Annotated in this window: 51 protein-coding genes, 1 tRNA gene and 2 pseudogenes (2 of these 54 cut by a window edge); 30 read left to right on the top strand and 24 right to left on the bottom strand. The window is 63.9% G+C overall.

Annotation, left to right across the window (positions count from 1 at the left end; translation table 11 throughout):
• The 10 genes from murD to lpxC form a co-directional block, all read left to right on the top strand.
• Positions 1-1427: the 3' portion of a UDP-N-acetylmuramoyl-L-alanine--D-glutamate ligase gene (gene murD / locus L0U82_RS15980; protein WP_233832211.1), read on the top strand. It extends 85 nt beyond the left edge of the window; only the last 1427 of its 1512 coding nucleotides appear in the window; its start codon lies beyond the left edge, outside the window; its stop codon occupies positions 1425-1427.
• Positions 1424-2698, top strand: a complete 1275-nt coding sequence (ftsW, locus tag L0U82_RS15975) for a putative lipid II flippase FtsW (RefSeq protein WP_233832209.1) — start codon at positions 1424-1426, stop codon at positions 2696-2698. Before murD ends, ftsW begins: the two co-directional genes overlap by 4 nt.
• Positions 2695-3834: an undecaprenyldiphospho-muramoylpentapeptide beta-N-acetylglucosaminyltransferase gene (gene murG / locus L0U82_RS15970; RefSeq protein WP_233832208.1), complete on the top strand. Its 1140-nt coding sequence runs from the start codon at positions 2695-2697 to the stop codon at positions 3832-3834. Before ftsW ends, murG begins: the two co-directional genes overlap by 4 nt.
• Complete coding sequence (murC, locus tag L0U82_RS15965) at positions 3831-5234, top strand: UDP-N-acetylmuramate--L-alanine ligase (RefSeq protein ID WP_233832207.1); 1404 nt, start codon at positions 3831-3833, stop codon at positions 5232-5234. Before murG ends, murC begins: the two co-directional genes overlap by 4 nt.
• 1 nt (position 5235) lies before the next feature.
• Positions 5236-6177 carry a D-alanine--D-alanine ligase gene (locus tag L0U82_RS15960; RefSeq protein ID WP_233832205.1) on the top strand — a complete coding sequence of 314 codons (942 nt, stop codon included), beginning with the start codon at positions 5236-5238 and terminating at the stop codon, positions 6175-6177.
• A 24-nt stretch (positions 6178-6201) separates the two neighbouring features.
• The gene (locus L0U82_RS15955) at positions 6202-6954 is read left to right on the top strand and encodes a cell division protein FtsQ/DivIB (RefSeq protein WP_233832203.1); all 753 of its coding nucleotides are present in this window, start codon (positions 6202-6204) and stop codon (positions 6952-6954) included.
• A gap of 27 nt (positions 6955-6981) precedes the next feature.
• Positions 6982-8214: a cell division protein FtsA gene (gene ftsA / locus L0U82_RS15950; protein ID WP_008921172.1), complete on the top strand. Its 1233-nt coding sequence runs from the start codon at positions 6982-6984 to the stop codon at positions 8212-8214.
• 117 nt (positions 8215-8331) lie between these two features.
• Positions 8332-9534: a cell division protein FtsZ gene (gene ftsZ, locus L0U82_RS15945; protein ID WP_167048697.1), complete on the top strand. Its 1203-nt coding sequence runs from the start codon at positions 8332-8334 to the stop codon at positions 9532-9534.
• A gap of 254 nt (positions 9535-9788) precedes the next feature.
• Positions 9789-10292 (top strand): peroxiredoxin, encoded by a 504-nt coding sequence (locus tag L0U82_RS15940; protein WP_233832201.1) that lies wholly within the window; start codon positions 9789-9791, stop codon positions 10290-10292.
• Positions 10293-10578: 286 nt separating this feature from the next.
• The gene (lpxC, locus tag L0U82_RS15935; RefSeq protein WP_233832200.1) at positions 10579-11496 is read left to right on the top strand and encodes a UDP-3-O-acyl-N-acetylglucosamine deacetylase; all 918 of its coding nucleotides are present in this window, start codon (positions 10579-10581) and stop codon (positions 11494-11496) included.
• Between the two features lie 65 nt (positions 11497-11561).
• Here lpxC and L0U82_RS15930 read toward each other — a convergent pair whose 3' ends face one another.
• Positions 11562-12044, bottom strand: coding sequence for a DciA family protein (locus tag L0U82_RS15930; protein WP_233832198.1), 483 nt, complete (start codon positions 12042-12044; stop codon positions 11562-11564).
• 299 nt (positions 12045-12343) lie between these two features.
• Here L0U82_RS15930 and secA point away from each other — a divergent pair, with 299 nt between their 5' ends.
• The 4 genes from secA to L0U82_RS15910 all read left to right on the top strand — a co-directional run bounded on the left by secA (position 12344) and on the right by L0U82_RS15910 (position 17941).
• Positions 12344-15157, top strand: coding sequence for a preprotein translocase subunit SecA (secA, locus tag L0U82_RS15925; RefSeq protein WP_233832197.1), 2814 nt, complete (start codon positions 12344-12346; stop codon positions 15155-15157).
• A 150-nt stretch (positions 15158-15307) separates the two neighbouring features.
• Positions 15308-16549, top strand: coding sequence for a bifunctional glutamate N-acetyltransferase/amino-acid acetyltransferase ArgJ (gene argJ / locus L0U82_RS15920; protein WP_233832195.1), 1242 nt, complete (start codon positions 15308-15310; stop codon positions 16547-16549).
• A 103-nt stretch (positions 16550-16652) separates the two neighbouring features.
• Positions 16653-17522 carry an ATP-binding protein gene (locus tag L0U82_RS15915; RefSeq protein ID WP_233832194.1) on the top strand — a complete coding sequence of 290 codons (870 nt, stop codon included), beginning with the start codon at positions 16653-16655 and terminating at the stop codon, positions 17520-17522.
• Complete coding sequence (locus tag L0U82_RS15910; protein ID WP_233832192.1) at positions 17519-17941, top strand: NUDIX domain-containing protein; 423 nt, start codon at positions 17519-17521, stop codon at positions 17939-17941. Before L0U82_RS15915 ends, L0U82_RS15910 begins: the two co-directional genes overlap by 4 nt.
• 160 nt (positions 17942-18101) lie before the next feature.
• On the opposite strand, the gene yacG is transcribed toward L0U82_RS15910, so the two are convergent.
• From yacG to L0U82_RS15865, 9 genes and pseudogenes are all read right to left on the bottom strand, one after another.
• Positions 18102-18308: a DNA gyrase inhibitor YacG gene (gene yacG / locus L0U82_RS15905; protein ID WP_233832191.1), complete on the bottom strand. Its 207-nt coding sequence runs from the start codon at positions 18306-18308 to the stop codon at positions 18102-18104.
• A gap of 123 nt (positions 18309-18431) precedes the next feature.
• Positions 18432-19187: a cell division protein ZapD gene (gene zapD, locus L0U82_RS15900; RefSeq protein WP_167048715.1), complete on the bottom strand. Its 756-nt coding sequence runs from the start codon at positions 19185-19187 to the stop codon at positions 18432-18434.
• Between the two features lie 413 nt (positions 19188-19600).
• Positions 19601-20203 carry a dephospho-CoA kinase gene (gene coaE, locus L0U82_RS15895; protein WP_233832189.1) on the bottom strand — a complete coding sequence of 201 codons (603 nt, stop codon included), beginning with the start codon at positions 20201-20203 and terminating at the stop codon, positions 19601-19603.
• A 3-nt stretch (positions 20204-20206) separates the two neighbouring features.
• Positions 20207-21148 carry a prepilin peptidase gene (locus L0U82_RS15890; RefSeq protein WP_233832188.1) on the bottom strand — a complete coding sequence of 314 codons (942 nt, stop codon included), beginning with the start codon at positions 21146-21148 and terminating at the stop codon, positions 20207-20209.
• Positions 21149-21175: 27 nt separating this feature from the next.
• Positions 21176-22407: pseudogene (locus L0U82_RS15885) on the bottom strand (type II secretion system F family protein).
• Positions 22404-23660 carry a GspE/PulE family protein gene (locus L0U82_RS15880; protein WP_233832187.1) on the bottom strand — a complete coding sequence of 419 codons (1257 nt, stop codon included), beginning with the start codon at positions 23658-23660 and terminating at the stop codon, positions 22404-22406. Before L0U82_RS15880 ends, L0U82_RS15885 begins: the two are co-directional and overlap by 4 nt.
• A 174-nt stretch (positions 23661-23834) precedes the next feature.
• Positions 23835-25133, bottom strand: a complete 1299-nt coding sequence (locus L0U82_RS15875) for an HlyC/CorC family transporter (protein ID WP_233832185.1) — start codon at positions 25131-25133, stop codon at positions 23835-23837.
• 196 nt (positions 25134-25329) lie between these two features.
• Positions 25330-25406 (bottom strand) — tRNA-Pro (locus tag L0U82_RS15870).
• A 49-nt stretch (positions 25407-25455) separates the two neighbouring features.
• Positions 25456-26448 carry a polyprenyl synthetase family protein gene (locus L0U82_RS15865; protein ID WP_233832184.1) on the bottom strand — a complete coding sequence of 331 codons (993 nt, stop codon included), beginning with the start codon at positions 26446-26448 and terminating at the stop codon, positions 25456-25458.
• Positions 26449-26731: 283 nt separating this feature from the next.
• Between L0U82_RS15865 and rplU the strand changes: the two genes are divergently transcribed.
• From rplU to proB, 4 genes are all read left to right on the top strand, one after another.
• Positions 26732-27043 carry a 50S ribosomal protein L21 gene (rplU, locus tag L0U82_RS15860; RefSeq protein WP_007180329.1) on the top strand — a complete coding sequence of 104 codons (312 nt, stop codon included), beginning with the start codon at positions 26732-26734 and terminating at the stop codon, positions 27041-27043.
• A gap of 25 nt (positions 27044-27068) precedes the next feature.
• Entirely contained in the window at positions 27069-27329 is a 261-nt protein-coding gene (rpmA, locus tag L0U82_RS15855) for a 50S ribosomal protein L27 (protein ID WP_008923994.1), read from the top strand.
• Positions 27330-27575: 246 nt separating this feature from the next.
• Positions 27576-28703: an Obg family GTPase CgtA gene (gene cgtA, locus L0U82_RS15850; RefSeq protein WP_233832183.1), complete on the top strand. Its 1128-nt coding sequence runs from the start codon at positions 27576-27578 to the stop codon at positions 28701-28703.
• Positions 28704-28773: 70 nt separating this feature from the next.
• A complete protein-coding gene (gene proB / locus L0U82_RS15845) occupies positions 28774-29892 on the top strand; it encodes a glutamate 5-kinase (protein ID WP_233832182.1) in 1119 nt (372 codons plus the stop codon).
• A 130-nt stretch (positions 29893-30022) separates the two neighbouring features.
• On the opposite strand, the gene L0U82_RS15840 is transcribed toward proB, so the two are convergent.
• Together L0U82_RS15840 and L0U82_RS15835 are read right to left on the bottom strand one after the other, a co-directional pair.
• Positions 30023-30580, bottom strand: a complete 558-nt coding sequence (locus L0U82_RS15840) for a CNP1-like family protein (RefSeq protein ID WP_233832180.1) — start codon at positions 30578-30580, stop codon at positions 30023-30025.
• Positions 30581-30656: 76 nt separating this feature from the next.
• The gene (locus L0U82_RS15835; RefSeq protein ID WP_233832179.1) at positions 30657-31385 is read right to left on the bottom strand and encodes an RNA pyrophosphohydrolase; all 729 of its coding nucleotides are present in this window, start codon (positions 31383-31385) and stop codon (positions 30657-30659) included.
• Between the two features lie 304 nt (positions 31386-31689).
• On the opposite strand from L0U82_RS15835, the gene L0U82_RS15830 reads away from it, so the two are divergent.
• Positions 31690-33426: a proline--tRNA ligase gene (locus tag L0U82_RS15830; RefSeq protein ID WP_233832177.1), complete on the top strand. Its 1737-nt coding sequence runs from the start codon at positions 31690-31692 to the stop codon at positions 33424-33426.
• 12 nt (positions 33427-33438) lie between these two features.
• Positions 33439-34038: a MarC family protein gene (locus L0U82_RS15825; protein ID WP_233832175.1), complete on the top strand. Its 600-nt coding sequence runs from the start codon at positions 33439-33441 to the stop codon at positions 34036-34038.
• Between the two features lie 207 nt (positions 34039-34245).
• Here L0U82_RS15825 and L0U82_RS15820 read toward each other — a convergent pair whose 3' ends face one another.
• Positions 34246-34797, bottom strand: a complete 552-nt coding sequence (locus L0U82_RS15820; protein WP_233832174.1) for a hypoxanthine-guanine phosphoribosyltransferase — start codon at positions 34795-34797, stop codon at positions 34246-34248.
• A 134-nt stretch (positions 34798-34931) separates the two neighbouring features.
• Positions 34932-36299 carry a signal recognition particle protein gene (gene ffh, locus L0U82_RS15815; RefSeq protein WP_233832173.1) on the bottom strand — a complete coding sequence of 456 codons (1368 nt, stop codon included), beginning with the start codon at positions 36297-36299 and terminating at the stop codon, positions 34932-34934.
• Between the two features lie 90 nt (positions 36300-36389).
• On the opposite strand from ffh, the gene L0U82_RS15810 reads away from it, so the two are divergent.
• The 7 genes and pseudogenes from L0U82_RS15810 (at position 36390) to L0U82_RS15780 (ending at position 44881) form a co-directional block, all read left to right on the top strand.
• Positions 36390-37319, top strand: coding sequence for a cytochrome C assembly family protein (locus L0U82_RS15810; RefSeq protein ID WP_233832171.1), 930 nt, complete (start codon positions 36390-36392; stop codon positions 37317-37319).
• A 10-nt stretch (positions 37320-37329) separates the two neighbouring features.
• Entirely contained in the window at positions 37330-37656 is a 327-nt protein-coding gene (locus L0U82_RS15805) for a PP0621 family protein (protein ID WP_233832170.1), read from the top strand.
• On the top strand, positions 37653-38249 hold the full coding sequence (gene ampD, locus L0U82_RS15800) for a 1,6-anhydro-N-acetylmuramyl-L-alanine amidase AmpD (RefSeq protein WP_233832169.1): 597 nt from the start codon (positions 37653-37655) through the stop codon (positions 38247-38249). Before L0U82_RS15805 ends, ampD begins: the two co-directional genes overlap by 4 nt.
• Before the next feature lie 525 nt (positions 38250-38774).
• Positions 38775-41786 (top strand): ribonucleoside-diphosphate reductase subunit alpha, encoded by a 3012-nt coding sequence (locus tag L0U82_RS15795; protein WP_233832167.1) that lies wholly within the window; start codon positions 38775-38777, stop codon positions 41784-41786.
• Positions 41787-42603: 817 nt separating this feature from the next.
• Positions 42604-43836 (top strand): ribonucleotide-diphosphate reductase subunit beta, encoded by a 1233-nt coding sequence (locus L0U82_RS15790; RefSeq protein ID WP_233832165.1) that lies wholly within the window; start codon positions 42604-42606, stop codon positions 43834-43836.
• Positions 43837-43923: 87 nt separating this feature from the next.
• Positions 43924-44239 (top strand): annotated as a pseudogene (locus L0U82_RS15785) (hypothetical protein).
• Between the two features lie 33 nt (positions 44240-44272).
• Complete coding sequence (locus tag L0U82_RS15780) at positions 44273-44881, top strand: histone H1-like DNA-binding protein (RefSeq protein ID WP_233832162.1); 609 nt, start codon at positions 44273-44275, stop codon at positions 44879-44881.
• Between the two features lie 375 nt (positions 44882-45256).
• Here L0U82_RS15780 and L0U82_RS15775 read toward each other — a convergent pair whose 3' ends face one another.
• The 10 genes from L0U82_RS15775 to L0U82_RS15730 form a co-directional block, all read right to left on the bottom strand.
• Positions 45257-45733 carry a glycine zipper 2TM domain-containing protein gene (locus L0U82_RS15775; protein ID WP_233832161.1) on the bottom strand — a complete coding sequence of 159 codons (477 nt, stop codon included), beginning with the start codon at positions 45731-45733 and terminating at the stop codon, positions 45257-45259.
• A gap of 25 nt (positions 45734-45758) precedes the next feature.
• Complete coding sequence (locus L0U82_RS15770; protein WP_233832159.1) at positions 45759-46697, bottom strand: carbohydrate kinase family protein; 939 nt, start codon at positions 46695-46697, stop codon at positions 45759-45761.
• Positions 46698-46794: 97 nt separating this feature from the next.
• Complete coding sequence (tpx, locus tag L0U82_RS15765) at positions 46795-47295, bottom strand: thiol peroxidase (protein ID WP_233832157.1); 501 nt, start codon at positions 47293-47295, stop codon at positions 46795-46797.
• 82 nt (positions 47296-47377) lie between these two features.
• A complete protein-coding gene (locus L0U82_RS15760; protein ID WP_233832156.1) occupies positions 47378-48883 on the bottom strand; it encodes a zinc-ribbon and DUF3426 domain-containing protein in 1506 nt (501 codons plus the stop codon).
• 46 nt (positions 48884-48929) lie between these two features.
• Positions 48930-49832, bottom strand: coding sequence for a 50S ribosomal protein L11 methyltransferase (prmA, locus tag L0U82_RS15755; RefSeq protein WP_233832155.1), 903 nt, complete (start codon positions 49830-49832; stop codon positions 48930-48932).
• Between the two features lie 3 nt (positions 49833-49835).
• The gene (gene accC, locus L0U82_RS15750) at positions 49836-51200 is read right to left on the bottom strand and encodes an acetyl-CoA carboxylase biotin carboxylase subunit (RefSeq protein ID WP_233832153.1); all 1365 of its coding nucleotides are present in this window, start codon (positions 51198-51200) and stop codon (positions 49836-49838) included.
• Between the two features lie 115 nt (positions 51201-51315).
• Positions 51316-51786 carry an acetyl-CoA carboxylase biotin carboxyl carrier protein gene (gene accB / locus L0U82_RS15745; RefSeq protein WP_233832151.1) on the bottom strand — a complete coding sequence of 157 codons (471 nt, stop codon included), beginning with the start codon at positions 51784-51786 and terminating at the stop codon, positions 51316-51318.
• A gap of 78 nt (positions 51787-51864) precedes the next feature.
• Positions 51865-52320, bottom strand: a complete 456-nt coding sequence (gene aroQ, locus L0U82_RS15740; protein ID WP_233832149.1) for a type II 3-dehydroquinate dehydratase — start codon at positions 52318-52320, stop codon at positions 51865-51867.
• 208 nt (positions 52321-52528) lie between these two features.
• Positions 52529-53077: a TlpA family protein disulfide reductase gene (locus L0U82_RS15735; protein WP_233832147.1), complete on the bottom strand. Its 549-nt coding sequence runs from the start codon at positions 53075-53077 to the stop codon at positions 52529-52531.
• Positions 53078-53096: 19 nt separating this feature from the next.
• Positions 53097-53750 carry a UDP-N-acetylmuramate--alanine ligase gene (locus L0U82_RS15730; RefSeq protein ID WP_233832146.1) on the bottom strand — a complete coding sequence of 218 codons (654 nt, stop codon included), beginning with the start codon at positions 53748-53750 and terminating at the stop codon, positions 53097-53099.
• Positions 53751-53933: 183 nt separating this feature from the next.
• On the opposite strand from L0U82_RS15730, the gene mpl reads away from it, so the two are divergent.
• From mpl to L0U82_RS15715, 3 genes are all read left to right on the top strand, one after another.
• A complete protein-coding gene (gene mpl / locus L0U82_RS15725; RefSeq protein WP_233832145.1) occupies positions 53934-55328 on the top strand; it encodes a UDP-N-acetylmuramate:L-alanyl-gamma-D-glutamyl-meso-diaminopimelate ligase in 1395 nt (464 codons plus the stop codon).
• Positions 55325-55939, top strand: coding sequence for a YqiA/YcfP family alpha/beta fold hydrolase (locus L0U82_RS15720; protein WP_233832143.1), 615 nt, complete (start codon positions 55325-55327; stop codon positions 55937-55939). The genes mpl and L0U82_RS15720 overlap by 4 nt, the downstream gene beginning before the upstream one ends.
• A gap of 232 nt (positions 55940-56171) precedes the next feature.
• Positions 56172-56696, top strand: partial view of a ribonuclease catalytic domain-containing protein gene (locus L0U82_RS15715; protein WP_233832141.1) — the 5' portion only. Its footprint extends 1626 nt past the window's final position; only the first 525 of its 2151 coding nucleotides appear in the window; its start codon is at positions 56172-56174; its stop codon lies off the right edge, out of view.

Raw genomic sequence — 56696 nt, 5'->3', positions numbered from 1 at the left:
GGTGCGCCAGGCACGGCTGTCGGCTGCGCGTGGCCGATACGCGCGAGGTGCCGCCGAACCTGTCCGCGCTCGAAGCGCATCGCGTCGACGCCGATTTCGTCGGCGGCGCGTTTGCGCCGGTGCTGCTCGACGGTGTCGAACTGGTCGCGATCAGCCCGGGGCTGTCGCCGTTTGCCGCCGAGCTGCTGCCGCTGATCTCCGCCGCGCGCGAGCAGGGCATTCCGGTGTGGGGCGAACTCGAACTGTTCTCGCAGGCGTTGCGCACGCTCGGTGAATCCGGTTACGCGCCGAAGGTGGTCGCGATTACCGGCACCAACGGCAAGACCACGACGACGAGTCTGGCCGGTCTGCTGTGCGAACGCGCGGGCAGGAAGGTCGCGGTGGCGGGCAATATCAGCCCGTCGCTGCTCGACAAACTGATGGAAGCGATCGACAACACCGCGCTGCCCGACGTATGGGTGCTCGAACTGTCGAGCTTTCAGCTGGAAACGTCGCACACGTTTGCTCCGGATGCGGCGGCGGTGCTGAACATCACGCAGGATCACCTCGACTGGCACGGCGGGCTCGATGCGTACGCGGCGGCGAAGGGCCGCATCTTCGGTACACAGACCGTGCGCGTGCTGAATCGCGACGATGCGCGCGTGATGGCGCTGGCACCAACCAGTGGTGACGCCGGGGTCGTCACGTTCGGCGTGAACGAGCCGAAGAACGACGGCGACTTCGGTTTGCTGCGCGACAACGGCATGGTGTGGCTCGTCGAAGCGCACGATCGCGACGCCGCCGATGAGCCGGTGACGAAGCGCCGTCGCAAGAACGAAGAAGCCGCGACGCCGGACATCGCGTTCAAGCGCCTGATGCCCGCCGACGCATTGCGGATCCGTGGTTTGCACAACGCCGCCAACGCGCTCGCCGCGTATGCGCTCGCGCGCGCGATCGGCCTGCCCGGCGCGCCGTTGCTGCATGGGCTGCGCGAATATCGCGGTGAGCCGCATCGGGTGGAACTGATCGCGTCGATCGACGGCATCGATTACGTCGACGACAGCAAGGGCACCAACGTCGGCGCGACGGTTGCCGCGCTCGACGGCCTCGCGCAGCGCGTCGTGCTGATCGCCGGTGGCGACGGCAAGGGCCAGGACTTCGAGCCGCTGGCCGCGCCGGTGATGCGCTGGTGCCGCGCGGTGATGCTGATCGGTCGCGACGCGCCGCAGATTCGCGCGGCGCTCGAACATAGCGGCGTCGCGATGACCGATCACGCGACGCTCGAAGAAGCGACGCATGCAGCCACCGCGCTTGCGCAGCCTGGCGACGCGGTACTGCTGTCGCCGGCGTGCGCGAGCTTCGACATGTTCAAGGGTTACGCACATCGTGCGGCGGTATTTCGCGGCACGGTGGAAGACATCGCGGCCGAACGGGGGACGATGATATGAGCTGGTCGGAACGTTTCGGCGTGCGCGAAGCAGCCGGCAGCGGCGGTGCCGCGGGCACGTCTTCCCGCGCGTCCACCCGCACGGGCGGCAGCGGTCTCGCGAGCGCGGTCAACGGCGTGCGGCCGCTACGCTCGCGCATGCTCGACTACGACCACTCGCTGCTGTGGGTCGTCGTCGCGCTGCTCGGTCTCGGCATCGTGATGGTGTATTCGGCGTCGATCGCGATGCCCGATTCGCCGAAGTACGCGTCGTATCGCGATTGGGCGTTCCTCGTGCGCCAGATCATCTTCGTCCTGATGGGCAGCGCGATCGGCGTCGTCACGTTCCGCATTCCGATTTCGACGTGGGACAAATACGCGCCGAAGCTGTTCCTGATCACGCTCGCCACGCTGGTGATCGTGCTGATTCCGCACATCGGCAAGGGCGTGAACGGCGCGCGCCGCTGGATTCCGCTCGGCATCACGAACATGCAGCCGTCGGAAATCATGAAGCTCGCGGTGACGATTTACGCGGCGAACTACACGGTGCGCAAGCAGGAATACATGCACAGCTTCGCGAAGGGCTTCCTGCCGATGGCGGTCGCGGTCGGCCTCGTCGGCATGCTGCTGCTGCTCGAACCGGACATGGGCGCGTTCATGGTGATCGCGGCGATCGCGATGGGCGTGCTGTTCCTTGGCGGCGTGAACGGCAAGCTGTTCGGCGGGCTGGTGGCCACCGCGGTCGGCACGTTCACGTTGCTGGTATGGGCGTCGCCGTGGCGTCGCGAGCGGATCTTCGCGTACCTCGATCCGTGGGACGACCGCTACGCGCAGGGCAAGGCGTATCAGTTGACGCACTCGCTGATCGCGTTCGGGCGCGGCGAGTGGTTCGGCGTCGGGCTCGGCGGCAGCGTCGAAAAGCTCAACTATCTGCCAGAAGCGCATACCGACTTCATTCTCGCGGTGATCGGCGAGGAACTCGGCTTCGTCGGCGTGCTGGTCGTGATCCTGATGTTCTACTGGATCGTGCGCCGCTCGTTCGAAATCGGCCGTCAGGCGCTCGCGCTCGATCGCACGTTCGCTGGTCTCGTCGCGAAGGGCGTCGGCATCTGGTTCGGCGCGCAGACGTTCATCAATATGGGCGTGAATCTCGGCCTGCTGCCGACGAAGGGTCTGACGTTGCCGCTCGTCAGCTATGGCGGCTCGGGGATTTTGCTGAATTGCGTGGCGATCGCTGTGTTGATGCGGGTCGATTACGAGAATCGGGTGTTGATGCGCGGAGGGAAAGTATGACCCTCACGCAGCAACGCACGCTGATGGTGATGGCCGGCGGCACCGGGGGACACGTGTTCCCGGGGCTCGCGGTCGCGCACCTGATGCAGGCGTGGGGATGGAAAGTCGTGTGGCTCGGCAATCCCGCGGGAATGGAAGCGACGCTGGTGCCGAAGCATGGCATTCCGATGGAATACGTGCGCTTTGGCGGTGTTCGCGGCAAGGGCCTGAAAACCAAGCTGATGCTGCCGGTGAATCTGCTGCGCGCGTGTACGCAAAGCTTGAGCGTGCTGCGTCGCGTGAAGCCTGATGTCGTACTCGGCATGGGCGGCTACATCACATTCCCGGCTGGCGTGATGACCGCGCTGAGCGGCCGCCCGCTGGTGCTGCATGAACAGAATTCGATTGCGGGACTCGCGAACAAGGTGCTCGCGAAACTCGCGAAGCGCGTGCTCGTCGCGTTCCCGAATGCGCTGCCGCACGGCGAGTGGACCGGCAATCCGATTCGTGAGGAACTTGCGCGCGCGAACGCACCCAAAGCACGCTACGCGCAACGCAGCGGTCCGCTGAACGTACTGGTAGTAGGTGGCAGTCTCGGCGCCGCGGCGTTGAACGAAGTGGTGCCGCGCGCGATTGCGCTGCTCGCACCAGGCGAGCGTCCGCGCATCGTGCATCAGGCGGGCGCGAAGCATATCGACGCGCTGCGCGAGAACTACGCGGCCGCGGGCCTGCAAGCCGATAACGGCGAGCATCCCGAGGTCTCGCTGGTGCCGTTCATCGACGATATGACGAGCGCGTACGAAGCCGCCGATCTGGTGATCTGCCGCTCGGGCGCGATGACGGTGTCGGAGATTTCGGCGGTCGGCGTCGCCGCGCTGTTCGTGCCGTTCCCGTACGCGGTCGACGATCACCAGACCACCAATGCAGCGTTTCTCGCCGGCAACGGCGCGGCGCTGGTCGTGCAACAACGCGATCTGTCGGCGGAAAAACTCGCCGACTGGTTGCGCAGCCAGACGCGCGAAAGTCTCGCGGAAATGGCGGAGCGTTCGCGCTCGCTCGCGAAACCGGATGCCACGGAACAGGTCGCGCGCATTTGCGCGACCGTGGCAGGTGAAGGTTCGATGACGGCGGGTGCGAGCCCAGAAGGAAAGCAATGAAACACATCGTCAAACATATTCATTTTGTCGGCATCGGCGGTGTCGGCATGAGCGGTATCGCCGAGGTGCTGGTCAACCTCGGCTATCAGGTAAGCGGCTCGGACCTGTCGGGCAACGCGGTGACCGAACGTCTCGCTGCGCTCGGCGCGCGCATTTCGATCGGGCATGCGGCTGAGAACATCGACGGTGCGAATGCAGTGGTCGTGTCGACCGCGGTGCGCAGCGACAACCCGGAAGTGCTGGCCGCGCGTCATCGGCGCATTCCGATCGTGCCGCGCGCGGTGATGCTCGCGGAACTGATGCGTCTGAAGCAGGGCATCGCGATTGCCGGCACGCACGGCAAGACCACGACCACATCGCTGGTCGCGAGCGTGCTCGCTGCGGGCGGGCTCGATCCGACCTTCGTGATCGGCGGCCGGTTGATCAGCGCGGGCGCGAATGCGCGGCTCGGCACCGGCGACTTCATCGTCGCCGAGGCGGACGAATCGGATGCGTCGTTCCTGAACCTGTTCCCGGTGATCGAAGTCATCACGAACATCGACGCCGATCACATGGACACCTACGGCCACGACTTCGCGCGTCTGAAGCAGGCGTTCATTGAATTCACGCACCGTCTGCCGTTCTATGGGATAGCGGTGCTGTGCGTCGACGATCCGAACGTGAAGGAGATCCTGCCGTTCGTGTCGAAGCCGATCATCCGTTACGGCCTTGCAGCGGATGCGCAGGTGCGCGCGGTCAACGTCGAAGCGCGCGAAGGCCGTATGCATTTCACCGCGCTGCGCGAAGACGCGGCGCCGCTCGACATCATGTTGAATCTGCCGGGCGAGCACAACGTGCAGAACGCGCTCGCGGCGATTGCGATTGCGACTGAACTTGAAGTGAAAGATGCCGATATCCAGCGAGCGCTCGCGGATTTCAACGGCGTCGGACGCCGTTTCCAACGCTATGGTGAAGTGCCGGTCATCGCCGACGGCCAGGCCGCGGGCGCCTACACGCTGGTGGACGACTACGGTCACCACCCGGTCGAAATGGCCGCCACGGTGGCGGCGGCGCGCGGTGCGTTTCCGGGCCGGCGTCTGGTGCTGGCGTTCCAGCCGCACCGCTTCACGCGCACCCGCGATTGCTTCGAGGATTTCGTCAAAGTGCTGTCGACCGTCGACGCGCTCGTGCTGACCGAAGTCTATTCGGCCGGCGAAGCGCCGATCGTCGCGGCGGACGGCCGCGCGTTGGCGCGCGCGCTGCGCGTGGCCGGCAAGGTCGAGCCGGTCTTCGTCGATACGGTGGATGAAGTGCCGGACGCGCTCTCTACGGTGGTGCGCGACGGCGATGTGGTGATTACGATGGGCGCGGGTTCGATCGGCGGTGTGCCGGGTCGCCTCGCTCAGGAAATGAAGGTGTGACATGAGCAGTATCGATCCGAAACAATTCGGCAAGGTAGCGGTGCTGCTCGGCGGAAACTCCGCCGAGCGTGAGGTATCGCTCAATTCCGGGCGGCTGGTGCTGCAAGGTCTGCGCGACGCCGGTGTCGACGCGCATCCGTTCGATCCGGCCGAGCGTCCGCTGTCGGCGCTGAAGGACGAAGGTTTCGTGCGCGCGTTCAATGCGCTGCACGGTGGCTATGGCGAAAACGGCCAGATTCAGGGCGCGCTCGATTTCTACGGCATCAAGTACACCGGCAGCGGCGTGCTCGGCTCGGCGCTCGGCCTCGACAAGTTCCGCACCAAGCTGGTGTGGCAGCAGCTCGGCATTCCGACGCCGGCATTCGAAGCGGTGCTGCGCGGCGACGACTACGAAGCGCGCGCGAAAGAGATCGTCGCGAAGCTCGGCTTGCCGCTGTTCGTGAAGCCGGCGAGCGAAGGTTCGAGCGTCGCCGTGATCAAGGTGAAGAGCGCGGATGCGCTGCCGGCCGCGCTGATCGAAGCCGTGAAACACGACCGCATCGTCGTGGTCGAAAAGAGCATCGAGGGCGGCGGCGAGTACACCGCGTGCATCGCCGGCAATCTGGATCTGCCGGTGATCCGCATCGTGCCGGCCGGCGAGTTCTACGACTATCACGCGAAGTACATCGCGAACGACACGCAGTATCTGATTCCGTGCGGTCTCGGCGAAGCGGAAGAAACGCGCCTGAAGCAGCTCGCGCGCCGCGCGTTCGACGTGCTCGGCTGCACCGACTGGGGCCGCGCGGACTTCATGCTCGACGCCGCCGGCAATCCGTATTTTCTGGAAGTGAACACCGCGCCTGGTATGACCGATCACTCGCTGCCGCCGAAAGCGGCGCGCGCGGTCGGCATCAGCTATCAGGAACTCGTGGTCGGCGTGTTGGCGCTGACGCTGCAGGACTAACCGGGATCACCCGAAAGCAACACCATGTGGAACAACGTTCGCCAGCTCAACCTCGCCACCAACGCGCTGCACGCGTTGCTGGTGCTCGTGCTGCTGGCGGCGGGCGGTTACTGGCTGATCCAGCGCCCGAATTTCGCGCTGCGCGAAATCCAGATCGACGGCGATACCGAGCACATCAATTCGCCGACGGTGCGCGCGGGCGTCGTCGGCAAGTTGAAGGGCAACTTCTTCACGGTCGATCTCGACGTCGCGCGGCAGGCGTTCGAGCAGATGCCGTGGGTGCGTCACGCGAGCGTGCGGCGGGTCTGGCCGAACGCGCTGGCTGTCACGCTGGAGGAGTACAAACCGCTGGGAACGTGGGGCAGCGATCAGCTGGTGAGCGTCGACGGTGATCTGTTCACCGCGAACCAGGGCGAGCTCGACGAAGACCTGCCCGCGTTCGACGGCCCGGACGGCACCGCGAAGGAAGTGGTCGCGCGTTATCACGATTTCCAGAAGTGGTTCGCGCCGCTGGGCGCGACACCCGAGGAAGTGACGCTGTCGCCGCGTTATGCATGGACGGTCAAGCTGTCGAACGGCACGCAGGTGGAGCTGGGACGTGAGCGCAATCAGGACACGTTGGGCGATCGCAGCAGGCGCCTCGCCGCGGCATGGGGCGCGGTGACGCAACGTTGGGGGAAGGATATCGAGTATGCGGACTTGCGCTATCCGAACGGTTTCGCGATTCGTGCCGCTGGCATGCGCTTCATCAGCGAACCCGACAAGGGCAAGAAGTAAACGGACATCACACGCACTGAGCACGCTATGAGTAAAGACTATAAAGATCTGCTGGTCGCCCTCGACATCGGGACGTCGAAGGTGGTGGCCATCGTCGCCGAGTTGAAAGGCGAGGGCCACTACGAGGTGATCGGTCTCGGCCAGAGCGAGTCGAAGGGGCTCAAGAAAGGCGTGGTGGTGAACATCGAAGCCACCGTGCAGTCGATTCAGCGCGCGCTCGAGGAAGCCGAGCTGATGGCCGACTGCAAGATCACGAACGTGTTCACCGGGATCGCCGGCAGCCATATCCGCAGCTTCAATTCGAGCGGCATGGTCGCGATCAAGGAGAAGGAAGTCACGCAGGCGGACGTCGCGCGCGTGATCGAAACGGCCAAGGCGATCAACATCCCGACCGATCAGCAGGTGCTGCATATCCTGACGCAGGAATTCATCATCGACGGCCAGGAAGACGTGCGCGAGCCGATCGGCATGAGCGGCATCCGCCTCGAAGTGAAGGTGCATATCGTCACCGGTGCCGTGAGCGCGGCGCAGAACATCGTCAAGTGCGTGCGCCGCTGCGGCCTCGAAGTGAACGATCTGATTCTGCAGCCGCTCGCGTCGTCGCTGGCGGTGCTGACGGAAGACGAGAAGGAACTGGGCGTGGTGCTGGTCGATATCGGCGGCGGCACGACCGATATCGCGATCTTCAGCGAAGGCGCGATTCGCCACACGGCGGTGATTCCGATCGCCGGCGACCAGATCACCAGCGACATCGCAATGGCGCTGCGCACGCCGACGCCGGACGCCGAGGACATCAAGGTCGATTACGGCATCGCCAAGCAGGCGCTCGCCGATCCGGACGAAATGATTGAAGTGCCGGGCCTCGGCGAGCGCGGACCGCGCACGCTGTCGCGCCAGGCGCTGGCCGCGGTGATCGAGCCGCGCGTCGAAGAACTCTTTTCGCTCGTGCAGCAGGTGGTGCGCGAGTCGGGCTACGAAGAGCTGCTGAGCTCGGGCGTCGTGCTGACCGGCGGCGCGTCGATGATGATCGGCATGGTCGAGTTGGGCGAAGACATTTTCCTGAAGCCGGTGCGCATCGGCGTGCCGGAGTACGCGGGCGGTCTCGCCGACGTCGTGCGCAATCCGCGCTATTCGACGGCGATGGGCCTGCTCGTCGAAGGCCGCTCGCAGCGCATGCGCGGGCGCAAGGTTGCGGTGCAGTCGGGGTCGATGGGACAGGTGTTCTCGCGGATGAAGGACTGGTTCCTCGGCAACTTCTGACAACAGGTTTCGAGTAATTCGCGCTGGTGCCGGCGGCCGGTGCGCGACAGGAGGTTGCCCGATCTCCTGCCGGATAACGCCGAGTGGCGGTAACTTTTTTATCTTGACGGAGGCAACATGGAATTCCAGATGCTGGAAACCGAAACGAACGGCACCATCATCAAGGTCGTCGGTGTCGGTGGCGCTGGCGGCAATGCCGTTCAGCACATGATCAACAAAGGCGTGCAAGGCGTCGACTTCATCGTGATGAACACGGACGCGCAGGCACTGTCGCGTTCGCGCGCAACCGCGGTGATCCAGCTCGGCAACACGGGTCTGGGCGCGGGTGCCAAGCCGGAAATGGGCCGCGCCGCCGCTGAAGAAGCACGCGAGCGTATCGCCGATGCACTGCGTGGCGCGCACATGGTGTTCATCACCGCGGGTATGGGTGGCGGCACGGGTACGGGCGCCGCACCGGTGGTCGCGCAGATCGCCAAGGAAATGGGCATTCTGACCGTCGGTGTGGTCAGCAAGCCGTTCGAGTTCGAAGGCGGCAAGCGCATGCGCGTCGCTGAAGCCGGTTCGCAACAACTGGAGGATCACGTCGACTCGCTGATCGTCGTTCTGAACGACAAGCTGTTCGAGGTGATGGGCGATGATGCCGAGATGGACAAGTGCTTCCAGTGCGCTGACGACGTTCTGAACAACGCGGTCGCGGGTATTGCGGAAATCATCAACGTCGACGGTCTGGTGAACGTCGACTTCGAAGACGTGAAGACCGTGATGGGCGAGCAGGGCAAGGCGATGATGGGCACGGCGACGGTGGCCGGTGTCGATCGCGCGCGTCTCGCGGCCGAACAGGCGGTGGCGAGCCCGCTGCTCGAAGGCGTCGATCTGTCGGGCGCGCGCGGCGTGCTGGTCAACATCACGTCGAGCCGTTCGCTGCGTCTGTCGGAAACGCGCGAAGTGATGAACACGATCAAGAGCTACGCGGCGGAAGATGCCACGGTGATCTTCGGCGCGGTGTACGACGATGCGATGGGCGACGCGCTGCGCGTGACGGTGGTGGCAACGGGTCTGGGCCGCGCGGCGAAGAAGCAGCAATCGGCACCGATGACGCTGCTGCGCACCGGCACCGACAACCAGCCGGTCGGCGCGATGCAGCACGCTGCGTACGCACCGGCGGCGGGGCACGCCAGCACGGCCGATTACGGCGCGCTGGACACGCCGGCAGTGTGGCGCACGTCGCGCGATACGGCGGCATCGCACGTGCAGGCGCTGCAGGAAAAGGGCGTCGACACGTACGACATTCCGGCGTTCCTGCGCAAGCAGGCGGACTGAGCGGCGCGGAGCGGGCTTTCGTTGCCGCGCTGCGGTTGAGCAGCGGCGCTGGCGGACGAATGCACGAGCGTGGCGTGTGAACGGCGCAGAAGTCGCGTATCGTCTGATTCGCGGCAGGGGCAACTGCCCTCTGCTGATTCGCGAAGCAGACAGGGCGACTGCCGCCGGACGGCAAGGCCAACGATGGCCCAGCCGGAATTCACTGCGACACGAAGACGTGCGAGCGTGCTTCGTATCGATGCAAAGGACTGAGCATGATTAAAGTAGGTGAAAAGCTGCCCGACGCAACGCTCTTCGAATATGTCGAAGACGAGCGGGCGGGCTGCACGATCGGACCGAACAGTTTCGACGTGCGCGAGCAGACGGCGGGTAAGCGCGTGGTGATCTTCGGATTGCCCGGCGCGTTCACGCCGACCTGTTCGGCCAAACATGTACCGGGTTATGTCGAGCATGCCGAGCAGTTGCGCGCTGCGGGTATCGACGAGATCTGGTGCGTGTCCGTCAACGACGCGTTCGTGATGGGCGCGTGGGGACGCGATCTGCATGCCTCGGGCAAGGTGCGCATGATGGCGGACGGTAGTGCGGCTTTCACACGGGCGCTCGGTCTGGAGCAGGATCTGTCGGCGCGCGGCATGGGAATCCGTTCCCAGCGCTACGCGATGGTGATCGACGACGGCGTGGTCAAGACGCTGAACGTCGAGGCTGCCGGCAAATTCGAAGTCAGCGATGCGGCGAGTATTCTCGCGACGTTGAGCTAGTTGCTGGCGTCTTGTCTTCGCCGCAAGCCCGCGTGCTTATGCCGCGTGGCGCTTCGGCAACGGCAGTAAGACGCTTTTGTGACAGGCCGTTACGCGGGCCGATGACCGGAAACGCCTCCGTTCCGGGGCATCGGCCCGTCACGCTTTCCATTGCGGTGCATGAGGGTAACGCTGCGAAACAGATTGATACGTTCCCTGAAAAGACGCTTGTCAGGGGATTGGAGTATACTTCGCGCTATGAAATAAAAACTCCCGATTGGGATTTTCAATCGAACAGAAGACCACCATGTTGAAGCAGCGCACAATCAAATCAATCGTCAAGACCGTCGGCATCGGCCTGCACTCGGGCCGCAAAGTCGACCTGACGCTCCGTCCGGCGGCGCCGGATACTGGCATCGTGTTTTCGCGCGTGGACTTGGCCACGCCGGTGGACATCCCTGCGTCGGCGATGGCGATTGGCGATACGCGTCTGGCTTCCGTGTTGCAGAAAGACGGCGCGCGCGTGTCGACAGTCGAGCATCTGATGTCCGCCTGCGCGGGTCTCGGCATCGACAACCTCTACGTCGACGTCACCGCCGAAGAAATCCCGATCATGGACGGCAGCGCGGGTTCCTTCGTGTTTCTGATCCAGTCGGCGGGCATCGAGGAACAGAACGCGGCCAAGAAGTTCATCAAGGTCACGAAGCCGGTCGAAATCCGCGAGGGCGACAAGTTCGCGCGTCTCGATCCGTACTTCGGCTTCAAGCTGAAGTTCACGATCGACTTCCGTCACCCGGCCGTGGACAAAACCGGTCAGGCGCTCGAAGTGGATTTCGCCAACACGTCGTATGTGCGCGAAATCGCGCGTGCCCGCACGTTCGGCTTCGCGCATGAAGTGGAAATGATGCGTGAGCTAGGTCTCGCTCGCGGCGGCAGCATGGACAACGCGATCGTGCTCGACGAGTACCGCATCCTGAACAACGACGGCCTGCGTTACGACGACGAGTTCGTCAAGCACAAGATGCTCGACGCGATCGGCGACCTGTACGTGGTCGGCCATCCGTTGCTGGCGTCGTACACCGCGTACAAGTCGGGTCACGGCCTGAACAACGCGCTGCTGCGTGAATTGCTGAAGCACGAAGACGCGTACGAAATCGTCACGTTCGACGATACGCAGAAGGCGCCGCGCGGCTTTGCTTACGAAACGCAGACGGCGTTCGCGTGACGCTGGTCTCGCAGGCGGCATGAATATGAAAAACGGCCCACTGGGCCGTTTTTTTTCGTTAGCGCTCAGCGATTACGCCGATGCCGGGCTGCCATGCGCGCGAGCGCTTCCTGCAATGGCGAAGGCGCAAGCGATTCGCTCAACGCCTGCAGCGCGGCGGCGCCCACCGGCGTCATGCGCGCCTGCTTGACGGGGGGCGGCTCCTTGACCGGCTGCGGCCGTACGCGAATTCTCAACGCATGCACCGGCCAGCCGCGCTGTTGCAGATCCGCTAGCAGCCGCGGCTCGAGATGCCGCAGCCGCGCCGCAAGCGCGTTGTGCGCCGCGAAGAGCGCCAGCGTGCCTTCCTTGATGAAGCCGGGTTCGACGCTCGTCGCCAGATAATCGGGCAGCAGATCGCGCAGATCCTTTTCGAGCGCGGCAATCTGCTCGACGCCCGCGCGCAGCGCCGCGAACGCATCCGTGCGGCCGAGCACCTCGGCGACGGGTTGCGGCCGGCGCAGATCGAACTGCTTCGGCGGCCTTGAAAAGGATGGAAAACGGCTCATGTTTGACAATGACGACGTGAGCGCGCCCGATGCGCGCCGACGCGTCGATTGTACCGCGCGGGCAAGCCGCGAAGCCGGCCCCATGCGACTCGCCGGGGAACGCCAGAGCCCGTGTGGATGGGTCTGCAAGGGCCGCCGGCGTCACGCCGCCGACATAAGCGCTGCCGGAGGTGCGTGCTAAAATGCCCGATTCGAATTCACTCTTGGACTAAGCGGCCGAGGACTTTCCAACCCAGGCACGGGTGTGCACGAAGCGCACGCCGCGAGCCAGCCGAAGCCGCAACGCAGACACCGATCCGATGACCACCGGTTTTCTACAGAAGATTTTTGGCAGCCGTAATCAGCGGCTAGTCAAGCAATATCAAAAGACCGTCGCGGCGATCAATGCGCTCGAACCGCAGATCGAGCAATTGACGGATGAGCAACTGCGCGCCAAAACGGGTGAATTCCGCCAGCGCGTCGCGAGCGGCGAGTCGCTCGACAAGATCCTGCCGGAAGCGTTTGCAGTGTGCCGCGAGGCTAGCAAGCGGGTGCTGAAGATGCGCCACTTCGACGTGCAGCTGATCGGCGGCATGGCGCTGCACTACGGCAAGATCGGCGAAATGCGCACCGGCGAGGGCAAGACGCTGGTCGCGACGCTGCCGGTGTACCTGAATGCGCTGTCGGGCCGCGGCGTCCACGTGGTCACGGTCAACGATTACCTCGCGCAGCGCGACGCCGAATGGATGGCGCGCCTCTATAACTTCCTCGGTCTGTCGGTCGGTATCAACCTGTCGCAGATGGATCACGAGTCGAAGCAGCAGGCCTACGCTTCGGACATCACGTATGGCACCAACAACGAATTCGGCTTCGACTATCTGCGTGACAACATGGTCTACGAGACCGACGCGCGGGTGCAGCGTGGGCTCAATTTCGCGGTGGTCGACGAGGTCGACTCGATCCTGATCGACGAAGCGCGTACGCCGCTGATCATCTCCGGCCAGGCCGAAGATCACACCGAACTCTACGTGCGCATGAATGCGCTGCCGCCGCTGCTCGAACGCCAGATCGGCGAAGAGAAAGCGGACGGCACCGGCGTCGAAAAGCCGGGCGATTACACGCTGGATGAAAAAGGCCGTCAGGTGTTCCTGACCGAATCGGGCCACGAAAAGGCCGAGCGTCTGCTCGCCGAGTGGGGCCTGATCGGCGAGGGCGAAAGCCTCTACGCGCCGCAAAACATCACGCTGATGCACCACGTGTACGCGGCACTGCGCGCGCACACGCTGTTCTTCAAGGATCAGCACTACGTCGTGCAGAACGGCGAAGTGATCATCGTCGACGAATTCACCGGTCGTCTGATGGCCGGCCGCCGCTGGTCGGACGGTCTGCACCAGGCTGTCGAAGCGAAGGAACACCAGAAGATCCAGAGCGAGAACCAGACGCTCGCTTCGATCACGTTCCAGAACTACTTCCGCATGTACGCGAAGCTGGCCGGCATGACCGGTACGGCCGACACCGAAGCTTTCGAATTCAACGAGATCTACGGTCTGGAAACGGTCGTGATCCCGACCAACCGGCCGCCGAAGCGCATCGACAAGCAGGATCAGATCTACAAGACCGCGAAGGAACGCTACGACGCGGTGATCCGCGATATCCGCGAGTGTCATGAGCGCGGTCAGCCGGTGCTGGTCGGCACCACGTCGATCGAGAACTCGGAACTGCTGTCGCATCTGCTGAAGCAGGCCGGGCTGCCGCACGAGGTGCTGAACGCGAAGCAGCACGCGCGCGAAGCGGAGATCGTCGCCGAAGCAGGCCGTCCGCAGCGCGTCACGATCGCCACCAACATGGCCGGCCGCGGTACCGACATCGTGCTCGGCGGCAATGCGGAAAAGCAGGCGTCGTTCATCGAACAGGACGAAACGCTGGCCGACGACGAAAAACAGCGCCGTATCCAGAAGCTGCACGACGAATGGCAGGCGCTGCACGATCAGGTGAAGGCCGCCGGCGGTCTGCACATCATCGGTACCGAGCGCCACGAGTCGCGCCGGATCGACAATCAGCTGCGCGGCCGTGCCGGCCGTCAGGGCGACCCGGGTTCGTCGCGCTTCTATCTGTCGCTGGAAGATCCGCTGCTGCGCATTTTCGCCGGCGACCGCGTGCGCGCGATCATGGATCGCCTGAAGATGCCGGAAGGCGAGGCGATCGAAGCCGGCATCGTGTCGCGCTCGATCGAATCGGCGCAGCGCAAGGTTGAGGCGCGCAACTTCGATATTCGTAAGCAATTGCTCGAATACGACGATGTGTCGAACGATCAGCGCAAGGTGATCTACCAGCAGCGCAACGAATTGCTCGAAGCGAACGACATCACCGAGACCATCACCGCGATGCGTCATGGCGTGATCGCCGACATCGTGCATCAGTTCGTGCCGGCTGGCAGCATCGAAGAGCAGTGGGATGTGCCCGAGCTCGAGGAAGTGCTGCGCAACGAATGGCAGCTCGATCTCGCGATTCAGGAAATGATCAACGAGTCGAACTCGATCACGCCGGAAGAGATTCTCGAAGCGGTCGAGGCCGCCGCGGACGAAGCCTACGACGCGAAGGTCGAACTGGTTGGCCGCGAATCGTTCAGCGCGTTCGAGCGCTCGATCATGCTGCAGACGCTCGACCGCGCGTGGCGCGAACACCTGGCGGCGCTCGACCACCTGCGTCAGGGCATCCATCTGCGCGGCTATGCGCAGAAGAACCCGAAGCAGGAGTACAAGCGCGAAGCGTTCGAACTGTTCGCCGCGATGCTCGATGCGGTGAAGCTTGAAGTCACGCGTATCGTGATGAACGTGCAGATCCAGTCGCCGGAGCAACTCGAGGCGGCCGCCGAGCAGATGGAAGAGCAGGGGGGGCATCTCGAAAACGTCGAGTTTCGCCATGCCGAGTTCGCGGAAGCCGGCGCTGCCGCGCCGGTTGCAGCCGAAACGGCCGCCGCCGCGATGATCGGCGACGCGATGAGTCACGGCCACAGCGCGGTGCCGCAAGCCGTGCACGTGAATACCGACAACGTGCCGAAGGTCGGCCGTAACGACCCGTGCCCGTGCGGTAGCGGCAAGAAGTACAAGCAGTGCCACGGCAAGATCGCGTAATGCCGATGCGGCGCGCTCCTGGGCGCGCCGTGTTGTTTTGCGCGCCGCTTGGCCGTTGAATTCGCGGGTGACCCGGCAGCACGCCCGGATCATCAGTTCCGTTTCCCCGATGCCGGCGTCCGCCGGCATTTTCTTCGACAGGTCGCGACCATGGCTGTCAACTTTCCCTCGATCGATCCCGCTCAACTCCATCCCATCGCTGGCGTCAAGCTCGGCTGGGCGGAGGCGAATATCCGCAAGCCGAACCGCAAGGACGTGCTCGTCATTTCCGTCGACGAAGGCGCGACGGTAGGCGGCGTGTTCACGCAGAACCGTTTTTGCGCGGCGCCCGTGACGGTCTGCCGCGAGAACCTGCAGCAGGTGCGCGCGGGCGGCAAGCCGATTCGCGCGCTGGTAATCAACACCGGCAACGCGAACGCGGGCACCGGCGAGCCGGGCCTCGCGGCCACCCGCGAAACCTGTGTCGAACTCGCGCGTCTGGTCGACATCGCGCCTGAGCAGGTGCTGCCGTTCTCGACGGGCGTGATTCTCGAGCCGCTGCCGGTCGATCGTCTGAAGGCCGGTTTGCCCGCGGCACTGGCGAACCGCAAGGAAGCGAACTGGTACGACGCCGCGCACGCGATCATGACCACCGACACGCTGCCGAAAGCCACCTCGCGCCAGGTCACGATCGACGGCCACACGGTCACGCTGACCGGCATCAGCAAGGGTGCCGGCATGATCAAGCCGAACATGGCGACGATGCTCGGCTTTCTCGCGTTCGATGCGAGCGTCGCGCAACCGGTGCTCGACGAGCTGGTCAAGCACGTCGCGGATCGCTCGTTCAACTGCATCACGATCGATGGCGATACGTCGACCAACGATTCGTTCATCCTGATCGCGTCGGGCAAATCGAGCCTGCCGGCGATCACGTCCACCGATTCGCCCGCTTATGCAGCGCTGCGCGACGCGGTGACCGAAGTCGCACAGACGCTCGCGCAACTGATCGTGCGCGACGGTGAAGGCGCGACCAAATTCATGACCGTGCAAGTTGAAGGCGGTTCGAGCGTGGGCGAATGTCGCCAGATCGCGTATGCGATCGGCCACTCGCCGCTCGTGAAGACGGCCTTCTATGCATCGGATCCGAATCTCGGCCGCATTCTGGCGGCCATCGGCTATGCCGGCATCGACGATCTCGACGTCGGCAAGATCGATCTGTACCTGGACGACGTGCTGGTCGCGACGGCTGGCGGCCGCAATCCGGCCTACCGCGAAGAAGACGGTCAGCGCGTAATGAAAAAGAGCGAGATCGGCATTCGTGTCGTGCTCGGCCGCGGCAACGCACAGGCCACGATCTGGACCTGTGACCTGTCGCACGACTACGTGAGCATCAACGCCGATTATCGGTCGTAAATCCGTTTCGTGAACCCGGCCGCGCTGCGTTTGTGGCGCGACCGGATTCGCGGACCGGGCTATTGCAAGCATCCGGTGGCCTCCGGCCACCCATTTCACCGCCATGGACAAACTCGAACAGTTTTTGACCCGGGCCGAAGCCGTGCTCGGCCGCCTGGAAGCCATGCTTCCGCCCGCCGCGCCGGACATCGACTGGTCGGCCGCGGTCGCCTTTCGCTGGCGCAAGCGCCAGGGGCGCGGCTATCTGCAGCCGGTCCCCGCGATTTCGTCGATTACGCTCGACGACCTGCAGAACATCGCTCGCCAGAAAGGGCTGATCGAACAGAACACGCGCCAGTTCGTGCGCAAGCAGCCGGCCAATAACGTGCTGCTGACCGGCGCGCGCGGCACCGGCAAATCGTCGCTGATCAAGGCCTGCCTGAATGCGTACGCGCAAGACGGCCTGCGCCTGATCGAGGTGGACAAGGACGATCTGCACGATCTCGGCGACATCGTCGATCTGATTGCGAAGCGCCCGGAGCGCTTTGTCGTGTTCTGCGACGATCTGTCGTTCGAAGACGGCGAGTCGGGCTACAAGGCGCTGAAGGTCGCGCTCGACGGCTCGATCGCCGCGCAGTCGGACAACGTGCTGATCTACGCAACGTCGAACCGCCGCCATCTGCTGCCCGAGTACATGAGCGACAACGAGACGTACAAGCACACGTCCGACGGTGAGATTCATCCGGGCGAACTGGTCGAGGAAAAGATCTCGCTGTCCGAGCGTTTCGGGCTGTGGGTCAGCTTCTATCCGTTCAAACAGGATGATTATTTGACGATCATCGCCCACTGGCTGCATCACTTCGGCTGCAACGATGCCGAAGTCGAGGCGGCGCGCGGCGATGCGCTCGTGTGGGCACTCGAACGCGGATCGCGCTCGGGGCGGGTCGCGTGGCAATTCGCGCGCGACTGGTCCGGCCGCAAGACTTCCGCATGAGCGACGCGAGCAAAAACGGCGCGGGCCGTCCGGTCACCGAGGTCGCGGTTGGCGTGCTGGTGCAGCCGGACGGGCGTTATCTGCTGGCCCAGCGTCCGACGGGCAAGCCCTATGAGGGCTATTGGGAGTTTCCGGGCGGCAAGCTGGAGCCGGGCGAGTCGGTCGAGGCCGCGCTTGCGCGCGAACTGCACGAGGAACTGGGCATCGAGGTCGAGGCGAGCCATCGTTGGCACACGCTCGAACACGATTACCCGCATGCGTATGTGCGGCTGTACTTCTGCAAGGTGACGCAGTGGACAGGCGAGCCGCACGGGCGCGAGGGTCAGGCTTTCGTGTGGCAGAGCTTGCCGGCCGATGTATCGCCGTTGCTACCGGCAACGATTCCAGTGCTGGAATGGCTGGCGGCTGAGAAGAAGTGATCCGGACGTGTTAGCAGAGGTTATGCGGTAGCAGGCGTTGCGTTAGCAGCGTTCGTTGACCGGCGAGCCTCGATTGACTGGCCTCGTGGCCAAGGGCCTCTACTCGGAGGCCCTTTTCATTTCGGCCGCCCATGGCGGCCCTCCGCACAACGCGCTCCGCTCAATGCGGGTTGTAGTCGCTGCGCGGCGTTTCTTGTTCATCCGATGACGCGCCTTCCTGCTCATTGCCGCCAATCCGGTATTTCTCGGCGGCCCATGCGCCAAGATCGATTTGCTTGCAGCGTTCGGAGCAGAAAGGACGGAAGCGGCTCTCGGAGGTCCAGCGGACATCTTTGCCGCAGGTAGGGCATTTGACGACGGTAGGCATACGGTCGGGCGGTCAATCGCAAACGGAACAAGTAACGAATATAGGGCTATTTCGCGCCGCTTCAAAGGCGCCGTTCCCGACATCCGGTTGCATTGCGAAATGCGGCGATGGTCTGCAGGTTGGCTACAGGCTGCAAAGCGTGAGCTGGAACGGCACATCGACATCGACCGCGCGCGGCCGCAGATCGCCGTCCTGTACCGTGAAGCGCACCCACAGCATGTATTTATTGGCGCTCGCTTCGGGAATCACCCGCAATTCCGGTGCCACACGAACCTGCATCAATTGATATGAGCGGCCGGACAGCATCTGCTGATAGCTGCCTTGCATTGCCATGACCTTCGATGCCTGCCCGGATTCGCGCGCGAGCCGCAGAACGATCGTGGCCGCGTCGCGCAATGGCAGCAGCGGCGTCACCCATTTGGCGATGTCCTGACGACGCTGATCGGGATGAAGCTGTTGCCACGCGTAGTACGACGGCAGATCGAATTTGCAGGTGCCGCCGGGGATGATCGCGCGGCTGCGAATGCTCGCGAGCCATTCGTTGTCTGCAAGATGCTGGCCGGTTTTGCCTTGCATCTGCGCAAGCCCCGCGAGCGTTTGTTCGATTTCGCCGAGCACGGCTTCCAGAGCGTTCTGCTCGATACCGGGATTGCCGCGAAACGGCGCCAGCGTTTGCCGTTGCCGCTCGAGTTCCTTCATCAGATCCGACTTCAGATCCGCGCGGCCCGCGACTTCGGAAATCTCGAACAACGTTGTCAGTGCGACGTGATGTTCCCTGGCGTCTTCCTGAGTCAGAAAGAACGTGAAGCGCTCGAACAGGTCTTCGAGGCGCAGCAGCGTCCGGATTCGCTCATTGAAGGGGTACTCGTAAAGGATCAAGCGGGCTCGCCTCGGGCGTGGTCGGTGACAGGAATGCAAAACATTCTAATGCCGTGGGACTACCCAAGCAATCACGCACTTTTTGGGCACGCTTTCGCAACTTTTTTCGTCAGTTCACGGTGTTCAGAGCGGTTCGGCTTCCGCGTGCCCGCAAAGTTCAATCTGCCGGCGAAGGGGCGCGCGAAGCGGTGTTCACGAGCCGTTCATACGTCGCGTGATGGCTACTGGGACGGCCCTCGCTCTAGCCTGATCCAAGCATCAGACGGTATCGAACATACGATTCACGCGTGTGACCGACATGTGTCGATATGTGTCGACATGTGTCGACATGTCTGACTGTTGCGCGCTTCGCTTCATGCCGGCTGCTGATTATCTATATAAGAGCATGCTCGTTCCACGCGCGACATTGTGCTTTACCCCGTCGCAAGCGACAGATAGGCGCGATGCTGTGCGTCCACTTGCGCTTCGAGTGCTTCGAGCGGCGCATTGTCGTTGTCGATCACGTCGTCGGCTGCCGCGAGGCGTGCTTCGCGCGTCGCCTGGCGCGCGATGATTGCAAGCACTTGCTCGCGGCTGAAGCCGTTGCGGGTCATCACGCGCGCGATCTGCGTGTCGACGCTGCAATCGACCGTGAGCACGCGATTCACGCGGTTCTTCCAACTGCCGGACTCGACCAGCAACGGCACGACGACGATCACGTAAGGCCCGTGCGCTTCGCGCTGTTCGCGCTCGGTTTCCGTGCGAATCAAAGGATGCGTAATGCCTTCGAGACGCTTACGCGCACCCTCGTCGCCGAATACGAGCGTGCGCATGCGTGCACGATCGAGCGAGCCGTCGGCGGCGACGAACTCGCTGCCGAACTCAGCGGCGATTTGCGGCATCGCGATGCCGTGCGGCGCAGTGATGCGATGCGCGATGACGTCGGTGTCGACGAGCGGTACGCCGCGCGCGGCGAACAGATTGGCCACCGTCGATTTGCCACTGCCGATGCCACCAGTCAGTCCCACGACGAACATGCTTCAGCCTCCCAGCGCCAGGTAGAGCGGTGTGCCGGCAAACAGCGTGAGCGCACCGCCCGCGGCGAGAAACGGCCCGAACGGCAGCGGCTCCTCGAAGCGCATGCGGCCGCGCCATGTGGCCGCGAGGCCGATCACCGCGCCGGCGACTGCCGCGATCAGCACGATCTGTGGCAGCGCGGCCCAGCCGAGCCACGCGCCGAGCGCCGCGAGCAGCTTGAAATCGCCGTACCCCATCCCTTCGATGCCACGCACGAGACGAAACACCCAATGCACGGCCCACAGCGCCAGATAACCAAAGATCGCACCGAGCACCGCGTCGTGCAGGTTCGTGAACAGGCCGTTGAAGTTGACGATGAGCCCAGCCCACAGCAGTGGCAGCGTCATCGAATCGGGCAGCAGGTGAGTGTCGATGTCGATCGCGCTCATCGCGAGCAGCGTCGCGCACAGGCCGAATGCGGCGAGTGCCATCAGCGTCGGGCCGAACGCGACGAGCGCGCCTACCGCGAAGGCGGTGCTCGCAATTTCGAGCAGCGGATAGCGCAGGCTCACATGCGTGCCGCAGGCGGAGCAACGTCCGCGCAGCAGAACGTAGCTCAGCACCGGCAGGTTTTCCCAGGCGCTCAGGACGTGGCCGCAACGCGGGCACGCGCTGCGCGGCACGCACAGGTTGTAGCGCGCCGGCAGTCCGTCTTCCGGCAGCGGTGCGTCGGTAGATTCGCTGATTTCCGCTTGCCATGCGCGCTCCAGCATGATCGGCAACCGATGCACGACGACGTTCAGGAAGCTGCCGATCACGAGACCGAATACGACCGCGAAGCCGACCTGCACACCGGTCGGCAGGGCGGCGAATGCGAGGCCGAGGCCGCTTGCGAAGTGGTCCGGCAGAAAGCCCGCGAGCAGGCTGGAGGAAGTTTCTTGCACGAGCTGGACAGGAGCTTGCATGGAGTTGGAATGGATTTGGCTGCGATGCTACACCACGTTGCCGAGTTGAATGATGGGAAGATACATCGCGATCACGAGGCCGCCGACCAGCGTGCCGAGCACGACGATCACGAGCGGCTCGCACAGGCTCGACAGCGTGCCGATCTGCTCGTCGACCTGGCGATCCGCGAGCGATGCGACGTCGAGCAGCATGCTGTCGAGCGCGCCGGATTCCTCCGCGACCGCGACCGGCTGCACGACCTCGGACGGAAAGCAGCGCGCCGCGCGCATTGCTGCGGCGAGCCGTTCGCCGCCTCGCAGCCTGACCGCGATGCCGGCGGTCGCTCGATCGAAGAAAGCATTGCCGGTCGCGTGCGTGAGCGAGTCGAACGCGTCGGCGAGCGGGGTGCCGGCCGATAGCAGGGTGCCGAGCGCGCGGCTCCAGCGGGCCGCGCAGAGTGTGAGCAGTAGTGGACCGGCCACCGGCAGCTTGAGCGATAGACGCGCGAGGCGCACGCGCGCCGCGTCCGAGCGCCGCAGAACAAACGTCAGCGCCGAGGTCATGGCGAATATCAGCACGACTAGCGGCCCGCTCCAGCGTGCCGCGCCGGCCGATAACGCCAGCACGAACTGCGTAGGCGCGGGGAGCTTCGCGCCGAAGCCTTCGAAGATCTGCTTGAAGGTTGGCACGACCCACACCAGCAAGGCGGCGGTGATCGCGATTGCCAGCAGCAGGATGGCGACCGGATAGGTCAGTGCTGCGCGGACTTTTGCGCGTTGCGCGGCGGTGCGCTCGCGGTCTTCGGCGAGACGGGCAAGCACCGTGGCCAGCGCGCCTGCCGCTTCGCCGACCTCGACGAGCTGGCAGTACAGCGCATTGAACTGCGCCGGGTGCTGTTGCAATGCCGCCGAAAAACGCAGGCCGGCGGTGATGTCGCGCGCAACCGCGCCGACGATGCGCGGCATGCCTTGCGTGGTCCCGAGCCGGGCGCTTGCGCGAGCAGTTCGAGCGCGGGCGCGAGCGGCAAGCCGGCGCGCAGCAGACTCGCGAGTTGCCGCGTGAACAGCGTGACGTCCGCGGCGCGGGTTCGCGCGCGTGGTGCCGGTCCTTGCATCGCGAGTTCGACGATGAACAGGTTTTCGCGTTTGAGTATCGTGCGGGCGGTACTGGCGTCCGGGGCGATCAAGGTGCCGCTCTGGCGCGTGCCGTCGGCGTCGATACCGCGCCATCGGAAGCGCATGTCCGACGCAACGGCCTGTGGGAGCGTGGCGGTGCTCATGCGACTTCCGTAGCGGCGAGCGCTTCGGCGAGACTGGTGGTGCCGTCGCGTACGCGGGCCAGCGCGGCGTCGCGCAACGTTGCCACCTGCTCGATCTGCGCGAGCCGGGCCACCTCGTGGACGCCCGCGCTGGCGACGATCAACTCACGCGTTGCGTCGGACACGGGCATCACCTGATGGATACCGACGCGTCCCCGATAGCCGATGTCGTGACAGGCCGGGCAGCCGACAGCTGCATAGGGTTGCCAGCCATCGAGCTGATGCTCAGCAAACCCCGCGGCCTTGAGTGCCGTCGCCGAGTGCGGTGCGGGCACTCGACACGCGACGCACAGCCGCCGCACGAGCCGCTGCGCCGTCACCATGCGCAGCGCAGCCGCGAGGTTATACGGTTCGACGCCGATATCGATGAGCCGCGCAATCGCCGCGGGCGCGTCGTTCGTATGCAGCGTGGACAACACAAGGTGACCGGTTTGCGCGGCTTTCACGGCAACATCCGCGGTTTCGTTGTCGCGAATTTCGCCGACCATGATGACGTCCGGGTCCTGACGCAGAAACGCGCGCAGTGCGACCGCGAACGTGAGTCCCGCTTTCTCGCGCACGCTGACCTGATTGATGCCGGCAAGCTGGATCTCCGCCGGATCTTCCACTGAACAGAGATTGCGCGCTTCATCATTCAGCAGGTTCAGGAAGCAGTACAGCGACAACGTCTTGCCGCTGCCGGTCGGGCCAGTGACGAGCACGAGGCCGTGCGGTGCTCGGATCGCGGCATCGACGGCGTCGCGCTGTTGCGAATCGAGGCCCAGCGAGTCGAGCGAAAGATCCGTTGGCAGCGCGTCGAGCCGGCGCAACACGAGCTTTTCACCGAACAGCGTGGGCAGTGAATTGACGCGATAGTCTTCGAGCTTGCCTGGCGACGTCGCGATGCGTAGCCGGCCGTCCTGCGGTACGCGCCGCTCGGCGATGTCCATGCGCGCGAGCACCTTCACACGTGTGACGAACGCGTCGCGCAGATGCGCGGGCGGCCGCGGCATCTCATGCAGCACGCCGTCGATCCGCAGGCGCGTGCGCCAGCCGTGCTCCGCCGGCTCGATGTGAATATCCGACGCGTTACGCCGAGTCGCTTCCTGCAACGTGTCGGTCAACAGACGCACGGCGGGGGCGTTGTCGGTATCGGTGTGGGTAGCTGAACTGCTTTCGTCGTCGAGGGACAGCGGGCGCGGTGCCGCCGCGCGGGAGGAAAAAGATGCCTGCATGAGAGACCGGTGATGAGCCGCCTGTAGAACGTGACGGCTTCATCTTCCGGCAGTGCGCGCGTCGGCGCCATTCAGCCATTCGGCTAATGGCGCAAGCAGTGGCGATGTGTGATGCTAAACGCGAGTCAGTGAACGACACACAGGCACTCACAGCGCCTGTGAACGACATGGATCTTAGCCCGGTCGTGCCTTGGCGCCTTTCGTGCGCGACGGCGGTCTGAACAGCTTGACGGTGCGGATCGCCTGATCGTCGCTGCGCATCACTTCGAGCTTCGTGTCGCCGATTCGCACGCATACGTCGCCGTCGGGGATGTCTTCGAGGATTTCGAGAATCAGGCCGTTGAGTGTCTTCGGACCATCGGTGGGCAGCGCGAGCTGCAGCCAGCGGTTGAGTTCGCGTAGCGGCATGCTGCCCGCGACGATGCATTCGCCCGCGTCGTTCCAGCCGCCGCGCGAGCTGGCGCTGCGCGGGATCGACGTCGTGAATTCGCCGATCAGCTCCTCGATGATGTCCTCTGGCGTAACGAGGCCCTGCAGCTCGCCATACTCGTTGACGACGAGCGCGGTGCGCTGTCGGCTTTCCTGGAAGTATTGCAGCTGCTGGAAGACCGGCGTCCCGGTCGGCACGAAATACGGGTCGGTGAGCAGTTCGCGCAGTGTGTCGCGCCCGAGCTCCTGATTGTGCAGGGCCGAGAGCGTCTTGCGCACGTGCAGCACACCGAGCACGCGGTCGATGTCGCCCTGATAGACGATCAGTTTGTTGTGGTAGCAGGTTTCGAGTTGATGAAGGATCTGCTCGAATGGCGCGTCGAAGTCGAGCGCTTCGATGCGGCGGCGCGGGATCATCACGTCGTCGACGGAGATGTTTTCGAGATCGAACAGGTTCAGCAGGATGCTGCGATGCTTGGTCGGCATGAAGCTGCCTGATTCGAGCACGATGGTGCGCAATTCCTCGGTGGACAGCCGCTGTTCGCGCGCCCCCTTCGTGTTGATGTGCAGTACGCGCAGGATGCCGTTGGCGAACAGATTGACGAACCAGATGAGCGGCTTCGCCGCGCGCATCAGCGGGCCGATCAGCAGGCTCGCGGGCAGTGCGATCTTTTCGGGAAACGTCGCGCCGACGATCTTCGGCGTGATTTCCGCGAACACGATGATCAGGAACGCGACGATGCCGGTCGCGATCGAGAGCACGAGATTGTTACGGCCGAACGTGTGCAGCGCGATCGAGGTAGTCAGGACGGGGATGATCGTGTTGAACAGGTTGTTGCCGATCAGAATGACGCTCAGTAGCTGATCGGTGTGTGCGAGCAGCCCTTGGGTGGTCTTCGCGCCGAGAGCATTCCGGCTGGCGAGATATTTCAGCCGATGGCGGTTCAGCGCCATCATCGCTGTCTCGGAAATGGAAAAGAAGGCGGAGCAGATGAGCAGCAGAAAGACGGCGCCAATCTGCGCCCATAAGGGAAGTTGTTCCACGCGTCGTGAAAATTGAGGGAAAGGGATGGAGAGAATATAGCAGAGGGGGTAGCGCGTACCGCCGCGCGCGTCGCGGCGTCGGCGAAACGAGACCGGATTGCTGGTCACGTGGGCAATGAAAAGCCATCGCACAAACAAAAAAACCGCCGAGCATTGCTGCGGCGGTTTCTCGAACCCTGAACTAACAGGAAGAATCTGGTCGGGGTGAGAGGATTCGAACCTCCGGCCTCTACGTCCCGAACGTAGCGCTCTACCAGGCTAAGCTACACCCCGATTTGGTACTGCTGACTCGATTCAGACTAATCCGGCATTTCAGTCTCGTTCAAGACTGTCTTGCCGTCGAGTAAGAACATAATTCTAGCAGGCTCTCTTTAAAAATGGAATGGGGGAACGAGGAAATAGCCGCTGCGGCCGCCTGAGCTTCCTGTTTCGCGCATTCAAGCGTGTGATCGAGTGCGCCGGAGCGTGTAATCGCGTCGAAAATCGTATCGAAACGGTCGGTGCCGCCGTGCTCGATTGCTTCGCGCGCAAGCGCGGACTGTTCCGGGGTGCCGCGCTCGATCAGATAGATGAGCGGCAGCGTCGGCTTGCCTTCGCGCAGATCGTCACCGGCGTTCTTGCCCATCGATTCGGCCGTGCCTGTGTAATCGAGCCAGTCATCCATGATCTGGAACGCGGTGCCGATGCGGCGGCCATACTCCGCCGCAGCGGCTTCGGTTTTGGCGTCCGCGCCGGCCAGCACCGCGCCGAGCTGGGCAGCCGCTTCGAACAGCTTGGCCGTCTTGTAGCGGATCACCTGCATGTAACGGGCTTCGTCGACGTCGGCGTCGTGCATGTTCAGCAATTGCAGCACTTCGCCTTCGGAGATGATGTTGGTCGCCTCCGAAAGAATTTCCATCACGCGCATCTTGCCTACGCCGACCATCATCTGGAACGAGCGCGAGTAAAGGAAATCGCCGACCAGCACGCTCGCGGCGTTGCCGAAGAGTGCATTGGCGGTTTGCCGACCGCGTCGTAGATCGGATTCGTCGACGACGTCGTCATGCAGCAATGTTGCGGTGTGGATGAATTCGACGACCGCGGCCAGTTCGTGCCGGTGGCCCGTCGTGTCGCCCAGAGCCCCCGCCACCAACAGCAGCAACGCCGGACGCAGCCGTTTGCCGCCGGCACTGATGATGTACTCGGAGATCTGGTTTATCAGCATCACGTCGGACGCAAGACGTTGCCGGATGACGCGATTGACCTGCTGCATGTCTTCGACGATCGGAGCAAGCAGGCTGGCGACGTTGGGGGAGGAAGTGGCGGTCGACGACATGATGGCTGAATTGGGTAATGCCGCGAATTATAAGGCGATCATGGCGTTTCCGGGTCGTCGCTGCCGCGCGGGGGCGTTCTGAGCGACCGCGCCGCCGCGGGCCGAGACGGGGCGAGGAGCAGCGCTCGGCGTGTGCGGTGGCGCGAGAGCGCGCGAAAAAGGCCACGAAGCAGGGCGAAAAACGGATCGGTAAGCGGATTTTGACCGAGCAGCTAACTCTATGTATAATCAACAGTTTCCGCGCGCGGTGCGTGGGAAAAATGAATACAGAGTGAGGTTCTCAATGTACGCGGTCATAAAAACCGGTGGCAAGCAGTACAAGGTTGCCGTCGGCGAAAAACTTAAAGTAGAACAGATACCGGCAGACATTGACGCAGAAATCACGCTCGACCAGGTTCTCGCAGTGGGCGAAGGCGAATCGATTAAGTTCGGTACGCCGCTGGTCAGTGGGGCTTCCGTCAAGGCTACCGTCGTGTCGCAAGGTCGTCACGCTAAAGTGACCATCTTCAAGATGCGTCGCCGGAAGCACTACCAGAAGCATGGCGGCCACCGCCAGAACTATACCGAACTGCGCATCGACGCGATCAACGCGTAAGCGCACCGGTTAAGGAGCAAATCAAATGGCACACAAAAAGGCAGGCGGATCGTCCCGGAACGGCCGCGACTCCGAATCGAAGCGCCTCGGCGTGAAGGTTTACGGCGGCCAGGCTATCAATGCTGGTGGCATCATCGTGCGTCAGCGCGGCACGCGTATGCACGCTGGTGAGAACGTCGGCATGGGCAAGGATCACACCCTGTTCGCGCTGAAGGACGGCCACGTCCAGTTCTCGACCAAGGGCGCAGCGAAGAAGCACACCGTTTCCGTCGTCCCGGCAGCCTGAGTTAAATCAGGCACGGGCTTCAGGACCGGAACAAGGCCCCGCGAAGTTTGCGGGGCCTTTTTTATTCTGGCGCGCGCTTTGACGCGCTATGACCGCGACGCCAGGCATGGCGTTGGCCGGCGCCTACGCTGCGTGGTCGATTGATCAACGCGCGACGCGCGCGGCAAAATAGCAGAATCCAATTGGCAGCATTCCTGCATCACATCGGCAACACAATCAGGCAGCACATACGGGACGGAGTTACGCATGAAGTTCATTGACGAAGCGAGGATTGAAGTCATCGCCGGCGACGGAGGGGATGGCAGCGCGTCGATGCGCCGCGAGAAATTCGTTCCGTTCGGCGGTCCCGACGGTGGCGACGGCGGCCGTGGCGGCAGCGTGATCGCGGTTGCGGATCGGAATATCAATACGCTGATCGACTACCGGTACGCGAAAAAGCACTTGGCTCGCAACGGCGAAAACGGTCGCGGCTCGGACTGCTATGGCAAGGGCGGCGACGATATCACGCTGCGCATGCCGGTCGGCACCACCATCACCGATATGGATACCGGTGAGCTGATCGCCGATCTGACCGAGCACAATCAGAGTGTGCAGATCGCCCAGGGCGGCGCGGGCGGCCTCGGCAATCTGCATTTCAAATCCAGTACGAACCGCGCGCCGCGTCAGAAGACCGATGGCAAGCCCGGTGAGCGCCGTATGGTGCGTCTCGAACTCAAGGTGCTGGCCGATGTCGGTCTGCTCGGCATGCCAAATGCCGGCAAGTCGACATTCATTTCGTCGGTGTCGAACGCAAAGCCGAAAATCGCCGATTACCCGTTCACGACGCTCGCGCCGAATCTCGGCGTGGTGCGGGTCGGGCCGAGCCGCAGCTTTGTGATCGCCGACATTCCGGGCCTGATCGAAGGCGCGGCGGAAGGCGCAGGCCTCGGTCATCAGTTCTTGCGACATCTGCAGCGCACCGGCCTGCTGCTGCACATCGTCGACGTCGCGCCGTTCGACGAGTCGATTGATCCGGTTGCGGAAGCGAAAGCGATCGTCAACGAACTGCGCAAGTACGACGAGCTGCTGTACCAGAAGCCGCGCTGGCTCGTGCTGAACAAGCTCGACATGGTGCCGGAAGACGACCGCGAAACACGCGTGGCGGCTTTCCTCGAAGGCTTCGGTTGGGACGGTCCGGTGTTCGAAATCTCGGCGCTCACGGGCCAGGGTTGTGAAAATCTCTGCTACGCGGTGTTCGACTACCTTGCCGAGCATTCCGACGCGCAGCGCGCGGCCGAAGCCGAAGATCTCGCCGCCGACGTGCGTTTCCGCGAAGGGCAAGCGGTGTCGGCCGCGGGCGGCGGCTCGAACAACGAGCCCGAGCCGCAGCAGTAAAAATTCGAGCGCCGGTGCCAGCGGCGGGCTGCCGGCATGCATCACGCGTCATCTTGGGAGACAACGCACAATGCGTTCCGTCATCGCAGATTCACGGCGATTGGTAGTGAAAGTCGGCTCGAGCCTCGTTACAAACGACGGGCGCGGCCTCGATCATGCAGCGATCGGCCGCTGGGCCGCGCAGATTGCCGCGCTGCGCGCGCAGGGCAAGGAGGTCGTGCTGGTGAGCTCGGGGGCGATCGCCGAGGGCATGCAGCGTCTCGGCTGGACAAAGCGTCCCCGTGAAATCGACGAGCTGCAGGCGGCCGCGGCCGTCGGTCAGATGGGGCTCGCGCAGGTATACGAAAGCCGCTTCGCCGAACATTCGATCCAGACCGCGCAGATCCTGCTCACGCACGCCGATCTCGCCGATCGCGAGCGCTATCTGAATGCGCGCTCCACGCTGCTCACGCTACTGCGCCTCGGAGTCGTGCCGATCATCAACGAAAACGACACCGTCGTGACCGACGAAATCAAGTTCGGCGATAACGACACGCTCGGCGCGCTGGTTGCGAATCTGATCGAAGGCGACGCGCTCGTCATTCTTACGGACCAACAAGGCCTGTTTACCGCCGATCCGCGCAAGGATCCCTCGGCGACGCTCGTCCAGCAGGCCGACGCCGGCGCGCCGGAACTCGAGGCGATGGCGGGGGGCGCTGGTTCGAGCCTGGGCCGCGGCGGCATGCTCACCAAGATTCTCGCCGCCAAACGCGCGGCTCATAGCGGCGCCAACACGGTGATCGCGAGCGGGCGCGAGGCGGATGTACTGATGCGGCTCGCGGCGGGCGAGGGGATCGGCACGCAGTTGATCGCTCGCACCGCGCGCATGGCGGCGCGCAAGCAATGGATGGCTGATCACTTGCAGGTGCGCGGTCATGTCGTAATAGACGATGGCGCGGTCGAGAAGTTGACCGCCGGTGGTAAGAGCCTGTTGCCTATCGGCATCGTCGGCGTGCAGGGCGCGTTTGCGCGCGGCGAGGTGATCGCTTGCCTGAGCGCGTCGGGACGCGAGGTCGCGCGCGGTTTGACGAATTACAGCAGTGCGGAAACCAAACTGATCCAGCGGCGCGCGAGCGGCGAAATCGAATCGGTGCTCGGCTATATGCTTGAGCCAGAGTTGATCCATAGGGACAACCTCGTGCTGATTTGAGATTTCGGGCAGCACGGGTGGATCGACCGTGAAAAGCCGATAAAAAAGCCGTTCCAGCGCAGGCCGGAACGGCTTTTTTCTCTTCGGAGTTGCGTACGTTGATCCGCACGCTTCCCCGCAAGTACCGCCTTCAGTGAATTTGCGACGTCCGTGTCCGCTTGTAGCGGATATTTTCGACAATCTCTTTCGCGCTGCCGGTCGGCATCTTGTTCGCGCACATATAGTCCTGATACAGCGCCGACTGGTATGCGTTCAGTGCACCGTCTTCGATACGCGAGAACTCAGTGGCGACCGTTGTATCCCAGCCGTCGTGATCCGCGTTCAGGCCGGCGTACTGGCGCCATTCATAGGTATCGCAGCGGATCCCCTGGTAATTGACGTTGCGCGCGCCGCTCGGGCTCACGACAACTACCGTGTAGCGCACCACGCCGTCGGTGCCGACGCTCACCGAGTTCTTGTCGATCGCAAACTGCAGCGGCGTGTTGCCGGAGACTTCGAACGGCAGCAGATTCGCTTCCGTCGGCAGTGGCGGCAGCGAGTCCACTTTGTTCTCAACCCAATTGGACTTGCGGTCCAGCAGGTACGTGAACGCGCTGTCGTCTTTATTGGTCGGTTTGCCGGCGCTCGAGCAGCCTGCCAGCAGGGCGCCAGTGGCGACGCACGCCACGGCGAGTACAAATGCTTTCAATATGATTCCCTCGAAACGGCGGCGCGGCCCGAAAGCCGCGCCAGAGAGAGGCAGCATGGGCAGCCGCCTGGAATGGTTAATCGCGCATGCCCGGGCGAACTAGCGGGATAGCGGCCTCGTCGGCCGTTTCACGCTCTCGCACGGGTCTTGCCGGCCCCCGCGCGCCGGAACCGCAATCCGGCACGACCAGCACATGTGTCGATGTCTCGACGGTAACCGAACTCACGGTAGCGACCATGGTTACTGTGGAATCCGGCGGGTTCTGCATTGACGGTGCTACCCGCGGATAACGCGACCCATGGTGCCCGCCAGGTTTTTCCGCACGCGGCGCAGGCCGGCGCATGAAACGGGATAGCTCCGTCAGCGCCAACTGATACACATCCCGCTTGAACTCGATCACACAGTCGAGCGGCACCCAATATTCGTTCCAGCGCCACGCATCGAACTCAGGGTGGTCGGTGGCGCGCAAACAGATGTCGCAATCGCGTCCTACCATCCGAAGCAAGAACCAGATTTGTTTCTGGCCGCGGTAATGACCGCGTACTTCGCGCTTGATGAACTTGTCAGGCACCTCATAACGCAACCAGTCGCGCGTACGACCGATCACCTTGACGTGCTCAGGAAGCAGCCCGGTTTCTTCGTGTAACTCCCGATACATCGCTTGCACGGGGGTCTCACCATATTTGATGCCCCCTTGCGGAAACTGCCAGGAATGTTCACGGAGCCGTTTGCCCCAAAACACCTCGTTGTGCGCGTTCAAGAGGATGATGCCGACGTTCGGGCGAAAGCCTTCACGATCCAGCATACAACCACCTTCGAATCCTTTAAAATTGCTTTGATTATAAACAGATAACGGACCCGACGCACCGAATCGAGGAAGATTGGAACGATTCGCCGCAACCGGCCGGGTTTGCGGTAGCCTGTCGGTTTTCCGTGCCTTATCCCTTGCGCGAAGGCTTTGCGCGGTGGTTTCGGCGCCGCTCGGGAGCAGCGTGCCGCCACAGTCGGCTGAAGCGCGCTGGCCCGGCGTCGGATCTGTATCGAGTTCCCCAAAACGTTTTCACCTTTTCGGGCGGTCCCACCGGAGCCGCCGCTTTTGGACAATCTGAATGAAAGCCTCCCGTTTCTTTATCGGCACCCTGAAAGAAGCGCCCGCCGACGCCGAAATCATCAGCCACAAGCTCATGGTGCGCGCGGGCATGATCCGTCGCGTCGCCGGCGGTATCTATAACTATCTGCCGATCGGGCTGCGTTCGATCCGTAAAGTGGAAGCGATCGTGCGCGAGGAAATGAACCGGGCGGGCGCCATCGAACTGCTGATGCCGGCCGTGCAGCCGGCCGAGCTGTGGCAGGAATCGGGCCGCTGGGAAAAGTACGGTCCCGAGCTGCTGCGCTTCAAGGACCGCAAGCAGGCCGACTTCGTGATGGGCCCGACGCATGAGGAAGTCGTCACTGACATCGCGCGCAATCAGATCAAAAGCTACCGTCAGTTGCCGGTGAACTTCTACCAGGTGCAGACCAAGTTCCGCGACGAAATCCGTCCGCGTTTCGGCGTGATGCGCGGCCGCGAATTCATCATGAAAGACGCGTATTCGTTCGACAAGGACATCGAGGGTCTGCGCGAGTCGTATCGCAAGATGTACGACGCGTACGTGCGCATCTTCACGCGTCTCGGTCTGGACTTCCGCGCGGTCGCGGCCGATAACGGCTCGATCGGCGGCAGCGGCTCGCATGAGTTCCACGTGATCGCCGAGACCGGCGAAGACGATATCGCTTATTGCCCGACCTCGGATTTCGCCGCGAACGTCGAAGCCGCCGAAGCGCTGCCGCTGATCGCGCAACGCGCGGCGCCGGCAGAAGAGATGAAAAAGACCGCGACGCCCGGCAAGGCGAAGTGCGAGGCGGTTGCCGAACTGCTGAACATTCCGCTCGAGCGCACGATCAAGTCGGTCGTGCTCGCCACCGAGAACGAAGGCGCGCCGGCGACCATCTGGTTGCTGATGCTGCGCGGTGATCACGATCTGAACGAGATCAAGGCGGCCAAGCTTGCCGGCCTCGGTAATTTCCGCATGGCGACCGAAGCCGAGATCATCGAGACCTTCGGCACGCCGCCCGGCTACCTGGGTCCGATCAACACGAAGAAGTCGGTCAACGTGATCGCGGACAGCACGGTCGCGAACATGAGCGACTTCGTGGTCGGCGCGAACGAGGTCGACTATCACATCACCGGCGTGAACTGGGGCCGTGATCTGCCGGAGCCGGTCGTTGCCGACATCCGCAACGTGCGGAAGGGCGATCCGTCGCCGGACGGCAAGGGCGTGATCGACATCTGCCGCGGCATCGAAGTGGGCCACGTGTTCCAGCTCGGCACCAAATACTCCGAGGCGATGAACGCAACCTGCCTCGACGAGACCGGCAAGCCGCGGCCGATGGAAATGGGCTGCTACGGCATCGGCGTCACGCGTATTCTCGGCGCCGCGATCGAACAGAACTTCGACGACAAGGGCATCATCTGGCCGGAGTCGATCGCGCCGTTCGAAGTCGTGCTGTGCCCGATGGGCTATGACCGCAGCGACGCGGTGCGCGAGCAGGCCGACAAGCTGTACGCGGAACTCGTCGCGGCCGGCATCGACGTGATCCTCGACGATCGAGGCGAGCGCCCGGGCGTGATGTTCGCCGACTGGGAGCTGATCGGCGTGCCGCATCGTCTGGTGATCGGCGAGCGCGGTCTGAAGGACGGCAAGCTCGAGTATCAGGGCCGGCGCGATTCTGAAGCGACACTGCTGCCGGTCGAGGAAGCCGCCACAACCGTGATCGGCAAAGTGCGCGCGGCGCTCGCGGGCTAAACGGAGCGGGCAGTGGAGTACACCTTCCTGTCCGCGACCGTGCTGCTGGTTCTGATTACCGATCCGCTAGGCAACATCCCACTTTTCATCAGCTGTCTGCGCGGCGTGGCGCCCGAGCGTCGCACGGTCGTCATCCTGCGCGAAGTTGCTATTGCGTTTGCGATCCTGCTGGTGTTCATGGTGCTCGGTCAGGGCTTTCTGCGCATGATGAGCCTGTCGGACCAGTCGCTGCGGATCGGCGGCGGGATCGTGCTGTTCCTGATCGCGCTGCGTATGGTGTTCCCGCATCCGGACGGTCCGTTCGGCGGCGACGCGCGTGGCGGCGAACCGCTGATCGTGCCGCTCGCGATTCCCGCGCTCGCGGGTCCGTCGGCGCTCGCGACGGTAATGCTGCTGACCTCGCAGGCGCCCGGCAAGACGTTCGAGTGGATCGGCGCGCTGACCGTCACGATGATCGTCTGTGCAATCGTGCTGATGCTGGCCGAGCGTATTCAGGCGTGGCTCGGCGAGCGCACGATGGCGGCTTTCGAGCGGCTGATGGGCCTCGTACTCGTGGCGATATCAGTGGAGATGATGCTCGGCGGTATCCGTTCTTTCGTACATCAGCTGTGATGCGGCAAGCGGTAGGCACATAAGCAAGCATGCCGCCGACGCAGCCATAAAAAAAGCGGCCACGCAGGCCGCTTTTTTTACGCCGGTAAAGAGGCGGGCAAAAGCCGGATCAATATCAAAACCAGCGTGCCGCGCGGTACGGGCATGGAGGGCCGCCTACGCTACGCAAAGCACTCACACCCACCTGCACGCTGATTGCGCGTTCGCTCAAGCCCCGTCGGTCAGCGCACGAATGGTCGGCAGGTTACGCCAATATCCCTTCGCATCCATCCCGCAGCCGAACACATAACGATCCGGCACTTCGAAGCCGCAGTAATCGGGACGCAGCGGCTTGGCCTTCGGAATGGTCTTCTCGCACAGCACTGCGGACAGGAAACGCTTCGCCCCCATCGCGAGGATGCGGTCGCGGATCGCGGCCATCGTTTCGCCTTCGTCGAGGATGTCGTCGAGCACGAGCACGACACGATCCTTGACCGACTCGGCCGGCGCGACACGCCACTGCATCTCATTGCTGCCTTGCGTGCTGTTGCGATAACGCGTCAGGTGGATGTAGTCGAATTCGAGCGGGAAATCGAGGTGCGGCAGCAGCATGCCGGTGAACACCGCGGCGCCGCCCATCACCGACAGCACGAGCGGGAAGTCCTCGCTCATCTCGTCGCGGATGGCGCCCGCCATGCGGGCGATCGACGCAGTGACGTCCGGAGCCGAAACGATCTCTTCGGAATGTTGAAAAATATGGAGGGCTTCTTCGCGGTTCATGACGTCTGACGGGCGATAACTGTATACATAGTGTGAATGGGCGCGCCCCGAAGGACGTTCCTGCGGCGGACGGCGGCACGCGGTACAGAATAAACCCGCGCGAGTCCGAAGTCAGCCGCGCCGTCCCATCAAGCTTAGCGCATGCCGGGCATCATGCCCTTCATACCGCGCATCATCTTCTGCAGGTTGCCGCCCTTGAGCTTTTTCATCATCGTGCGCATCTGCTCGTACTGGTTCAGCATCCGGTTGACCTCCTGCACCTGCACGCCCGCGCCCGCGGCGATGCGGCGCTTGCGAGTCGCCTTGATCAGTTCGGGCTTGGCGCGCTCGGTCGGGGTCATCGAATTGATGATGCCTTCCATGCGGCGCATCTGCTTTTCCGCCTGGCTCATGTCGGCGCCGGCCGCGGCCTGCTGGAACTGCGCGGGCAGTTTGTCCATCAGCGACGACAGGCCGCCCATGCCTTTCATTTGCGTGAGCTGCGCGCGGAAATCGTTCAGATCGAAGTCGCCGCCCTTCTTGACCTTGTCGGCGAGCTTCTGCGCGGCTTGCACGTCGACGCCGCGTTGCGCTTCCTCGACGAGCGCGAGGATGTCGCCCATGCCGAGAATCCGGCTCGCCATCCGGTCCGGGTGGAACACTTCGAGACCGTCGAGCTTTTCGGCGACACCGACGAACTTGACCGGCTTGCCCGTCACGTGACGCACCGACAGCGCCGCGCCACCGCGCGAGTCGCCGTCGAGCTTGGTGAGCACGACGCCGGTGAGCGGCAGCGCATCGCTGAACGCCTTCGCTGTGTTGACCGCGTCCTGACCGAGCATCGCATCGACGACGAACAGCGTTTCGGCCGGCTTCAGTTCGGCGTGCAGCGCGGCGATTTCCTGCATCATCGCTTCGTCGATACCGAGACGGCCGGCCGTGTCGACCAGCAGCACGTCGTGGTAGTGGCGCTTGGCCCAATCGACCGCGGCGCGCGCGATGTCGACCGGCTTCTGGTTCGGCTCGGACGGGAAGAAGTCGGCGCCGACCTGCTCGGTCACCGTTTTCAACTGCGCGATAGCGGCGGGACGATAGACGTCGCACGAAACCGTCAGCACCTTCTTCTTGTACTTCTCGCGCAGCAGCTTCGCGAGCTTGCCGACCGTGGTCGTCTTACCGGCGCCCTGCAAACCCGCCATCAGGATGATCGCGGGCGGCGTGACCGCGAGATTGAGCTCGGATGCCTTGCCTTCGTAATCGCCGCCGATCACCGCGGTCAGCTCGCGCTGCACCACGCCGACGAGCGCCTGACCCGGCGACAGGCTGCTGATCACTTCCTCGCCGAGCGCCTTCTCCTTGACCTTCGCGATGAACTCGCGCACGACGGGCAGCGCCACGTCGGCCTCGAGCAGTGCGAGACGCACTTCGCGCAGCATTTCCTGGGTGTTGGCCTCGGTGAGCCGGGCTTCGCCGCGCAGCGTCTTGACGACGCGCGCCATCCGTTGAGTCAGATTGTCGAGCATGGGGAGCGATGAGCGGTGCGGCCCCGGGCAGCGCGCGAAGTACCGAAGTACAAGACGTCGCGGAGTAGGGGCCTAGTGTAAACTTCGAATATGGATATTGTACTGTATGCCCTCACCGCGCTTCTCTACGGCGGCCTTGCCGTGGCCGGGTGGCGCTCGCACCGGCACGCGGCCGTGCGTCCGCTGCTCGAGAGCGTGCCGCCTCTGCCCGCCGGCGGTGCACCGGGCGCCGGCGTTTCGGCGGCCTCCGGCATGAGCGCGCCGGGGCGCGCGCTGCTGTTCGTCGCGCTGCTCGCGCACGGCGTGCTGCTGCACACCACGATCTTCCCTCAGAACGCGATGGTGTTCGGCTTCGCGTTCGCACTGTCGGCGATGTTCTGGCTCGGCGCCGGCATCTACTGGATAGAGAGCTTCTTCTTCCCGCTCGATGGCTTGCGGCTGCTCGTGCTGCCGCTCGCATGCGTCGCTTCGCTGCTGCCGCTCGCGTTCAACGGCGTGCGCGTGCTGCCGTACGCGGCCGCGCCGATGTTCAAGCTGCACTTTCTGATCGCCAACATCGCGTACGGTCTGTTCGCGATCGCGGCGTTGCACGCGGTGCTGATGCTGGCGGTCGAGCGGCGTTTGCATTCGATGCGCGGCGGCCTCGCGCAGCGTCATGCGGCAGCAGCCGGCAACGGCTGGTGGTCGAGCTGGCTCGACACGCTGCCGCCGCTGCTCACGCTCGAAAAGCTGTTGTTCCGCCTGATCGGCGCCGGCTTCGTGCTGCTCACGCTGACGCTCGTCTCCGGCATTCTGTTTAGCGAGCAACTGATCGACCGTGCATTGCGGCTCGATCACAAGACCGTGTTCGCGATTCTTTCGTGGGTGATGTTCGGCGCGCTGCTGACCGCGCGCAAGGTATCCGGCTGGCGCGGCCGTGCGGCATTGCGCTGGGTGCTGGCCTCGTTCGTCGCGCTGTTGCTCGCGTACGTCGGCAGCCGTTTCGTTTTCGAGGTGCTGTTGCACCGGCCTGTAGTGTGAGCGTGTCTCCATGCGACAAATCTTTTTGCTGATCTTGCTGTTCATCGTCGGCCAATGGCTCGTGAAGGCGCTGCGCCGTCACGACGCGCAAACCGCGCAGCGCACCGGCTCCGGTGCGCAGGACGGCCGTGGTGCGAATGGTGCCGCGAACGGCGGTGCCCGTGGGGCGAGCGGCGCCAGTGCGCCGCCGCAGCTCGCCGAGCCGATGATCCGCTGCGTCGAGTGCGGCGTGCATGCGCCGAAGAGCGATTCGGTCAGTGTGGCAGGCCAGGTGTTCTGCTGCGCCGCGCACGCGCAGCGCCACGGCGCGCGTCCGTCGGGACGTGACGCCCGATGAGCGAAGCGTTCACCGTCGATCCCGACGGTTGGGTTCCCGCCGCGCGCAAGCTCCCGTCTCCGAACTTCGAGGCACGGCCGCAAGGCGCGGTGCCGACGCTGATCGTCGTCCACAACATCAGCCTGCCGCCGAACCAGTTCGGCGGCACCGCGATTGCCGAGCTGTTCCAGAACACGCTCGACTGCGACGCCCATCCCTACTACGACACCCATCTGCGCGGCGTGCGCGTGTCCGCGCATTTCGTGATTCTGCGCGACGGTGCGCTCGAACAGTTCGTGTCGTGCAACGAGCGCGCGTGGCATGCGGGGCCGTCGAATTTTTTCGGCCGCGAGCGCTGCAATGATTTCTCGATCGGGATCGAGCTCGAGGGCAGCGACACCACTGCCTTCGAGGCGGCGCAATACCGCACGCTCGCCGCGCTCGTCAGCGCGCTGAACTCGCACTATCCGATCGATGCGCTCGCCGGCCATTCCGACATCGCGCCGCTTCGCAAGACCGATCCCGGTCCACATTTCGAGTGGTCACGGCTGCAACGCGAGACCTCGCTCGACGCTCGGTATTTCCCCTATCTCAAGTTTTCCGATACCCGCTAATCGCCGTTCGTCTGAATTCGTGTGAAGTGCGCGGAACGAGGCGTGGCCTGCTTCCGCGGGGAGAGCGCATGCGCGCCGCGCGAGCCAAAAGTCAATACGTCAGCAGCAAATAAAACGATTTGACCTGTCTCGAATCTCCACTATACTTGGTGCCACAAACACGGTTTTGCACTACATCTTGTGTCATCTGTGCATAACCATGTGAATAACTGAGTGTATAAGTCCGCGGCGCCCCGCTCCCCGAGTACGGCGCCGCAAGCATTCCAGGCCAGCTAAAAAAATTCCTGGGGCACGGCCGGTAGGGGATCTCCGGCGGCATCCAGCAGCATTCGGGAAAGGACCAGCCAGTGATCGCGACATACCCGATGAAGACCGACATCAAATCGAATCAGGCTTCCTCGTACTCGCATCCCGCCAACCGGCTCAGCGGGCTTTCCCGCACCTCATCGCTCGCGCTCGCGGAGGCGCGGCGTTCGATTTAATCCGCGGCACTCGCCGCCATTTCCAAGACCAGGAGCTTTGCACATGCAAACCACCGACAACGTGACGACCCGTTACGAGGGCTCACCGACTGGCCATGCGTTCGGCCAGACTCAGGGCACGCAGGCGCTCGCCCCGCAAGCGAGCTACGCCGACTACAAGGTGATCCGCCGCAACGGCAGCGTAGTGTCGTTCGAGCCGTCGAAAATCGCGATCGCCGTGACGAAGGCGTTCCTCGCCGTCAACGGCGGGCAGGGCGCGGCGTCGGCGCGAGTGCGCGAACTGGTCGAGCAACTCACGCAGAGCGTGGTGCGCGCGCTGCTGCGCAGCCGCCCGAACGGCGGCACGTTCCATATCGAAGACATCCAGGATCAGGTCGAGCTCGCGCTGATGCGTGGCGGCGAACACAACGTCGCGCGTGCGTACGTGCTGTACCGCGAGAAGCGCAACCAGGCGCGCGCGCATGATGACCACACCGAGGCCGCCAGCACGCCGGGTCTGAACGTGACCGACAACGGCGTGACGCGCCCGCTCGACATGGCGGCGCTGCGCGGCATCATCGAGTCCGCGTGCGCGAACCTGGGCGACGCGGTGAGCGCCGAGCCGATCGTCGCGGAAACGGTGAAGAACCTGTACGACGGTGTGCCGATGAGCCAGGTCTACGACTCGGCCATCCTCGCAGCCCGCACGATGATCGAAAAGGATCCGGCGTACAGCCAGGCCACCGCGCGCATCCTGCTGCACACGATCCGCCGCGAGATCCTCGAAGAGGAAGTCACGCAAGCCGAAATGGGCGAGCGCTACGCCGAGTACTTCCCGCAGTTCATCAAGCGCGGCGTGCAAGCCGAGCTGCTCGACGACAAGCTGCTGCAGTTCGACCTGAAGCGCCTCGGCGCCGCGCTCGACGCGAACCGCGACCTGCAGTTCGGCTACCTCGGCCTGCAGACGCTGTATGACCGCTACTTCCTGCATCACGACAACGTGCGTATCGAAATGCCGCAGGCATTCTTTATGCGTGTCGCGATGGGCCTGTCGCTGGGCGAGATCGACCGCGAAGCGCGCGCGATCGAGTTCTACAACGTGCTGTCGAGCTTCGACTTCATGAGCTCGACGCCGACGCTGTTCAACTCGGGCACGCGCCGCTCGCAGCTGTCGTCGTGCTACCTGACCACGGTCGATGACGACCTCGACGGCATCTACGAAGCGCTGAAGGAAAACGCGCTGCTGTCGAAGTTCGCCGGCGGTCTCGGCAACGACTGGACGCGCGTGCGCGCGCTCGGCTCGCACATCAAGGGCACCAACGGCAAGTCGCAGGGCGTGGTGCCGTTCCTGAAGGTCGTCAACGACACGGCGGTCGCCGTGAACCAGGGCGGCAAGCGCAAGGGCGCGGTGTGCGCGTACCTCGAATCGTGGCACCTCGACATCGAGGAGTTCCTGGAGCTGCGCAAGAACACCGGCGACGACCGCCGCCGCACGCACGACATGAACACCGCGAACTGGATTCCCGACCTGTTCATGAAGCGCGTGATGGAAGGCGGCGACTGGACGCTGTTCTCGCCGTCCACCTGCCCGGACCTGCACGACAAGTTCGGCGCCGCGTTCGAAACGGCTTACACGGCTTACGAAGACAAGGTCGCGCGCGGCGAGATCAAGCTGTTCAAGAAGATCCCGGCGGCGCAACTGTGGCGCAAGATGCTCGGCATGCTGTTCGAAACCGGCCATCCGTGGATCACGTTCAAGGATCCGTGCAATGTGCGCTCGCCGCAACAGCACGTCGGCGTCGTCCACTCGTCGAACCTGTGCACGGAAATCACGCTGAACACCAGCGACACCGAAATCGCCGTGTGTAACCTCGGCTCGGTGAACCTCGTCGCGCACCTGAAGGAACAGGCCGACGGCACGCTCGCGCTCGACCACGACAAGCTGAAGCGCACGGTCAGCGTCGCGATGCGCATGCTCGACAACGTGATCGACATCAATTACTACGCGGTCGCCAAGGCGCGTAACTCGAACCTGAAGCACCGCCCGGTCGGCATGGGCATCATGGGCTTCCAGGACTGCCTGCACATGCTGCGCACATCGTACGCGTCGGCCGAAGCGGTCGAGTTCGCCGACCGTTCGATGGAAGCGGTCTGCTACTACGCGTACTACGCGTCGACCGAACTCGCCGAGGAGCGCGGCCGCTACTCGAGCTACCGCGGCTCGCTGTGGGATCGCGGCATCCTCCCGCAGGATTCGGTGGCGCTGCTCGCCGAAGCACGCGGCGGTTATGTCGAAGTGGATTCGAGCGAGTCGATGGACTGGCCCGCGCTGCGTTCGCGCATCGCGACCTACGGCATGCGCAACTCGAACTGTATTGCGATCGCTCCGACCGCGACGATCTCGAACATCATCGGCGTGTCGGCGTGTATCGAGCCGACCTATCAGAACCTGTATGTGAAGTCGAACCTGTCGGGCGAGTTCACGGTGGTCAACGACTACCTGGTGCGCGACCTGAAGGCACGCGGCCTGTGGGACGAAGTGATGGTCGCCGACCTGAAGTACTTCGACGGCACGCTGTCGCGCATCGACCGCATCCCGGCCGACCTGCGCGCGATCTACGCGACCGCGTTCGAAGTCGATCCGGTGTGGCTCGTCGAGGCGGCCTCGCGTCGTCAGAAGTGGATCGACCAGGCGCAGTCGCTGAACATCTACATGGCGGGCGCGTCGGGCAAGAAGCTCGACGAGATCTACAAGCTCGCATGGCTGCGCGGCCTGAAGACTACCTACTACCTGCGCACGATGGCGGCGACGCACGTCGAGAAGTCGACGGTCGCGCACGGCGCGCTGAACGCGGTGAGCTCGGGGTCCGAGGGTTCGGGTAACGCAGGCGGCGCGGCCGGCGGCTTCGGCGTGAGCGGTGCGGCGGGTGGATCGGCGGGTGGCTTCCAGGCTGCCGCGGCTGCTGCTGCCGCATCGACGGCGATTGCAGTCGATGCAGCACCTGAAGCCGACGGTCCGGTGTGCATGATGCGTCCGGGCGACCCTGGCTTCGACGAGTGCGAGGCTTGCCAGTAAGTAGATGGCAAGTGTCGGGAGCGGTGCTTGCTAACAGTGCGGGATGGTAGGTGATGACCCGCATCCAGCGAGCGGCGCGTCCAACACCGATGAAGTAGAGGCAGGCCGATGAGCGGCGAGCGGGATCGAGGTCTCGCTGCTCATCGGTGCAACGAAGCGGTACAGCAGTCAGCAGATCGCGGTTGGCAGGTCGCAATTAGCAGGTCGCAATTTGCAGGACGCAGTCGGCGGCAGTCGGCAACATCAGGTGAAGCGCGCAGCGCGCACGGCATCGCACCTGAAGGGCACGTCGATCGACCCGTAGCGCAACGGCTAGAGATGGATCGAGCGATGCCAGCGCGACAGGCGAACTGCAGATGAGCAGCAGAAGAGCGGCAGGTTGCGCGACGAAGTGAGCAGCATCGGCGGCCACATGCATCGCACGACACCGCATCGAACTTCAGTCGCTCACGGCGACCCGCGCCAGCATCAGAACAGCCAGCGCGTCTCGCCGCCAGGCGTCGCGATGAGCAACACGCGGCACGAGTGGAAGCGCCAGCAAGTACGACAGCCAGGCATCGAACGCACTGCGCAACACAGATAGATAGAGCAGCGAAACGTCACGACGCAACGTTGCTCTTCGACTTCGCGAAGCACCTCGGCAACGCATCTTCAACACGCATTCGACACGCTTCACTCGACGCATCACACACAGTCCGTCGAACAAAGTGTTGTATGAACGTAGCAACGCGAATCGAAAACAGGATTTTTCGCGAGCGAACTCTTTTATCGCTCGTGAAAAGATGGTACAAACCGTTCTAAATTGATGGTGACATTTATGCTCAACTGGGATGACGAGATCACTGCCGTAACTCCCTCGAGCGCGACGCAACCGAACGTGTTGCGCAACGCTGCGGGGTCGGCTGTGGATTCGCAAATCGGAACGCGTTCCGCTCCCCATGCTCTCTCGGCGCAAGAAGTCTTCGCGAACGACATCGCTGTCGCTCCCGCTGCTCATGTTGCCAACCCGGTTGCCAACGCGGCTACTTCCGAAGCGCGCGTCAATGTCGCCGACAAGCGCATCATCAACGGCCAGACTGACGTCAATCAGCTGGTGCCGTTCAAGTACAAGTGGGCCTGGGAAAAGTATCTGGCCGGTTGCGCCAACCACTGGATGCCGCAGGAAGTGAACATGTCGCGCGACATCGCCCTGTGGAAAGACCCGAACGGGCTGACCGAGGACGAGCGCCGCATCGTCAAGCGCAACCTGGGCTTCTTCGTGACGGCGGATTCCCTGGCCGCCAACAACATCGTGCTGGGTACCTATCGCCACATCACGGCGCCCGAATGCCGCCAGTTCCTGCTGCGCCAGGCATTCGAAGAGGCGATCCACACGCACGCTTATCAGTACATCGTCGAGTCGCTCGGTCTCGACGAGGGCGAAATCTTCAACGCGTATCACGAGGTTACGTCGATCCGCGCGAAAGACGAATTCCTGATTCCGTACATCCACGTGCTGACCGACCCGGCCTTCAAGACCGGTACGCTCGAAGCAGACCAGACGCTGCTGCGCTCGCTGATCGTGTTCGCCTGTGTGATGGAAGGCCTGTTCTTCTACGTCGGCTTCACGCAAATCCTGGCGCTCGGCCGTCAGAACAAGATGACCGGCGCCGCGGAGCAGTATCAGTACATCCTGCGCGACGAGTCGATGCACTGCAATTTCGGCATCGACCTGATCAACCAGATCAAACTCGAAAACCCGCATCTGTGGACCGCTGAGTTCCGCGCGGAAATCCGCGAGATCTTCCAGCAGGCCGTCGAGCTCGAATATCGCTACGCTGAAGATACGATGCCGCGCGGGGTGCTCGGCCTCAACGCGTCGATGTTCAAGAGCTATCTGCGCTTCATCTGCAACCGCCGTTGCCAGCAGATCGGTCTCGATCCGCTGTACCCGAACGAGGAAAACCCGTTCCCGTGGATGAGCGAGATGATCGACCTGAAGAAGGAGCGCAACTTCTTCGAGACGCGAGTGATCGAATATCAGACTGGCGGCGCGCTGTCCTGGGAGTAAACCGGGATTCGTGTCGCGGATGGTTTCATTGATGGGGATGCCGCCGGCAGAGGCCGCGGCAGCCTGGGTTAGGAGCAGAACGGCCTGATGCAAAGCGTGCCCGGTGCCTTGACGGCCCACAAACATGACAGGCACTTTGCGAACCCTTCAGTGGGATGGGCAAACTTCCCCCCGGAAAAAGCCGCTGGCGTAGTCGCCGGCGGCCCGATCAAGCAATTGCCGGCGTCGATAGTCGACGCCGACCAGATCTGGCGCGCGGTGCCTCGTGGCACGGCGCGCCTTACCGCATTCATTAGCGTAAGCGCGTTGCACCTGCGTACGCCGATGAATAGCCCGCTTCGTAGCGCGCGCCATGAAAAGCGTCCCGCGGGAAGCGGGTTTTGACGAAGGGTGTGTAGTTTGAACTGACCTCATCAAAAACCTGAAGGAGAAAATGATGGCAACTGCAAAGAAAGCCGCGGCTAAAAAGCCCGCAGCAAAGAAGACCGCAGCGAAGAAAGCTGCTCCGGCCAAGAAAGCCGCTCCGGCCAAGAAGGTCGCTGCCAAGAAAGTCGCAGTGAAGAAGGTTGCGGCCAAGAAAGTAGCAGCGAAGAAGGTTGCTGCGAAGAAGGCAGCTCCGGCGAAGAAAGCGGCAGTGAAGAAGGTCGCGGCTAAGAAAGTAGCGGCGAAAAAGGCAGCACCGGCGAAGAAAGCGGCAGTGAAGAAGGTCGCGGCCAAGAAGGTTGCTGCGAAGAAGGCACCGGCGAAGAAGGCCGCAGCTAAGAAGGCAGCACCGGCGAAGAAGGCCGCTGCTAAAAAGACCGCTGCCAAGAAAGCCGCGCCTGCGAAAAAGGCTGCTGCCAAGAAAGCTGCACCTGCCAAGAAGGCTGCCGCGAAGAAGGCCGCTGCGCCTGCGAAGAAGGCTGCCCCTGCGAAGAAGGCTGTCGCCAAGAAGGCTGCCCCTGCTCCCGCTGCGCCTGCTGTCTCGAGCGCACCGGCGGCGACGGTGAAGACCGCGCTGAACCCGGCAGCGGCATGGCCGTTCCCGACGGGCAGCCGTCCGTAAGCAGTAAAAGTACTTCGGCACATCGACAGATGTGTCTGATGACCGGGTCGTGCTCGAGTTGTGAGCGAGCCGCCCGGTCAATGTCCCGTTACCGGTTTTCCGGTAGCGGGATTTTTTTTGCCCGGCTTTTTGCCTGGCCTCGTCGCGATGAGGCGAGCGTGAAGTGACAGTGAAGCGAGTCCGGTGGCGGTTCCCGATCGACGAAGCGTGCGCGCGAATAGCACGCAAGCATCATCCGGCGCGCGGACAAAAAAACACGCATGGACCCGTGAGGGCGCATGCGTGTGAGGTCGTCGTCGCGGCGCGGAAAAGAACGACGCGCGGCCGCGCGAGAGGGGAAATCCGTGAGTGTCGGTAGGTGCCTGCGAGTGCCCGTTAATGAGTCACGCGCGTGACGCCGCCGCTCGACAGCAGCCGGACGCGATCGCCGGCGCGGAACACCTCGCCAGTGGAAGTCTGGGTGATCGCACGCATGTCGCCGTTGTCGAGCCGCACGGTGATCTCGAGGCCGTCGCGCATCGCGACGCGGTTCTCGACCGCGTTGCCGGCGACTGCGCCGCCGATGCCGCCGACGATCCCGGTGGCGACCGAACCGCGGCCGCCGCCGATCGAGCTGCCGGCGAGCGCGCCGAGCGCCGCGCCGCCGAGTGCGCCGACGCCGCTCGGCTGGCCGTTGTTCGAGCTGATCCGCACTGCGCGTACGCTATCGACCGTGCCCATGCGAACCGTCTGTTCACGTTGCGCTTGTGACGCGGTGAAGACGTCGGGAGAACTGCTGTTGACCGCACACCCCGACATGGCCAGCGAACCGGCGATCAAGGTGGCGACGATCAGGCGACTCGTTGTTCTCATTCCAAACCTCCCATAGCTCGCGATATCACGGCAGGTCGTATCCGAAGGCCTGCTTGAACCGCTCGTTGATCTCCGCCCGGCTGGGCGAGTAGTTTTGCGGGCCTTGCTGCTCGATTTTCAATGCACCCATCAGACTGGCGAGGCGGCCGGTAGTCGCCCAGCCCAGTCCATTCTCGATACCGTACAGCAAGCCGCCGCGAAATGCATCGCCGCAACCGGTGGGGTCGAGTACCTGCTTCGCCTTGACCGCGGGAATCTCTTCGATGCCGCCGCCGTGATGGATCTGCGCACCGTTTTCACCGAGCGTGATGATCAGTGCGTCGACCTTGGCGGCGATCTCTTCGGTCGACCAGCCGGTCTTGTTGCTCACCAGCCTGGCTTCGTAGTCGTTGACCGCAACATAAGTAGCAAGTTCAATGATGCGCCGGAGTGTCTCGCCGTCGAACAGCGGCAAGCCCTGGCCCGGATCGAAGATGAACGGCACGCCCGCGGCCGCCAGTTGCTCGGCGTGCTGCACCATGCCGTCGTAGCCGTCCGGCGCGACGATGCCGAGCGTGATGCCCGCCACTTCGTCGGCGCGATTCTTATGCGATTGCATCATCGCGCCCGGATGGAACGCGGTGATCTGGTTGTTCTCGAGGTCGGTCGTGATCATCGCCTGCGCCGAGTAGGTGTCGGGTACGACGAGCACGTTCTCGGTCGACAGGCCGAGCTGCGCGAGCCGATCCATATAGAGCTGCGCGTCGACTGCGCCGATCGCGCCCATGATACGTGCGTCGCCGCCCAGCAGATTCAGCGCGTAGGCGATGTTGCCCGCGCAGCCGCCGAACTCGCGGCGCATGGTCGGCACCAGAAAGCTCACGTTCAGGATGTGGACCTGCTCCGGCAGGATGTGCTCCCGAAAGCGGCCTTCGAAGGTCATGATGTTGTCGTAGGCGAGCGAGCCGCAGATGAGCGTAGCCAAGGCGAGCGTTCCTGTAAAAAAGCGATGGAAAAATGGCGCGACGATGCGACGGCGCCGCGCGTGAAAGCGCGGCGCCAGGGGCTCGTGCGCGTGAGGCTTACTTCAGCGCGGCGAGCGCTGCGTCGTAGTTCGGTTCGTTCTTGATTTCACCGACCAGCTCGGCGTGCACGACCTTGTCGTTCTCGTCGATCACGACGACCGCGCGCGCGGTCAGGCCGGTCAGCGGACCGCTCGTCACGTCGACGCCGTATGCCTGCGCGAACTCATGGCCGCGGAAGGTCGACGCCGTCACGACGTTTTCGATACCTTCGGTCGTGCAGAAGCGCGACGCGGCGAACGGCAGATCGCCCGACACGACGATCACGGCCGTGTTGGTGAGCTTCGCAGCGGCTTCGTTGAACTTGCGCGTCGAGGTCGCGCAGGTCGGCGTGTCGAGGCTCGGCACGATGTTGAGTACCTTGCGCTTGCCGGCGAAGTCGGCGAGCGACAGCGGCTTCAGGTCCTTGCCGACCAGCGAGAACTCGGCGGCCTTCTGGCCCACCGACGGGAACGTGCCGCCTACTTCGATCGGGTTGCCACCCAGCGTGACTTGACTCATGTTGTGCTCCGAAATTGCGTCAGTAAATGACAGTGAAACGGACATTGAAGCGCCCGCTCGGAGGCGGGCGCGTGAGGGCGCGTTACGGATAAAAAATCTGTACGCGGAAATTCGACGCGATCGCGTTGCCGGTGTCGAGGTGCACGATCATCGTCTGCGTCGCGTGAGCGGGCAGACCGGCCGCGATCACGGTGCCGGGTGGCACGTAATCCTGCGGCCACAACACGCGCCGCACCGCGACGTTGTTCTGATCGTCGAGCAGCGTGAGTTCGATCGCCGGATAAGCGAGCGCGATGTTCAGGCGATTGTGCAGCGGCATCTTCAGCTCGAGCTTGTGCGGGCCGTCGACCTGCCGCAGATCGGACGGCTCGACGAGCAACCCGTCGATGTCGTGCGGCGGCGTCAGCTGGCAGCCCAGATACCCGCACACCTTCGCATAGAGCACCTGCGAGCGCGGCATCGCGACCTGCACGGCTTCGCGCTGCCACCACGCGAGCTGCGCGAGCAATGCGATCACGAGCAGTACCGCGAGCACCACGCCGGCCGCGAGCAAGCCGACCCGGCGGCCTTCGGCGGGACGCGGCTCGCGCATGATCGGGAACGGATCGGCGCCGTCGTTGACGGGCTTGACCGAGAACGGTTCGCCGGGCGCCGCCGCGGGTCCGAAGCCGCCGGGCGGGCGTGGGCCCGCAGGGCCGCCTGGGCCGCCCAGGCCACCGCCGGTATCCGGGCTGGCAGCCGCGGCGCCTGCGCTTGCTGCTGCGGTGTAGCGAGTCGAACCGGCGCTGCCTGTGCCGAAGCGCGGCTCGTTATCGGGGATTCCATACAATTTCGCGCGCTCGCCGAGCACGGGTTCATCCAGCGTCGATGAAGCCGTGCGTTCGGCCTTGTGCCATACGCGCGGTGCTTCGTCGGCGGCGGGCGCTGGCGTGACAGGCGCTGCCGTCGCCGCTGTCACAGGCGATGCGGCAAATCGGTTCGCGGACGATGCCCCCGGTGCTACCGCAGCGGCGGGCGGTTCGTCAGCCGGCTCATCGGCGGGATAGGCGAATGGTTCGAGCGGCGCGTCGGTCAGCGTCGGTTCGTGATCGGCGGGCAGGGGGGCGGTGAAGCCGCCGGCGGGCAATTCAGGCTCGGTCGCCGTGCGCGGGGTGGGCGCGGCAGACGCTGCGCTGTCGTTGCCACCGAGCGGAAGCGGCGCAAGCGGCATGTGGACCGCGTTGTCGTGCAGACGCTCGTCGAGCATGCTGGCCGGTTCGCGGCGAGGGGTATCAACTGAAGCCTGGTCGGCGCTGTAGGCCGCCGCGCCAGCGCCAGGTTCCGCGGCCGGCGTCCACGGATCCCACGCGTCGCCGCTGAAATCAGGACTCTTCTGCCGCACACCCGACAGCGCTTCGATCGCCGCCGCGGCGGCCACCGGTTTGGCCTTCGAGAAATCGCCGCCGTCGGTGACGTCGAACAGGCTGCTCGACGCGTCGAAGACTTCCTGGCAATGCCCGCAACGCACGAGACCGCGGCGCTGTGCAAGCTGCGCCGGTTGCAGGCTGAAGACAGTTTCGCAGAAGGGACAACGCGTCGCCAGGAGCATATTGAGCCGTTAAGCCGGGGGCGGTTGGTTGACGATACGCCTTATTCTAATGGCTTTCGCGGCGCGTTCCCGTCAGGCACACCCAACCTTCGTGTTCGCGCCATACGCCGATGTCGATCCAGCGCGCGTACACCTGCGCGACTTCGTCGGCCTGGCGCGCGAGAATGCCCGACAGCGCGATGCGTCCGCCCGGCTTGACCTTCGACACGAGCATCGACGCCATCAGCTTCAGCGGATTGGACAGGATATTGGCGACCACCACGTCGAATTCGCCGGCCGGACATTCGTCGGGCAGGCCGTAGGTCACATCGGCGCGATTGCGCTCGCTGTTGTGACGCGCCGATTCGACCGCTTGCGGATCGATATCGATGCCGATCACCGGGTTCGCGCCGCACTTCTTCGCGAGAATCGCGAGAATGCCGGAGCCGCAGCCATAGTCGAGCACCGACTGGCCGGCTTGTACCGATTGCTCGATCCACTCCATGCACAGGCGCGTGGTCGGATGGCTGCCGGTGCCGAATGCGAGGCCCGGGTCCAGTTCGAGCACCAATGCGTCGGGGTCCGGCGCGTCGTGCCACGACGGCACGACCCAGATGCGCTCGCCGATCTGGATCGGATCGAATTGCGACTGCGTGAGCCGCACCCAGTCCTGCTCTTCGACTTCGCGCACGGTAAAGGCCGGCGCCGCGTCGAGTCCCACCTCGTTCGCCGCCGCGGTCAGCAGCAGCGCCGGGTCGTGCTCAGGCGCGAGCAGCGCGATCACACGCGAACGTTGCCATGCGGTGCGATCCGGCGTGAGACCGGGTTCGCCGAACAGCGGCTGCTCATCGGGCGTGTCGGCGTCGGCGTCTTCAACCGACACGGACAGCGCGCCCAGTTCGAGCAGTGCGTCGGAAAATTCCTCCGCGTGCTCGCGCGCCAGTTCGGCGACCAGTTCCCGGTAGCTCATGACTTACGCTTCTTCCGCGACCTGCTGACGCGCGGCCAGCCGGTTTTCGAGGTAGTGAATGCTGGTGCCGCCTTCGACGAACTTCGCGTCGAGCATCAGTTCGCGGTGCAGCGGGATGTTGGTCTGGATGCCTTCGACCACCATTTCCGACAGCGCGATGCGCATGCGCTTGATCGCCTGTTCGCGCGTCGCGCCGTAAGCGATCAGCTTGCCGATCATCGAATCGTAGTTCGGCGGCACGAAATAGCCGTTGTACGCATGCGAGTCGACGCGGATGCCGGGGCCGCCCGGCATGTGCCACGACGTCAGGCGTCCCGGCGAAGGCGTGAACTTGAACGGATCTTCGGCGTTGATCCGGCATTCGATCGCATGGCCGCGGAACTGGATGTCGCGCTGACGGAACGCGAGCTTTTCGCCGGCCGCGATACGGATCTGCTCCTGCACGATGTCGACACCCGTGATCAACTCGGTGACCGGATGCTCGACCTGCACGCGCGTGTTCATCTCGATGAAGTAGAACTCGCCGTTTTCATACAGGAACTCGAACGTGCCCGCGCCGAGATAGCCCATCTTCTTGCACGCATCCGCGCAACGATCGCCGATCCGGTCGATCAGACGGCGCGCGATACCCGGCGCCGGCGCTTCCTCGATCACCTTCTGGTGGCGGCGCTGCATCGAGCAGTCGCGCTCGCCGAGCCACACCGCGTTCCTGAACGAGTCGGCCAGCACCTGGATTTCGATGTGGCGCGGGTTCTCGAGGAACTTCTCCATATAGACCTGCGGGTTGCCGAACGCACGGCCGGCTTCTTCGCGGGTCATGTTGACCGCGTTCACGAGCGCCGCTTCCGTATGGACCACGCGCATGCCGCGGCCGCCGCCACCGCCGGCCGCCTTGATGATGACCGGGTAACCGACCTGGCGGGCAATCTTCACGATCTCTTTCGGATCGTCCGGCAACGCGCCTTCCGAACCCGGCACGCAGGGCACGCCGGTCTTGATCATGGTCTGCTTGGCCGTGACCTTGTCGCCCATCATGCGGATGGTTTCCGGACGCGGGCCGATGAAGGTGAAGCCGGACTGCTCGACGCGCTCGGCGAAGTCGGCGTTCTCCGACAGGAAGCCGTAGCCGGGGTGTATCGCTTCGGCGTCGGTGACTTCCGCCGCGCTGATCAGCGCCGGCATATTCAGATAGCTCAGATTCGACGGTGCCGGGCCGATGCAAACCGCCTCGTCGGCGAGCTTCACATATTTGGCTTCCTTGTCGGCTTCTGAATAGACGACGACCGTCTTGACGCCGAGTTCGCGGCAGGCTCGCTGGATACGAAGCGCGATCTCGCCACGATTGGCAATGAGGATTTTTTCAAACATAGCAGGTTTTCGACTCATCAATGGGCGCCGGGTCGGTCACGACGCGGCTGCCGCAGAGGATCGGTCGCGCGCCTCGGGATCAACGGCGCGCGGGCGGCGAACTCTGGTTGCCGCGTTAGCCGACCACGAACAGCGGTTGGCCGTACTCGACCGCCTGACCGTTTTCGACGAGGATTTCCTTGACCACGCCGGACTTGTCCGACTCGATCTCGTTCAACAGCTTCATCGCTTCGATGATGCAGATGGTCTGGCCTTCCTTGACCGTGTCGCCGACCTGCACGAACGGATCGGCGCCAGGTGACGGCGCGCGGTAGAACGTGCCGACCATCGGCGAAGTCACGACATGACCCTGCGGCGCGGCGGCAGCGGGCGCCGCCGGTGCGCTCACCGCGGCCGGGGCTTCGCCGGCGAAGGCCGGGGCTGCCTGCGGGTACGGCGGAGCGGCGTAGGTGGCGGACGGTTGCACGTAAACCGGCGGCGCATTCTTGACGATGCGGACCTTGCCTTCGCCCTCGGTCACTTCGAGTTCGGAAATACCGGACTCCGAGACGAGGTCGATCAGAGTTTTGAGTTTACGTAGATCCATCAGGTTGCCCCTTTCAATGCGTAGTGTGCCGGCGTGTGCAGTCGCGCAGTAGCCGGCTCAAATTGGACGTGTTTGGATTCAGCCGCGTGACGAGCCGGCCGCGAGCCGGTCGAGCGCGAATTCGAGTGCGTACACATACCCCTTCCAGCCGAGGCCGCAAATCACGCCCTCAGCCTGGTCGGAGAAATACGAGTGATGCCGGAACGATTCGCGGCGATGCACGTTCGACAGATGAATCTCGACGAACGGGATGCCGATCCCCGCCAGTGCGTCGCGAATGGCCACGCTCGTGTGCGTGTACGCGGCGGGATTGATCAGAATGAAATCGGTCTTTTCGGTGCGGGCGGCCTGGATGCGGTCGACCAGCGCGCCTTCGTGATTGCTCTGGAACGACGCGAACTCGACGCCTGCGCTGGCGGCGCGCTCGGCGAGCGCCTCATCGATCTGCGGCAGGGTCACGCGACCGTAGACCTCGGGTTCCCGGGTGCCGAGAAGGTTGAGGTTGGGCCCGTGCAGTACCAGCAGTCGCGTCATGGTCGCTTCTTTTTCCGTGGAATTGCGCGCACTTTAGCGCTGATTAGAGAAACTTGTCTAGTTTCGCGCGCGTACGCGGCACCCGCCGGCGTGATCCGACGAGGTGCCGGGAACTGATCTTCACTCAAATTCGCGGAATTCCCGCGCATTTCTACTCGTTCTGCGCGGAATCTGACGTCAAAGGAAGCGGCAACGGAAAATGCCGAATTTATAGCGCGTCGAGGGTCTGTTTGAGCGCCGTGGGGTCGATCTGGCCCAATTTTGTCGAGCGAATGTTGCCTTTTGCGTCGATCACGACGGTAAACGGCAGGCCGCCCGCATTGTTGCCGAACGCCCGGGCGAGATCGGCGCCGCCGAAGCCGGTCACGTAGATCGGATACGCCACCTTGACCTTCTGCAGGAACGTCTGGATGTTCTTTTCCGAATCGACGCCGAGGCCGACGAACTGGATACCTTTCTTCGCATACTCGCGTTGAATCTGCGACAGCGCCGGCATTTCCTCGACGCACGGCCCGCACCATGAGGCCCAGAAATTCACGACGACCGGATGGCCCTTGAGGATGCTGAGCGACTGCGGCTTGCCGTCGACCGTGGTGACCGGCGCCGCCCACAGTTGCTGCACCGCGCCCTGATGCGTATCGGGTTGCGCCGCGTACGCGACGTCGGAATCGCGATTGACCCAGTGATTGGCCATCAGCCCGCCGCCTGCGGCGGCCAGTGCGACGACCGCGCCCGCCAGAATCCGTCTCGTGTTCATTGTGGTCTGTTCAGTTCGTTCAATTGGTGACCGGAGTGACTTCGCCGCCGTCGAGCAGCGCCTGCACCGCCTGCAGATTCGCCCGCGCGGTCCGGCCGCGTGCGTCGGCGCGCACGGCGCCGCGCAGATCGTCGGTTTCGTACAGCGCGACGTGGATGCCGGCCGGCTCCGAATCGCGCGGTTCGTCGGCCGGGCGCCACAGGAAGCTGAGCGTCTCGACGTAGCCGCGCCCCGCGAAGTGGCGCGTCTCCGACACGTCGTACTGGATGTTCGCGTTCAGCATATAGATGGCGACTTCCTTCGGGTTGTCGCAAAACACCTGCAGATGCACGTCCGAGTGTTCGCCGGCCGTGCCGCCGAGCACCGCGCCGGTCAGATACGGATTGAACGGCGCGAGCCGCTCCATCCAGTCGACCGCGATGCGGCGCAGCCGCCGCAGCAGCGCCGGCTGGCTGTCGCCCTGAAAGAGCGACTGATATTCGCGGATTTCTTCTTCGATCTGGTCGTTGTCGGGCAGCCATTCGCCGGCAACACGCGTCTCTCCGACAACCTGCCGGGCCGCTTTGCGCTTCGCCGTCGCGTAGTCCAGACCGTCTTCGGCGATCATGCGCGCAGCCGCGATGGCGATTTCCTCGCGTACGCGCTGCGGATCGAAATGTGATTTGCGAACCATCCGACCATGATACTAGATCGAGGTTGCCGACGCCGTTTGGCGGCCGGACGGGGCTGTGCCGCAAGGGCGCCGCGCGCGTCGTCGGTTACAATAGGCGTCCTTTTGCAGACGCGCAGACGCTCGTTCCAGCGTCCTGCGGCACTCCCATCCCTCGCAAAAACGCCCGCGCGGCACCACAGGCTTATGCACATCCACATCCTCGGCATCTGCGGCACCTTCATGGGCGGGCTCGCGGTGCTCGCGCGCGGCGCGGGCCATACCGTGACCGGCTGCGACGCCGGCGTCTATCCGCCGATGAGCACGCAGCTCGAGGCGCAAGGCATCGGGCTGATCGAGGGCTACGACGCGGATCAACTGAACGGCCTGAACGCGGACCTGTTCGTGATCGGCAACGTGGTCTCGCGCGGCAACCCGCTGATGGAGGCGATTCTCGACCGCGGCCTGCCGTATGTGTCCGGCCCGCAATGGCTCGGCGAGCACGTGCTGAACGGCAAATGGGTGCTGGCGGTGGCCGGCACGCACGGCAAGACCACCACCAGCTCGATGCTGACCTGGCTGCTCGAGGACGCCGGCCTCAATCCCGGTTTTCTGATCGGCGGCGTGCCGCTGAATTTCGGCGTGTCCGCGCGGCTCACGGATTCGAGCTTCTTCGTGATCGAAGCCGACGAATACGACACTGCGTTCTTCGACAAACGCTCGAAGTTCGTCCATTACCGACCGAAAACCGCGGTGCTGAACAATCTCGAATTCGATCACGCCGACATCTTCCCCGATCTCGCCGCGATCGAAACCCAGTTCCATCATCTGATCCGCACGGTGCCGGGCATTGGCCGCGTCGTCACGAACGGCCGTGAGAATGCGCTCGAGCGCGTGCTCACGCGCGGCTGCTGGAGCGAAGTCGAGCGTTTCGGCGTGCAGGGCGGCTGGGAAGTGCAAGCGGCTGAAGAAGGCGTGCCGGTCGACGAACGCTTCGCCGTGTATCACAACGGCGAGCGTGTTGGCCTGGTCGACTGGCAGGTGCAGGGCGAGCATAACCGCATGAACGCGCTTGCCGCGATCGCGGCCGCGCGCCACGTCGGCGTGCCGCCCGCGCAGGCGGCGAAGTCGCTGGCGGGTTTTCGTAACGTGAAGCGCCGCATGGAAGTGCGCGGCAGCGTCGACGGCGTGACCGTGTACGACGACTTCGCGCATCACCCCACGGCGATCGAAACCACGGTGGCGGGTCTGCGCGCGCGGGTCGGCCGCGACAACACGCGGATTCTCGCGGTGCTCGAACCGCGCTCGAACACGATGAAGCTCGGCGTGATGAAAGCGCAGTTGCCGGCAAGCCTCGCTGATGCCGATCTGGTGTTCGGCTACGGTGCGCCGAGCGGCCGCGACGCGCTCGGCTGGAATCTCGGCGAGGCGCTCGCGCCGCTCGGCGGCAAGGCGCAGGCGTTTGATCAGCTCGACGCGCTCGTCAAGGCGGTGGTGCACGCGGCACGCCCCGGCGACCAGGTTCTGGTGATGAGCAACGGCGGCTTCGGCGGCGTGCATCAGAAGCTGCTCGACGCACTGTCCGCGCGAGGCGCATCGTGATTCTCTATCTGCACGGTTTCCGTTCGTCGCCGAATTCGTTCAAGGCGCGCCTGCTCGCGGCGCGTCTCGCCGAACTCGGGCGCAGCGACGAATGGTGCTGTCCGATGCTGCCGGTTTCGCCGTTCGAGACTATCGCGCTCGCGGAGTCACTGGTGGCCGAGGCGCGCGCGAACGGCGGTGTGCAGCAGGTTACGGTGATCGGCAGTTCGCTCGGCGGCTATTTCGCCACGCATCTGGCCGAAAAGCACGGCTGGCCGGCCGTGCTGCTGAACCCGGCGGTCGTGCCGCAGCGCGACCTGAGCGCCTATCTCGGCGAGCAGCCGTTGTGGCATGGCGGCGGCAGCATCGTCGTCGAACCGCATCATCTGGATGAGCTGCGCGCGCTGGGCGTCGCGTCGATCACGCGGCCCGAACGCTATTATTTGATGGCCGCGACCGGCGACGAAGTGCTCGACTATCGCGAAATGCTCGCGCACTATCCGGGCGCGCGCACGACGCTGATCGAAGGCAGCGACCATGCGATCAGCGAGTTCGCGCAGTACCTCGACGAGGTGCTGGCTTTTTGCGACGCCGACCACGTCGAACCGCCGGCACCGCGCGAGGCGGCCTGAGCCGGGCTGAACCCAGCCGGGGCGGCTTGAGGCGCGCGGCTTGCACATACACGACGCGGCGACGACTCTATATAGAGGCGTCGCCGTCAGTCACAGGACTCAATCCGCCGGCACGCACGATGCGCGCCGCGGATTCATTATTACGAACACGTTGCCGTGCCGCGCACGCCGTGATCGATCGCTGGACAGGATCGGGCGCGCCGGTGGATGCAAGTCAGAACGAGAGTATTGAGTGAACGTTTTCTTCGAGGAATCGGGCAGTTTCAAGGCTGGCAGCGTGCTGTCGCGCCAGGGCGACGCTTTTCAGGTCGAGTTGCCGGGCGGCCGGCGCGCCAAGGTGCGCGGCAAGGACGTGCTGATCGAATTCGAGAAGCCGGGCGCGGCCGAATTGATGCAGCAGGCCGACGCGCTCGCGCAGGAGATCGATCTGGACTTCCTGTGGGAATGCGCGCCTGAAGACGAATTCCCGTTCGCGACGCTGGGCGCCGAGTACTTCGGCGACAGCTTCGGCGCGGTCGAGCGCGCGGCGCTGGTGCTGCGCATGCATGGCTCGCCGGTGTACTTCCGCCGCAAGGGTCGCGGCATGTATCAGCGCGCGCCGGAAGAGCAACTGAAGATGGCGCTCGCCGGTCTCGAGCGCAAGCGTCAGCAGGCGCTCGTGCAGGCGGAGTACGAAGACGCGCTGAAGGAAGGCCGTCTGCCGGACGCGTTCACCGGCGCGAAGGCGCTGGCGCTGCTCACGAAGCCCGACAAGAAC

Source organism: Paraburkholderia sp. ZP32-5, assembly GCF_021390495.1.
Classification (GTDB): domain Bacteria; phylum Pseudomonadota; class Gammaproteobacteria; order Burkholderiales; family Burkholderiaceae; genus Paraburkholderia.
This window is presented reverse-complemented; position numbering and strand designations above follow the sequence as displayed.

What these genes read in the sequence shown, in the direction of transcription:
- L0U82_RS15865 (WP_233832184.1), bottom strand. Translation starts at nt 26,448, where the DNA reads ATGTCGTCGACCGCCACTTCCTCCCCCAACGTCGCCAGCCTGCTTGCT.
- ftsW (WP_233832209.1), top strand. Translation starts at nt 1,424, where the DNA reads ATGAGCTGGTCGGAACGTTTCGGCGTGCGCGAAGCAGCCGGCAGCGGC.
- L0U82_RS15760 (WP_233832156.1), bottom strand. Translation starts at nt 48,883, where the DNA reads ATGCTCCTGGCGACGCGTTGTCCCTTCTGCGAAACTGTCTTCAGCCTG.
- aroQ (WP_233832149.1), bottom strand. Translation starts at nt 52,320, where the DNA reads ATGACGCGACTGCTGGTACTGCACGGGCCCAACCTCAACCTTCTCGGC.
- L0U82_RS15810 (WP_233832171.1), top strand. Translation starts at nt 36,390, where the DNA reads ATGGATATTGTACTGTATGCCCTCACCGCGCTTCTCTACGGCGGCCTT.
- L0U82_RS15735 (WP_233832147.1), bottom strand. Translation starts at nt 53,077, where the DNA reads ATGAACACGAGACGGATTCTGGCGGGCGCGGTCGTCGCACTGGCCGCC.
- lpxC (WP_233832200.1), top strand. Translation starts at nt 10,579, where the DNA reads ATGTTGAAGCAGCGCACAATCAAATCAATCGTCAAGACCGTCGGCATC.
- ffh (WP_233832173.1), bottom strand. Translation starts at nt 36,299, where the DNA reads ATGCTCGACAATCTGACTCAACGGATGGCGCGCGTCGTCAAGACGCTG.
- L0U82_RS15820 (WP_233832174.1), bottom strand. Translation starts at nt 34,797, where the DNA reads ATGAACCGCGAAGAAGCCCTCCATATTTTTCAACATTCCGAAGAGATC.
- argJ (WP_233832195.1), top strand. Translation starts at nt 15,308, where the DNA reads ATGGCTGTCAACTTTCCCTCGATCGATCCCGCTCAACTCCATCCCATC.
- L0U82_RS15795 (WP_233832167.1), top strand. Translation starts at nt 38,775, where the DNA reads ATGCAAACCACCGACAACGTGACGACCCGTTACGAGGGCTCACCGACT.
- L0U82_RS15940 (WP_233832201.1), top strand. Translation starts at nt 9,789, where the DNA reads ATGATTAAAGTAGGTGAAAAGCTGCCCGACGCAACGCTCTTCGAATAT.
- ftsZ (WP_167048697.1), top strand. Translation starts at nt 8,332, where the DNA reads ATGGAATTCCAGATGCTGGAAACCGAAACGAACGGCACCATCATCAAG.
- L0U82_RS15835 (WP_233832179.1), bottom strand. Translation starts at nt 31,385, where the DNA reads ATGCTGGATCGTGAAGGCTTTCGCCCGAACGTCGGCATCATCCTCTTG.
- L0U82_RS15890 (WP_233832188.1), bottom strand. Translation starts at nt 21,148, where the DNA reads ATGCAAGCTCCTGTCCAGCTCGTGCAAGAAACTTCCTCCAGCCTGCTC.
- L0U82_RS15880 (WP_233832187.1), bottom strand. Translation starts at nt 23,660, where the DNA reads ATGCAGGCATCTTTTTCCTCCCGCGCGGCGGCACCGCGCCCGCTGTCC.
- cgtA (WP_233832183.1), top strand. Translation starts at nt 27,576, where the DNA reads ATGAAGTTCATTGACGAAGCGAGGATTGAAGTCATCGCCGGCGACGGA.
- ampD (WP_233832169.1), top strand. Translation starts at nt 37,653, where the DNA reads ATGAGCGAAGCGTTCACCGTCGATCCCGACGGTTGGGTTCCCGCCGCG.
- prmA (WP_233832155.1), bottom strand. Translation starts at nt 49,832, where the DNA reads ATGAGCTACCGGGAACTGGTCGCCGAACTGGCGCGCGAGCACGCGGAG.
- coaE (WP_233832189.1), bottom strand. Translation starts at nt 20,203, where the DNA reads ATGTTCGTCGTGGGACTGACTGGTGGCATCGGCAGTGGCAAATCGACG.
- murG (WP_233832208.1), top strand. Translation starts at nt 2,695, where the DNA reads ATGACCCTCACGCAGCAACGCACGCTGATGGTGATGGCCGGCGGCACC.
- L0U82_RS15960 (WP_233832205.1), top strand. Translation starts at nt 5,236, where the DNA reads ATGAGCAGTATCGATCCGAAACAATTCGGCAAGGTAGCGGTGCTGCTC.
- L0U82_RS15930 (WP_233832198.1), bottom strand. Translation starts at nt 12,044, where the DNA reads ATGAGCCGTTTTCCATCCTTTTCAAGGCCGCCGAAGCAGTTCGATCTG.
- yacG (WP_233832191.1), bottom strand. Translation starts at nt 18,308, where the DNA reads ATGCCTACCGTCGTCAAATGCCCTACCTGCGGCAAAGATGTCCGCTGG.
- accB (WP_233832151.1), bottom strand. Translation starts at nt 51,786, where the DNA reads ATGGATCTACGTAAACTCAAAACTCTGATCGACCTCGTCTCGGAGTCC.
- L0U82_RS15830 (WP_233832177.1), top strand. Translation starts at nt 31,690, where the DNA reads ATGAAAGCCTCCCGTTTCTTTATCGGCACCCTGAAAGAAGCGCCCGCC.
- secA (WP_233832197.1), top strand. Translation starts at nt 12,344, where the DNA reads ATGACCACCGGTTTTCTACAGAAGATTTTTGGCAGCCGTAATCAGCGG.
- proB (WP_233832182.1), top strand. Translation starts at nt 28,774, where the DNA reads ATGCGTTCCGTCATCGCAGATTCACGGCGATTGGTAGTGAAAGTCGGC.
- L0U82_RS15805 (WP_233832170.1), top strand. Translation starts at nt 37,330, where the DNA reads ATGCGACAAATCTTTTTGCTGATCTTGCTGTTCATCGTCGGCCAATGG.
- L0U82_RS15730 (WP_233832146.1), bottom strand. Translation starts at nt 53,750, where the DNA reads ATGGTTCGCAAATCACATTTCGATCCGCAGCGCGTACGCGAGGAAATC.
- L0U82_RS15915 (WP_233832194.1), top strand. Translation starts at nt 16,653, where the DNA reads ATGGACAAACTCGAACAGTTTTTGACCCGGGCCGAAGCCGTGCTCGGC.
- tpx (WP_233832157.1), bottom strand. Translation starts at nt 47,295, where the DNA reads ATGAGTCAAGTCACGCTGGGTGGCAACCCGATCGAAGTAGGCGGCACG.
- ftsA (WP_008921172.1), top strand. Translation starts at nt 6,982, where the DNA reads ATGAGTAAAGACTATAAAGATCTGCTGGTCGCCCTCGACATCGGGACG.
- rpmA (WP_008923994.1), top strand. Translation starts at nt 27,069, where the DNA reads ATGGCACACAAAAAGGCAGGCGGATCGTCCCGGAACGGCCGCGACTCC.
- accC (WP_233832153.1), bottom strand. Translation starts at nt 51,200, where the DNA reads ATGTTTGAAAAAATCCTCATTGCCAATCGTGGCGAGATCGCGCTTCGT.
- rplU (WP_007180329.1), top strand. Translation starts at nt 26,732, where the DNA reads ATGTACGCGGTCATAAAAACCGGTGGCAAGCAGTACAAGGTTGCCGTC.
- L0U82_RS15910 (WP_233832192.1), top strand. Translation starts at nt 17,519, where the DNA reads ATGAGCGACGCGAGCAAAAACGGCGCGGGCCGTCCGGTCACCGAGGTC.
- L0U82_RS15790 (WP_233832165.1), top strand. Translation starts at nt 42,604, where the DNA reads ATGCTCAACTGGGATGACGAGATCACTGCCGTAACTCCCTCGAGCGCG.
- L0U82_RS15955 (WP_233832203.1), top strand. Translation starts at nt 6,202, where the DNA reads ATGTGGAACAACGTTCGCCAGCTCAACCTCGCCACCAACGCGCTGCAC.
- L0U82_RS15780 (WP_233832162.1), top strand. Translation starts at nt 44,273, where the DNA reads ATGGCAACTGCAAAGAAAGCCGCGGCTAAAAAGCCCGCAGCAAAGAAG.
- L0U82_RS15775 (WP_233832161.1), bottom strand. Translation starts at nt 45,733, where the DNA reads ATGAGAACAACGAGTCGCCTGATCGTCGCCACCTTGATCGCCGGTTCG.
- mpl (WP_233832145.1), top strand. Translation starts at nt 53,934, where the DNA reads ATGCACATCCACATCCTCGGCATCTGCGGCACCTTCATGGGCGGGCTC.
- murC (WP_233832207.1), top strand. Translation starts at nt 3,831, where the DNA reads ATGAAACACATCGTCAAACATATTCATTTTGTCGGCATCGGCGGTGTC.